Origin of the sequence: Variovorax ginsengisoli, assembly GCF_030486595.1 — a bacterium.
Classification (GTDB): Bacteria; Pseudomonadota; Gammaproteobacteria; order Burkholderiales; family Burkholderiaceae_C; genus Variovorax; species Variovorax ginsengisoli_B.
Genome location: NZ_JAUJZH010000011.1, coordinates 55,678 through 108,720, shown reverse-complemented (window position 1 = coordinate 108,720; position 53,043 = coordinate 55,678). Strand labels below are relative to the sequence as shown.

Sequence of the window (53,043 nt, the reverse complement as noted above, 5' to 3'; positions counted from 1 at the left end):
AACGGGCAGCGCGACGGATCGGGGCGCTGGGCCGCGTTCATCCAGCGACCTCGAACCGCGGCAGCTTCTTCGGCACCGCGACGTTCTCCAGTGTTACGTAGACCGGCAGTCCGTCGCGATAAGCCGGGTAGTCCTCGCCCTGGATCAGCGGCAGCAGGTAACGCCGGCATTTGTCGGTGATGCCCCAGCCGTCGTCCGAGATGAAATCGCGCGGCATGAATTTCTCGGCATTGGCCACCGCATCGAGCGATGCCGTGCCGAGCTGGTAGTCGTAGGGGACGTCGGAAATCCGCTCGATGGTCGGCATCACCGCGTTGCGTCCCTCCAGCGCCAGCTCGACCGCGCGCTGGCCGAGTTCATAGGCCTGCTTGACGTCGGTGGCCGACGCGATGTGCCGCGCCGCCCGCTGCAGGTAGTCGGCGACCGCCCAGTGGAACTTGTGGCCCAGCGCCTCCTTGACCATCTGCGCCACCACCGGGGCGGCACCGCCGAGCTGCGCATGGCCGAAGGCATCCTTGGTGCCCTGCTCGGCGAGGAAGCTGCCGTCAGGATGGTGGCAGCCTTCGGACACCACCACCGTGCAGTAGCCGTGGTACTTGACCAGCGCGTCGACCCGGGCCAGGAAGGCCGGCTGGTCAAAGGGAATCTCCGGGAACAGGATCACGACCGGGATGCCCTGGTCGGCCACCAGCCCGCCGGCCGCGGCGATCCAGCCGGCGTGGCGGCCCATCACCTCGATCACGAAGACCTTGGTGGAGGTCGCAGCCATCGAACGCACGTCCATCGAGGCTTCGAGCGTCGACACCGCCACGTACTTGGCGACCGAGCCGAAGCCCGGACAGCAGTCGGTCAGTGGCAGGTCGTTGTCGATGGTCTTGGGCACGTGGATCGCTTGCAGCGGATAGCCCAGCGACTGCGACAGCTGGCTCAGCTTGAAGCAGGTGTCGGCCGAATCGCCGCCGCCGTTGTAGAAGAAATAGCCGATGTCGTGGGCCTTGAAGACCTCGACCAGGCGCTCGTACTCGCGCCGGTTCTTGTCGAGCGACTTGAGCTTGTAGCGGCAGGACCCGAAGGCGCCGCTGGGCGTGCTGCGCAGCGCCGCGATCGCCTCGGCCGACTCGCGGCCGGTGTCGATCAGGTCCTCGGTGAGCGCACCGAGGATGCCGTTGCGGCCGGCGTAGACATGGCCGATGCGATCGGGATGCCGGCGCGCCGTCTCGATCACGCCGCAGGCCGAGGCGTTGATCACGGAGGTGACGCCGCCGGACTGGGCGTAGAAGGCGTTGAGGAGGGGCATGGCGGCATTGTCCCGCAGCCCTCCGCCGGGCGCCAGTGGCCGATTCAGCGGCCCGGCAGGCCCATCGCGCGCGTGATCACTTCCTTCATGATCTCGTTGGTGCCGCCGTAGATGCGCTGCACCCGGGCATCGGCGTAGGCGCGCGTCACCGGGTACTCCCACATGAAGCCGTAGCCGCCGTGCAACTGCACGCAATCGTCCATCACCTTGCACTGCAGGTCGCTGGTCCAGTACTTGGCCATGCTGGCGGTCGCGGTGTCGAGCTTCTCCGCCATGAGCAGCTCGATGCACTTGTCGACGAAGACCTGCGCCACCTGCACCTCGGTCTGCAGTTCGGCCAGCGTGTAGCGGGTGTTCTGGTAGGCGCCCACCGGCTGGCCGAACACCTTGCGCTCCTTCACGTAGGCCACGGTCTGGTCGATCGCCGCCTGCGACGCCGCCACGGCGCTGATCGCGATCTGAAGCCGTTCCCAGGGCAGCTGCTCCATGAGGCAGACGAAGCCGCGGTTCTCCTGCGCCGCGCCGCCCAGCAGCGCCTCGGCCGGCAGCCGCACGCCGTCGAAGAACAGCTCGGAGGTGTCCTGCGCCTTCAGGCCCAGCTTCTTCAGCCGCTTGCCCTTCTCGAAGCCGGGCATGCCGCGCTCGACCAGGAACAGGCTGGTGCCCTTGGCGCCGCCGGCCGGGTCGGTCTTGGCGACCACGATCACCAGGTCGGCATGCCAGCCGTTGGTGATGAAGGTCTTGCTGCCGTTGAGCAGGTAGCTGCCGTCGGGCTGCTTGAGCGCGGTGCTGCGCACCGCCTGCAGATCGCTGCCGGCGGCCGGCTCGCTCATCGCGATGGCGCCGATCATCTCGCCGCTGGCGAGCCGGGGCAGGTAGTGCGCCTTCTGCGCCTCGGTGCCGTAGCGCAGGATGTAGGGCGCCACGATCTCGCTGTGCAGGCCCCAGCCGATGCCGGTGAAGCCGCGGGCCCAGAGCTCCTCGAACTGGATCACCGAATAGAGCAGGTCGGCGCCCGAGCCGCCGTAGGCCTCGGGCAGCGACATGCACAGGAAGCCGTTCTCGCCGGCCTTGGTCCAGACTTCGCGGGCCACGTACCCCTGCTCTTCCCAGGCCTCGTGGAAGGGTGCGATCTCCTTGTCCATGAAGCGGCGGAAAGCGTCGCGGAAGGCCTCGTGGTCGGGCCCGAAAAGAGTGCGTTCGATCATGGCGTCGCGCGCGGTGGAAAGACCGGTGCACGCTTCTGCAGGAAGGCCATCACGCCTTCGGCGAAGCTCGGCTGCTCGATCAGCTCGCGCTGGCGCTCGCTCTCGTAGTGCAGCTGCTCGGCCAGCGTGTGGCGCTCGGAGCGCTCGATCGCGCGGCGCGCCTCGTGCACCGCATGGACCGGCAGCTGCGCCAGGCGCTGGGCGATCTTCAGCGCCTCGAGCAGCAGCGGGCCATCGTCGATCGCGGCCCAGATCAGGCCCCACTGCGCCGCCGTTTCGGCATTGAGCTTCTCGTCGAGCAGCGCCATGCCCATCGCCCGCGCCGGGCCGACCCGCCGCGGGATGAACCAGGTGCAGCCGAGGTCCGGCACGATGCCGAGCTTGGGCAGGAAGGGCAGGTAGAAGTAGGCGCTGCGTGCCGCCACCACGATGTCGCAGGCCAGCGCCAGGCCGACGCCGGCGCCGGCGGCCGGGCCGTTGACCGCGCAGACCACCGGCACCGGGAGCTCGCGCAGCTCCTGGATCAGGGGGTTGCTCATGGCCTGCATCCAGTCGGCGGTCTGGTCGCCCAGAGTCTGGCCGTCTTCGGGTGAGCGCATCGCGCTCAGGTCGGCGCCGACGCAGAAGGCCTTGCCGGCGCCGGTCAGCAGGACGGCGCGCACCTGGCTGTCGCTGCGCACCCGCGCGAAGCATTCGCGCAGTGCCTGCTGCAGATCGAGCGCGACCGGATTGAGCTTGGACGGCAGGTTGAGAGTGATCGTCGCGATGCCTTCGTTGAGCTCGTAGAGAACCGGGCCCATGTCAGAGCCGCTCCACGATCGTGACGTTGGCCATGCCGCCGCCCTCGCACATGGTCTGCAGCCCGTAGCGCTTGCCGCGCTGGCCGAGCGCGTTCACCAGCGTGGTCATCAGCTTGGTGCCCGAGGCGCCGAGCGGATGGCCGAGCGCGATCGCGCCGCCGTTGACATTGAGCCGGGCCGGGTCGGCACCCAGCTTCTGCAGCCAGGCCAGCGGCACCGGCGCGAAGGCCTCGTTGACTTCGTAGAGGTTGATGTCGTCGATCTTCATGCCGGCCTTGGCGAGCGCCCGCGCGGTGGCGGGGATCGGGGCCTCGAGCATGATCACCGGGTCGTGGCCCATCACGCTCATGTGGTGGATGCGCGCCAGCGGCTTCACACCCAGCGCCTTCAGGCCGCGCTCGTTGACCACCAGCACGCCGCTGGCGCCGTCGCAGATCTGGCTCGCGGTGGCCGCCGTGCAGCGCCCGCCCTCGGCGATCAGCTTGACGCCGGCGATGCCTTCCAGCGTGGCTTCGAAGCGAATCCCCTCGTCGACCGTGTGCATCTCGCCGCTGGCGGAACCATCGGCCAGCCGCACCTCGACCGGGACGATCTCGTCGGCGAACAACTGCTCGCGCGTGGCCGCGATCGCGCGCTGGTGGCTCTCGAAGGCATAGCGGTCGAGCATGTCCTTGGTCAGGCCGTAGTTCTTCGCGATCATCTCGGCGCCGGTGAACTGGCTGAACTCGACGCCGGGGTAGCGACGCTGCATCGCCGGGCTCATGTAGGTGCCGAGGCCGGCCTTGGCCGGCAGCGCATTGGGCGTGAACATCGGCACCCGCGTCATGCTCTCGACGCCGGCCGCGATCACCGCGTCCATGCTGCCCGACATCACGGCCTGGGCCGCGAAGTGCAGCGCCTGCTGCGACGAGCCGCACTGGCGGTCGACCGAGGTGCCGGGCACCGATTCGGGCAGCTTCGAGGCCAGCACCGCGTTGCGCGCGACGTTGGTGGCCTGCTCGCCGACCTGGCTCACGCAGCCGAGGATGACGTCCTCCACGGCGGCCGGGTCGATGCCGCTGCGCGCCACCAGCGCGTCGATGACCTGGGCCGCCAAGTCGACCGGGTGCCAGCCCGACAACCTGCCGCCGCGACGGCCGCCCGCGGTGCGCGCGGTGGCCACGATGTATGCCTCTGCCATGGTGTGTCCTTCCTCCGAGAAATGGGGGGCCGGAGCGGACGGCGTCGGGCCGTCGGTTCACGACGGCGACGGAATGCGCCTTTCCTGGCCCGGAGCGTCGATGGTTCAACGCCCCGGGCGCCGGGTCAAGCCGGGGTCATCCCGTGGGCCCACAGTCGCCAAGGCGACCGCTCGGCCGGCGCCGGCCGGGCGGCCACCGACAGCGCGGCGGCGCTGAAGCGCACGCAGGACGGTTCGAGCGCCGCCACCAGTGCGCGGCGGTGCGAGTCGCTGCGGAAGCGCTCGCCGGGCTCCAGCACGATGTCGCGCCGGTCGTGGTCGAGCGTGATCCAGACCGCGCCGCGGGTGCATTCGATATCGACTTCGTGGGCGTCGGGCAGCGTGAAGACGGCCAATTTCGGCAGGCTGAGGCTCAGGCGTTGGGTGCGGGGGTCCATGAAGAGCTCCTTTGCATTCGCGGTGGGAATGAATATAGTGAGCAGGGCCCACCGTGTCATACGGTCATTCGGAACTCGTTGCATGCATCCTGAGAATGCGAAACACGCCGGATCGACGGCCGACCTGCCGCCGCTCGAACTGCTGCGCAGCTTCGAGGCAGCGGCCCGCTGCCTGAGCTTCACGCAGGCCGCGGCCGAGCTGTTCCTGACCCAGTCGGCGGTCAGCCGGCAGATCCAGCAGCTCGAGGCAGCGCTCGGCGTGCTGCTGTTCGAGCGCCGCCATCGGGCGCTGGCGCTGACCGAGGCCGGGGCCGTGCTCCAGCGCGCGGTGGTCGAGAGCCTGGAGCGGCTGCGCGATGCCACCGCCCGGGTTCGCAGCGTGCCGCTGCCGCGGCATGTGGCGGTCACGACCACGCCGGGATTCGCCTCTTTCTGGCTGATCCCGCGGCTGGCGCGCTTCACGGCCGATCATCCCGAGGTCGACGTGCGGGTGTCGGCCACCCTCGACGTGCTCGACCTCGAGCGCAGCCGGGTCGACGTCGCGGTGCGCTTCGTTCCCATCGCGCGCGGCACCGGGCTGGCGCTGTTCGAGGAAACCGTCCTGCCGCTGTGCGCGCCGGAGATCGCGGCGCGGCTGCACGAACCGGCCGACCTGCTGGGCCAGACCCTGCTCACGATCGACGAGCCCGGCCACGCCAGCACGCCCACCGTCGACTGGGAGCCCTGGCTGCAGGTCATGGGCCTGAACGACCTGCGCATGAAGAACACGCTGCGCTTCACGCTCTACACCGACGCGGTCGCCGCGGCGGTGGCGGGCCAGGGCGTGGTGATCGGCCGGCTGCCGCTGGTGGGCGCGCTGGTGCGTAGCGGCCAGCTGGTGTCGCCCTTCGGTGAAGGTGCGGCCTCCCGCCGCGGCTATTTCGTCGACAGCGCGCGCCGAGCGGCGGCCAACCCGGACGCCCAGGATTTCGTGCGCTGGCTGCGGGCCGAGGCCGAGGCCGCTCGGGGGCCGACCTGAGGGCCGCGGGACCTCGGGTCGCGACACGATTACAGTAGGTGCCATTCCGGGGCTTCCTTGCCCCCTCGCTTCGCTGACCAAGATTCCGATGACCCCGACGACAGAGACCGTTTCCGCACCCGAGGCCGCCGAGGCCCCCGCCGCATCCGCCGCGCCCGCCGCCCCCAGGGAAGGCCGTCGCGGACGGCGCAAGCCCCGGCCCGAGGCCAGGCCCGACGCCACGCCGAAGGCTGGCCCCGAGGCCAAGGGCGGCCAGCGCGCGCCGCGCAAGGCCAACGCGGTGCTGGAGCGCCTGTTCGAGCTTTATCCCAAGATGTTCGGGGCCCGCTTCCGGCCGCTCAAGCTCGGCGTCTACCAGGAGCTGCTGGCCCTGCACCCCGACGTCTTCAAGAAAGAAGACCTCAAGATCGCGCTCGGCCTCCATGCACGCTCGACCCGCTACCTCGATGCGGTGGCTGCTGGCGAGCAGCGCCATGACCTGAATGGCATGCCGGTCGAGCCCGTGGCTCCCGAGCACGTGCACCACGCCATCCTCGAAGTCTTCAAGCGCCGCCAGGCGCGCACCGCGGAAGACCTGCGGCCGAAGCTGCGCGCCCGCCTGGTCGAGGCCATCGAGGCCTCGGGCCTGTCGCGCGAGGACTACGTGCTGGCCGTGCGCACGCAGGACGAAGTCACCAACGCCGTGCTCGACGAGGCTTTCGTCGAAGTCGGTGCCCGCACCGCCAAGCGCGAGGCCCTGCTGCGTGCCTTCGAGGCCAGCGGCCGCACGGTGGCAGAGTTCGCCGAGATGTACGGCATGGACCCGGCCGAGGTCGGGCGGACCCTGGCGCGCGCCCGGCCGGCGCCTGGCGGCTGACGACGCCGGTCAGTCAGCCGAGCTTGGCGGGCAGGGTCGGCCGAGTGCGCCGGCGCGGCGTTGTGGAGGTGTCGCCCTTCAGCCACCACCGTTGCAGGAGTTGTCCATGAAAGCTCGCGTCATCGCCTGGGCCCTGGCTTGCGCGGCCTTCGCCGTGTTGCCCGCGCAAGCGCAGCGCGCCTCGGAACCCGACGCGCTCCATGTGCTGAATCGCCTCGGCTACGGCCCCGCGCCCGGCGACCTGGCGCATGTGCGGCAGGTCGGCATCGATCGCTACATCGACGAGCAGCTGCACCCCGAGCGCCTGCCGCTGCCGGCCGATCTCGCGCAGCAGCTCGCCGCCCTGCCGACGGCCGCGGCGTCGCAGCGGGAGCTGATCACGCAGTACCGCGAGGCGGCGCAAGCGGTCAAGGACGGCGGCGACGAGGCCAGGGCGGCACGCCGCGAGGCCCTCCGGCAGCTCGACATCGAATCGGGCCAGGCGCGTCTCTGGCGGGCCGCGCGCAGTCCGCGCCAGCTCGAGGAGCGGATGGTGGACTTCTGGTTCAACCACTTCAACGTCTTCGTCGGCAAGGGCCTGGACCGGGTGCTGGTCGGCAACTACGAGCGCGAGGCGATCCGGCCCTACGCGATGGGCCGCTTCCGCGACCTGCTGGGGGCCACGGCCCATCACCCGGCGATGCTGTTCTACCTGGACAACTGGCAGTCCGTGGCCGCGGGCTCGCAGCCGTCAAGCGGCGCCGGCCCCGCCGCCAGGGCCAGCGGCCTGAACGAGAACTACGCCCGCGAGCTGATGGAGCTGCACACGCTGGGCGTCGATAGCGGCTACACCCAGCAGGACGTGACCGAGCTGGCCCGCGTGCTGACCGGATGGACCTTCGCGCCGCGCCTGACCACCGGCGCCTCGGTCTTCGCGTTCGACGCGCGGCGGCACGACCGCGGCGACAAGCTCTGGCTCGGGCAGCGGATCGGCGACCAGGGGCAGGCCGAGGGCGAGCGGGCGCTGGACCTGCTGGCGATGCATCCGGCCACCGCGCGCCACGTCAGCTACCAGCTGGCGCAGTACTTCGTCGCCGACCAGCCGCCCGCAGCGCTGGTCGACCGCCTCGCCCGGCGCTACCTGGCGAGCGGCGGCGACATCCAGGCGCTGCTCGAGACCCTGTTCGCCAGCCCCGAGTTCCGCAGTCCCAAGGTGCAGGGACAGAAGTTCAAGACGCCCTACGACTACGTGGTCTCGACGGTCCGCGCCACCGACTGGCCTTCGACCGACGTCCGGCCCCTGCTCGGCACGCTGCGCCAACTCGGCATGCCGCTCTACGGCTGCCAGACGCCGGACGGCTACAAGAACACCCAGGACGCGTGGCTCAACCCGGACGCGATCACGCGCCGCATCGCCTTTGCGACCGCTCTGGCCTCGGGCCGGCTGCCGGCCGCGCCCACGCCGCCGGTCGATGCGCAGGCGCTGCTGGCGACGCTGGGCGGCGGCATCTCGCCCAAGACCCGTGCCGCTCTGGCCGAGGCCATGCCCGAGCTGCAGGCGCCGATGGCGCTCGGCAGCCCGGATTTCATGCACCGCTGACTTGCCGGGAGCCGCCATGCTGCGCCGCGATCTGCTGAAACTCGCCGTCCAGGGCGGCGCCGTGCTGCTCCCGATCGGCCCCTCGGCGTGGGCCGCGGTGGGCGAGAGCCTTGCCGCCGCGCCGCCGCGGCTGGTGGTGATCTTCCTGCGCGGCGCCGTCGATGGCCTGAGCGTCGTCGTGCCCCATGCCGACGACACCTATTACGCCGTCCGTCCGTCCATCGCCCTGGCGCGTCCGGGCGTCGATGGCGGGGTGCTCGACCTCGATGGCCGCTTCGGCCTGCATCCCGCGCTGGCGCCCCTGATGCCGCTGTGGCGGGCCGGTCAGCTCGGCTTCGTGCAGGCCTGCGGCTCACCCGATGCGACGCGCTCGCATTTCGATGCCCAGGACTACATGGAATCCGGCACGCCAGGACGCAAGTCGACCGCCGACGGCTGGCTCAACCGGCTGCTCGGCGTGCTGCCGCCCGACCCGGCCGGCAGCGCGAGCGCCACCCGGGCCGTCAGCATGGGCCCGGTGCTGCCGCGCATCTGCGCGGGCCGCAACAGCGTCGCCAATGTCCCGCTGGGGGCCGCCGCCGGCAAGCCGACGCTGCTCGACCGACCGCAGGTCGCGGAAGCCTTCGGCCGGCTCTACGGCGGCGACGACGCCTTGTCGCGCGCCTTCCAGGCGTCGCGCCAATCGCACCAAGAGGTGATGCGCTCGATGAACGGCGACAGCCTGGAGCGCGAGATGCAGGCCGCCAGCAACGGCGCCCCGTTGCCCAACGGCTTCCCCGACAACGCGGCCCGGCTCGCGACCCTGATGCGCAACGACCCGCGGGTGCAGCTGGCCTTCATGGACCTGGGCGGCTGGGACACCCACGCCAACCAGGGCGCCGCCAGCGGCCAGCTCGCCAACCGGCTCGGGCCGCTGGGGCAGGGCCTGTCGGCCCTCGCGACGCGGCTGGGCCCGGTGTGGAACGACACGGTGGTGGTGGTGATGTCCGAGTTCGGCCGGACGGTGCGCCAGAACGGCAACGGCGGCACCGACCACGGCCATGGCAACGTGATGTGGCTGCTCGGCGGGCGGGTGGCCGGCGGCCGCGTGCACGGACGCTGGCCGGGCCTGGACGATGGCGCGCTGCACGAGGGCCGCGACCTGGCGGTGACTACCGATTTCCGCCAGGTGCTGGCGGAAATCGGCGAGCGGCACCTGCGCCTGCAGGACGCGCGGATGGCCGAGCTGTTTCCCGGCTTCGCCTTCAGGGCGCCGGGTGCGGCCCAGGGCCTGATGCGCGCCTGAACTCAGGCCGTGCCGGCCTTCACCTTGAGGCGCCAGGCGTGCAGCAGCGGCTCGGTGTAGCCGCTCGGCTGCTCGATGCCCTTGAACACCAGGTCCTGCGCCGCCTTGTACGCCGCCGAGGTCGAGAAGTGGCCGGCCATGTTCTTGTAGAGCGGGTCGCCGGCGTTCTGCTGGTCGACCACCGCGGCCATGCGCTCGAAGGTGGCGTTGACTTGGGCCGAAGTGACCACGCCGTGCAGCATCCAGTTGGCGATGTGCTGGCTGGAGATGCGCAAGGTGGCGCGGTCTTCCATCAGGCCGATGTCGTGGATGTCCGGCACCTTGGAGCAGCCGACGCCCTGGTCGATCCAGCGCACCACGTAGCCCAGGATGCCCTGCACGTTGTTGTCGAGCTCCTGCTGGCGCTCGGCGGCGGTCCAGTTCACCGACGGCGCCACCGGCACTTGCAGCAGGTTGTTCAGGATGTTGTCGCGCTCGGCATTGGCGTCGATCTTCTCGAGTTCCTTCTGCACCTCGGCCACGCTGACCTGGTGGTAGTGCAGCGCATGCAGCGTGGCGGCCGTGGGCGAGGGCACCCAGGCGGTGTTGGCGCCGGCCTTCGGGTGGGCGATCTTCTGCTCGAGCATCGCGTGCATCAGGTCGGGCATGGCCCACATGCCCTTGCCGATCTGGGCCTTGCCGCGCAGGCCGCACGAGAGGCCCACCAGCACGTTGTTCTTCTCGTAGGCCTGGATCCAGGGTGTGGACTTCATGTCGCCCTTGCGCAGCATCGGGCCGGCCTGCATCGCGGTGTGCATCTCGTCGCCGGTGCGGTCGAGGAAGCCGGTGTTGATGAAGGCCACGCGGGCGGCCGCCTCGGCGATGCAGGCCTTGAGGTTGATGCTGGTGCGGCGTTCCTCGTCCATGATGCCGAGCTTGACCGTGTTGGCCGGCAGGCCGAGCAGCTGCTCGACCGCGCCGAACAGCGCGCTCGCGAAGGCCACTTCGGCCGGGCCGTGCATCTTCGGCTTCACGATGTAGACGCTGCCGGTGCGCGAGTTGCCCTTGCGCTTCAGGTCGATGGTGGCGATGGTCGTGGTGATGACCGCGTCCATGATGCCTTCGGGGATCTCCTTGCCGCCGGCGTACAGGATGGCCGGGTTGGTCATCAGGTGGCCGACGTTGCGCACGAACATCAGCGAGCGGCCGTGCAGCTTCACCGGCTGGCCATCGGCGCCGGTGTATTCGCGGTCCGGATTCAGACCGCGGGTGAAGGTCTTGCCGCCCTTGGCGACTTCCTCGGTCAGGTCGCCCTTGAGGATGCCGAGCCAGTTCGAGTAGGCCAGCACCTTGTCGGCCGCATCGACCACCGCCACCGAGTCCTCGAGGTCGAGGATGGTCGACAGCGCCGCTTCGAGCACCACGTCGCTGACGCCGGCCGCGTCGCTCTTGCCGATCGCGGTCGAGCGGTCGATCTGGATGTCGAGGTGGATGCCGTTGTGCTTCAGCAGCACCGACTTCGGCGCCGCCGCCTCGCCGGTGTAGCCGATGAACTGCGACGGGTCCTTGAGGCCGGTGCTGCTGCTCTGCAGGGCGATCACCAGCTTGCCGTGTTCGACCTTGTAGCCGGTCGCCATCTTGTGCGAGCCGTTGTCCAGCGGCGCGGCCTGGTCGAGCACATGGCGCGCGAACTCGATCACCTTGGCGCCGCGTGCCGGGTTGTAGCCCTTGCCCTTCTCGGCGCCGCCGGTCTCGGGGATCGCGTCGGTGCCGTAGAGCGCGTCGTACAGCGAGCCCCAACGCGCGTTGGCCGCGTTCAGCGCATAGCGCGCGTTCAGGATCGGCACCACCAGCTGCGGGCCGGCCTGGAGGGCCAGCTCGGCGTCGACGTTGGCGGTGGTGGTCTGGACGTCCTTGGGCTGCGGCAGCAGGTAGCCGATCGATTCGAGGAAGGCGCGGTAGGCCGGCATGTCGGCGATCGGGCCCGGGTGCGCCTTGTGCCAGGCATCCATCTCGGATTGCAGCCGGTCGCGTTCGGCCAGCAGGGCCAGGTTCTTGGGCGCGAACTCGCTCACGATAGTGTCGAAGCCCTTCCAGAAGACCTCGCCGGCGACTCCGGTCGCGGGCAGCACCTGCTGCTCGATGAACTGGTGCAGTTCGGTGGCGACCTGGAGGCCGTGGACGGTGGTGCGGGCGGTCATGGTTCTGTACTCCTTGAATAGATGCTTGCCAGCACTTTATTCGATACAAGTCTGGCGAGTAATAGCAGAAAACGGGTTTTATCAGTGACCAAAACGAAGGTAATCAATGATTGGGTCCGTGCACCGCAAGCGTACGCGCCCCGCCGCGGGAAATCCGCGCTGCAAGCTTCAGACCCGACAGTCGAGCCGGCATACAGTGCATGCGGGCGCGGCTTGACAAGAAGCGGAATTGCCGGTCTAATTCTGTTGCATAGAATACAGTTCTGCTAGATAGAACTTCCAAGCCACCACCCCGAAGGAGTTGCCCCCGATGCCCGCCCCCGACGTGCTCATCAGCGAGGTCGGCCCTCGCGACGGCCTGCAATCGGTCAAGGCCACCATGCCGACCGCCGACAAGCTGCGCTGGATCGACGCCCTCCATGCCGCCGGCCTGCGGGAGATCGAGGTGGCCTCGTTCGTGCCGGCCCGCCTGCTGCCGCAGATGGCCGACGCCGCCGAGGTGGTCAGGCACGCGATCACCTTGCCCGGCCTCACCGTGATGGCGCTGGTGCCCAATCGCCGCGGCGCCGAAGCCGCGCTCGCTGCCGGCGTCCACAAGCTCACCATGCCGGTGTCGGCCAGCGCCGCCCATTCGCTCGCCAACGTGCGCAAGACACGCGAGGAGATGGTCGAGGAAGTCCGCGCCATCGCGGCGCTGCGGCGCGAGATGGCGCCGCAGGTCCGGCTCGAGGCCGGCGTCTCGACCGCCTTCGGCTGCACGCTGCAGGGCAAGGTGCCTGAAGACGAGGTGATCCGGCTCGCGGTGCAATGCGTCGCCGCGGGCGCCGACGAATCGGGCCTGTCGGACACCGTCGGCTATGCCAATCCGGCGCAGGTGCGCCGCCTGTTCAGGCGCTTGCGCGCGGAACTCGGCGACCGGGCGGGTGCGGCCCACATGCACAACACGCGCGGACTCGGCCTGGCCAACTGCCTGGCCGCCTACGAAGAGGGCGTACGCACCTTCGATGCATCGCTTGGCGGCCTGGGCGGCTGTCCCTATGCGCCGGGCGCGTCGGGCAACGTGGTCACCGAAGACCTGGTCTTCATGTTCGAAGCCATGGGCGTCCGCACCGGCGTCGATCTCGCCAGACTCATCGCGGCCCGCGCGCCGCTCGCGGCCGGCCTGCCGGGAGAACCGGTCTACGGCATGACGCCCGAGGCCGGCCTGCCCAAGGGCTTCACGCAAGGAAAGTCCCATGTCTGAGTCCAAGCCCCCCCTGCCGTACGCCGGCATCCGCGTCGTGGAGTTCACCCACATGGTGATGGGCCCCACCTGCGGCCTGCTGCTGGGCGACCTCGGGGCCGAGGTCATCAAGGTCGAGCCGATCGACGGCGACAACACCCGTCGCCTGCTCGGCTCGGGCGCCGGCTTCTTCCCGACCTTCAACCGCAACAAGAAGAGCATCGCGCTCGACCTCAAGAAACCCGAGGGCGTGGAGGCCGCGCTGCGCCTGATCGCCACCGCCGACATCGTGAGCGAGAACTTCAAGCCCGGCACGATGAAGAAGCTCGGCCTCGACTACGACAGCCTGAGGAAGCTGAACCCGCGGCTGATCTACGTCAGCCACAAGGGCTTCCTGCCCGGCCCCTACGACCACCGCACGGCGCTCGACGAAGTGGTGCAGATGATGGGCGGCCTGGCCTACATGACCGGCCGCGCCGGGGACCCGCTGCGCGCCGGCACCAGCGTCAACGACATCATGGGCGGCATGTTCGGCGCCATCGGCGCGATGGCCGCGCTGCGCCAGCGCGACCAGACCGGCCAGGGTTGCGAGGTGCAGTCGGCGCTGTTCGAGAACAACGTCTTCCTGGTTGCGCAGCACATGATGCAGTTCGCCGCCACCGGCCGCGCCGCCGACCCGATGCCCAGCCGCATCTCGGCCTGGGGCGTGTACGACGTCTTCACCGTCAAGGACGGCGAGCAGATCTTCCTGGCGGCGGTCAGCGACAAGCAGTGGGGCATCTTCTGCAAGGCCTTCGGGCTCGAGGAACTGCTGGCGGATCCGCGCCTGGCGACCAACAACGACCGCGTGATGGCGCGCGACTGGATGATGCCGATGCTGCGTTCGCACCTGGCCGGCCGCAGCGCGGCCGAGCTCAGCGCCGTGTTCGAGCAGAACGAACTGCCCTTCGCGCCCATCACCCGGCCGCAGGCGCTGTTCGACGATCCGCACCTCAATGCCACCGGCGGACTGGCGCCGATCCGCATGAACGACGGCAGCCAGTCGAAGGTGCCGCTGATGCCGTTCACGCTCGGCGGCGAACGTCCGGGCGTACGGCTGCAGCCGCCGCTGCTCGGCGAGCACACGGACGCGCTTCTAGGCGAAGTCGGCTACAGCGAGGCGCAGATCGCGCAGCTCAAGGCGAAGGGCGCGATCGCCGGCGAATGAAGGCCATGCCCCGCAGGACCGCGCCCGCTCGTGATAATCGCCGGCGATGGACCGCCTGAAGCAACTCGAATCCTTCGTCGCGATCGCCGCCCGCGGCAGCCTCACGGCGGCGGCCAAGGCCGAGGGCGTGGCGCCGGCGATCGTCGGCCGGCGCATCGACGCGCTCGAGGAGCGGCTGGGCGTCAAGCTGCTGGTGCGCACCACGCGCCGGATCGCGCTCACCCACGAAGGCAGCGCCTTCCTGGAAGACTGCCAGCGGCTGCTGGTCGAACTGGCGAACGCCGAGGCCAGCGTCAGCGCCGGCGGTGTCAAGGCCAGCGGCCACCTGCGCGTCACCGCGCCGGCCGGTTTCGGCCGCCGCCACGTGGCACCACTGGTGCCGCGCTTCCACGAACTGCACCCCGAGGTCACGATCTCGCTGAACCTCAGCGACCGGCTGGTCGACATGGCGGGCGAGAGCTTCGATTGCGCAGTGCGGGTCGGCGACCTGCCCGACTCGTCGCTGGTCAGCCTGCGGCTGGCCGACAACCGTCGGCGCTGCGTTGCCACGCCCGATTTCGTGCGCCGCCACGGGGCCCCGCGCCATCCGGGGGAGCTGGCGCGCTTCGCCTGCCTGAGCCTGTCGAGCGACGCCTCGCAAACCCGCGGCTGGGCCTTCCGCGTGCCGGCGGCCGGGGGCGAGCATGAAGTGATCTACCTGAAGCCGACCGGTCCGCTCGACTGCTCCGACGGCCAGGTGCTGCACGACTGGTGCCTGGCCGGCCATGGCATCGCCTGGCGCAGCACCTGGGAGGTCGAGGCCGAGATCGATGCCGGCCTGCTGGTGCCGCTGCTCGACGAGTTCGCCGCGCCGCCCAACGGCATCTACGCCGTGTTCCCGCAGCGCAAGCATCTGCCGCTGCGGGTGCGGCTGTGGCTGGATTTCCTGAAGGCCCAGTACGCCCGGCCGGAGTTCTGGGGCGGCACAATCGCGGCGCCGTAGAAACCCAAGAAGGAAACCCCCCGATGACCCTCGAAGCCATCCTTGCCTATCTGCACCTGCTGGCCATCCTGACCATGGTGGTCTTCGTCGCCAGCGAGGCCGCGCTGTGCCGCGTCGAGTGGCTCAACGCCGCGGTGGTCGAGCGCCTGGCCAGGGTCGACAGGGTCTACGGCATCGCCGCGGTGGCGGTGATCGCCACCGGCGTGGCGCGCACCTGGTGGGGCATGAAGGGCACGGCCTGGTACTGGACCAATCCGCTGCTGCACCTGAAGCTCACGCTGTTCGTCGTCGTCGGCGTGATCTCGATCTTTCCGACGATGCGCTACCTGCGCTGGCGCCAGGCGCTGCGCACCACCGGCGCACTGCCGGCCGAGGCCGAGGTCCGCAAGACCCGCAAGCTGGTGATGATCCAGGCCCACCTGATCGCGGTCATCCCGCTGGCGGCGGTCTTCCTGGCGCGCGGCTTCGGCAAGTAGGCCGAAAGCCGGCCCGGCTCGAATCGCCCTGCGGACCGGGCCTGGGGCGGATCAGCCCTTCGCGTCGGCTTCGCACTTCTTCATGAAGCTCGTCTTGGCGGCGCCGGCCAGCGGCTTGCCGTTCTTGTCGATCGCCTTGGCGGCGCAAGCCGGTGCGGCGGCGGCCGCGGTGTCCTTCTCGCACTTCTTGACGAAGCTGGTCTTGGCCGCGCCGCTCAGCTTCTTGTCCGCCGCCTGGGTGTCGCAGGGGGACGCGTGGGCGATGCCGAAGGACAGGGAGGCGCCCAGAGCCAGCAGGGAAAGGAGCTTTTTCATGATGTAGGAGTCCTTGGGTTGAGGTTGAGACGGTGTTCCCCGCCTCGGGGCTGTTCATCCTAACGGCCGAAGTTCACTCTTGGATGACGTTCGTTACGGGGGTGCCTTTTGCCCCCGGTAAAATTCCCAGATGCTATTGGTCAAACTGGAGCTGCTCGCGGCGCTCGCGAACACGCTCGAATCCCTCTCGCCCGGCGCCGGCAGCAAAGCCGCGTTCGAGTCGCCCAAGGTGGCGGCCCATGGCGATTTCGCCAGCACCGCCGCCATGCAGCTGGCCAAGCCGCTGCAGCGCAAGCCGCGCGAACTGGCCGAACAGCTGGCCGCCGCGCTGCAGGCCACGCCCGCCTTCGCCCGCTGGGTCGACGCGATCGAGATCGCCGGCCCCGGCTTCCTCAACATCCGCCTGAAGACCGCCGCTCGCCAGCAGGTGGTGCGCGAAGTTCTGGAGGCCGGCCCCGCCTTCGGCAGCCAGCCCGCGCGCGAGGACCGGGTGCTGGTCGAGTTCGTGTCGGCCAACCCGACCGGCCCGCTGCACGTCGGCCACGGCCGCCAGGCGGCGCTGGGCGACGCCATCTGCAACCTGCTCGCGACCCAGGGCGACAAGGTCTGGCGCGAGTTCTATTACAACGACGCCGGCGTGCAGATCCAGACGCTGGCCACCAGCACCCAGCTGCGCGCCAAGGGTTTCAAGCCGGGCGACCCCGAGTGGCCCGAGCAGGCCTACAACGGCGAGTACATCGCCGACATCGCGGCCGACTTCAAGGCGAAGAAGACCGTCCGTTCGGACGACCGCGAATACACCGCCAGCGGCGATGTCGAGGACATCGACTCGATCCGCCAGTTCGCGGTGGCCTACCTGCGCCACGAGCAGGACCTGGACCTCAAGGCCTTCCAGGTGAAGTTCGACAACTACTACCTCGAATCCAGCCTGTACACCAGCGGCCGGGTCGCGGCCACGGTGCAGAAGCTGATCGACGCCGGCAAGACCTACGAGCTGGACGGCGCGCTGTGGCTCAAGTCGACCGACTACGGCGACGACAAGGACCGCGTGATGCGCAAGGGCGACGGCACCTACACCTACTTCGTGCCCGACGTCGCCTATCACATCGCCAAGTGGGAGCGCGGCTTCCACCAGGTGGTCAACATCCAGGGCACCGACCACCACGGCACGATTGCGCGCGTGCGTGCCGGCCTGCAGGCGGCCGGGGTCGGCATTCCGGCCGGCTACCCCGACTACGTGCTGCACACCATGGTGCGCGTGGTGCGCGGCGGCGAGGAGGTCAAGATCAGCAAGCGCGCCGGCAGCTACGTCACCTTGCGCGACCTGATCGAATGGACCAGCACCGACGCGGTGCGCTTCTTCCTGCTGAGCCGCAAGCCCGACACCGAATACACCTTCGACATCGATCTGGCGCTGGCGCAGAACAACGACAACCCGGTGTACTACGTGCAGTACGCCCACGCGCGCATCTGCTCGGTGCTGGCGGCCTGGGGCGGCGACGCCGCGAGCCTCGTGGGCGCCGACCTGTCGCCGCTCGAGAGCCCGGCTTCGCAGGCGCTGCTGCTGCAACTGGCCAAGTACCCGGCCATGCTGACCGCGGCGGCCAAGGACTTCGCGCCCCACGACGTCACTTTCTACCTGCGCGAACTGGCTGCCAGCTACCACAGCTACTACGACGCGGAGCGCATCCTGGTCGACGACGAGCCGGTCAAGCGGGCCCGCCTGGCGCTGGTCGCGGCGACCGCGCGGGTGCTGCACAATGGCCTCGCTGTTCTGGGCGTCAGCGCGCCGCAAAAGATGTGATTCCCTCCTCCACCATGAAGACAAGACAAAGCGGCAATATCGTCATCGGGCTGATCGTCGGCCTGGTGCTCGGGCTCGGCATCGCCCTCGGGATCGCGGTCTACGTGACCAAGGTGCCGATCCCGTTCATGACCAAGACCCAGCGTGGCGGCGCCGAGCAGGACGAGGCCGAGGCGCGCAAGAACCGCGATTGGGACCCGAACGCGCCGCTGGCCGGCAAGGCCGGCGCGCCGGGCCGTGGCCCGGCCACCGCGGCCCCGGTTCCGGCCACCGCCCCTGCAACGGCCGCGGCGCCGCCCACGGCCCCGGTGCCGGTGGTGGTGGCCCCCGGCAGCGCCGCCACGCCGCGGCCACCGCGGACCGCGCCGGTTCCGGCGGAAGCCAATGCGCTTCCGCCCTCGAACGACCCGATCGGCGATCTTGCCAAGGCGCGCAGCGGCTCGGGCAGCGGCGCGGCGGCGGCCGGCGCCGGAACCGACCCCTTCATGTACTTCGTCCAGGCGGGCGCTTTCCGGACCCAGGAGGATGCCGACGCCCAGCGCGCCAAGCTCTCGCTGATGGGCGTCGAGGCGCGCGTGACCGAGCGCGAGCAGGCGGGACGCACGGTCTACCGGGTGCGCGCGGGTCCGTTCAACAAGAAGGACGACGCCGACCAGCTCAAGGAGCGGCTCGACAGCGGCGGCCTCGAGTCCGCCCTGGTGCGCGTCCAGCGATAGGCCGGCGCCGGACTGGTACTTCACCGATCTTTACTTCGAGCGCCCGGGGAACTCCACCCCGGTTCGCGGGCTCTTTCTGCCGACAGGAGATTTTCCAAATGCAACGTCGTGACTTTTCTTTGGCCGCTGCTTCGCTGGCCCTTCTTCCGCTGGCCAGCCCGTCGCATGCGCAGGGCCGCCCCTTCAAGGCCGGCACCGACTACATCGTGCTCGGCAAGCCGGCACCGGTCGATGCGCCGGCCGGCAAGGTCGAGGTGATCGAGTTTTTCTCGTTCAACTGCCCGCACTGCGCGGCCTTCGAGCCGAAGGTCGAGCCCTGGATCAAGCAGCTGCCGCCGCATGTCGCGTTCCGGCGGGTCCCGGTGCCTTTCGTCGGCAACGACACCGACGCCAAGGCGCGCTTCTACTATGCGCTGGAGGCCATGGGCAAGGCCGACGAATTCGTGCCCAAGGTCTTCCAGGCGATCCACCAGCAGCGCCTGAACCTGACCGGCGACGCCGCGATCCTGGCCTGGGTCGAGAAGCAGCCGGGCCTCGATTCGAAGAAGTTCGCCGAGCTGTTCAAGTCCTTCTCGGTGGTCGGCAAGGCCAAGCGCGCCGCGCAGCTGACGACCGACTACCAGGTCGCCGGCGTGCCCGCCCTCGGCGTGGCCGGCCGCTGGTATGTCGACGGCGATACCGCCGGCTCGCTCGACCGCGCCTTGCAGACGGTCGATTTCCTGGTCACCGAAGCCCGCAAGGGCTGAGCGCAGGGCGGCCGCGCCGCCACTTTTCCGTTCATGAAGCCCGCATCCGCGGGCTTTTTCGTCAAGGCCGCGCGAGGCAGCGTCCCGCGGACGCTTACAATCGCAGAGCAAGTTTCGTGCCTCTATGACATTTCCCTTACGCTCTTCCCCCCGCCGTCGTCCTGTGCGCGTGCTGATGCTCGCCCTGGCGCTGGCCGGCTTCGCATCGCTGGCCCCGGCCGAGCAGGCCGACCGGAGCAAGCCGATGAACATCGAGGCCGACAACATGCGCTACGACGACCTCAAGCAGATCAGCGTGTTCACCGGCAACGTGGTGGTCAACAAGGGCACGATCCAGATCCGCGGCACCCGGATCGACGTGCGCCAGGATCCCGAGGGCTACCAATACGGCGTCGTCACGGCCGAACCGGGCAAATTGGCCTACTTCAAGCAGAAGCGCAACAGCGGCACCGACGAGTGGATCGAGGGCGAGGGCGAGGTGATCGAATACGACAGCCGCGCCGACAACGTGAAGTTCATCCGCCGCGCGGTCATGCGCCGCCTGATCGGCGCCACCCCGAACGACGAGAGCAGCGGACCGCTGATCGTCTACGACCAGAGCAACGACACCTTCACGGTGAATGGTTCGTCGCTGCCGCCGAATGCCGGCGTCTCGACCCAGGCGAGCGGCCGGGTCAAGGCGATCCTCACGCCCAAGGCGGCCGCGGCACCCGCAACCCCCGGCGCCAAGCCGGCGGTGCCGGCCACCACGCCGGCGCCGGGCAACAGCCTGCGTTCCACCACCACGCTGGGCGGAGACTCCAAGAAGTGATCGAAACAGCCGGGATGAGTGTCAGCGACAGCCAGCCGGGCAGCCGGCTGGAAGCACGCAGCCTGCAGAAGAGTTATGGCAGCCGCACGGTCGTCAAGGACGTGTCGCTGGCGGTACAGAAGGGCGAAGTGGTCGGCCTGCTGGGCCCCAACGGCGCCGGAAAGACCACCTCGTTCTACATGATCGTCGGCCTGGTGCGGGCCGATGCCGGCGAGATTTCGATCGATGGCGAGCCGATCGCCCACATGCCGATCCATCGCCGCGCCCGCATGGGCCTGAGCTACCTGCCCCAGGAGGCATCGATCTTCCGCAAGCTGACGGTCGAGGAAAACGTCCGCGCGGTGCTCGAGCTGCAGGCCGAGCCCGATGAACGCGGCCGGATGGTGCCGCTCGACAAGGCCCGCATCGAGGAGCGCCTGGGCGAACTGCTGGCCGACCTCCGGGTCGACCACCTGCGCGATTCGTCGGCGCTGTCGCTGTCCGGCGGCGAGCGCCGCCGGGTCGAGATCGCCCGCGCCCTGGCGACGCAGCCGCGCTTCATCCTGCTGGACGAACCCTTCGCCGGCATCGACCCGATCGCGGTGATCGAGATCCAGCGGATCATCAGTTTCCTGAAGGAGCGCGGCATCGGCGTGCTCATCACCGACCACAACGTGCGTGAAACGCTGGGCATCTGCGATCACGCGTTCATCATCAGCGACGGGCATGTGCTGGCACAAGGCACGCCTTCGGAGATCGTCGACAACGCCGAGGTACGACGCGTGTACCTGGGCGAGCACTTCCGGATGTAGGAGCGCAATCTCGATGAAGCAGGGGCTTTCGCTTCGCGTCTCTCAGCACCTGGCGCTCACGCCGCAGCTGCAGCAGTCGATCCGGCTGCTGCAGCTCTCCACGCTCGAGTTGAGCCAGGAGGTCGAGCAGATGCTCGACGACAACCCGTTCCTCGAACGCACGGCAGAGGAAGCCGCGCGCGAGGAATTCGGCCTCGAGAGCGCCGATGCGCCGGTGCGCGACGAAGATCGCCAGGCCGAATTCAGCGGCGACGCCGACGGCGACTTCACGCCCGGCCCCTCGGCGCCCGCCGCCGAGATCGCGGTGGCCGCCGACGTTGGCGAGCCCGCCACCCTGGACGCGGTCGACGGCGAGCCCGACTGGGAGGGTGACGGCACGGTCGACATGGCGCCCGACGACAGCGAGTGGGGCAGCGATGCGCCCGCGCGCACCAACAACCTGGGCGACGACGAGCGCACCGACGCCACCGAGCTGGCGCGCAGCCAGGAGTCGCTGCAGTCCTTCCTGCACCGCCAGGCGCTGGGCCTGCGGCTCGGCGAGACCGACCGCGCGGCGCTGCGCTTCCTGATCGAATCGCTCAACGACGACGGCTACCTCGAGGATTCGCTGCCGGCGCTGGCCTCGGGCTTGGCCGGCGACGACAACGACCAGTTCGACGACCTGGTGCATCACTTCCAGGTCGCGCTCGGCCTGCTGCAGAGCCTGGAGCCGGTCGGTGTCGGCGCGCGCAACCTGGGCGAGTGCCTGACGATCCAGCTGCGAGCCCTGGCGCAGCCCGACGAGGACGCCGACGAGGCGCAGGTGCGCGCGACCGCGATCGCGATCTGCAAGCAGCCGATGGAACTGCTCGCGCGGCGCGACTTCAAGCGGCTGGCGACGCTCACGCGCAGCAACGAGGAAGAGGTCCGCGCGGCGCTGCAGCTGATCGCGCGGCTCGAGCCCAAGCCGGGCCGCCGCTTCGTCGACGTCGAGCGCAACGTGGTGATACCCGACGTGATCGTGACGCGCATCGGCAACGGCACCCACACCAAGTTCCGCGTCATGCTCAACCCCGAGGTCATGCCGCGGCTGCGGGTGCACGACATCTACGCCGGCGCGCTCAAGCAGCACAAGGGCGAGGGCAGCCAGGCCCTGTCGCAGCGGCTGCAGGAGGCGCGCTGGTTCATCAAGAACATCCAGCAGCGCTTCGACACCATCCTGCGGGTGTCGAACGCGATCGTCGAGCGGCAGAAGAGCTTCTTCGTGCACGGCGAGCTCGCGATGCGGCCGCTGGTGCTGCGCGAGATCGCCGACGAGCTCGGCCTGCACGAGTCCACCATCAGCCGCGTGACCACCGCCAAGTACATGGCGACGCCCTACGGCACGGTCGAGCTCAAGTACTTCTTCGGTTCGGCGCTCGGCACCGAGACTGGCGGCAACGCCTCCAGCACCGCGGTGCGGGCGCTGATCAAGCAGTTCGTGAGCGCCGAAGACCTGAAGAAGCCGCTGTCGGACAGCCAGATCTCCGAGATGCTCAAGGAGCAGGGCATCGAATGCGCGCGCCGCACGGTGGCGAAGTACCGCGAGGCCCTGCGCATCGCGCCGGCCAATCTGCGCAAGGCGCTCTAGCATGAGCGGCGCCCCGGGCCTGCTGGCGCGCCGGTGGCGGCTCGGCCTGGCGCTGGTGGCGACGACGCTGCTGGTCAGCGGCTGCGCGATGCTGCCGGCCGACTTCGAGCGCCAGCCCTCGAGCGCGATCGCGGCCTCCGCGGAGACCACGCTGGGGCGGATCGCCAAGGCCTCCTCGCCCGACCCGGACCTGAGCGGTTTCCGGCTCATGCCCGGCGGCGATTTCGCCCTCGACACCCGCTTGCAGCTCGCGCGCCGCGCCGAGCGCACGCTCGACGTCCAGTACTACCAGATCGAGAACGACGAGACCGGCCGCTACTTCCTGCGCGCCCTGCGCGACGCGGCGCTGCGCGGCGTGCGCGTGCGGCTGCTGATGGACGACCTCTACACCTCCGGCGAGGACGAACTGCTGCTCGCGCTGGCCGCGACGCCGAACCTCGAGCTGCGGCTGTTCAACCCGTTTCCGGCCGGCCGCGGCAGCCTGCTGCAGCGCTTCTCCAGCTCGCTGTTCGACTTCGACCGCGTCAATCGCCGGATGCACAACAAGCTCTTCATCGCCGATGGCGCGATGGCGGTGGCGGGCGGCCGCAACATCGGGAACCAGTACTTCACGCAGACCGCCGGCGCGAACTTCCTGGACATCGACACCTTCGTTGCCGGCGCCCTCGTGAAGCGCCTCGGCAGCCTGTTCGACCTGTTCTGGAACAGCCCCTACGTGCGGCCAATCGGGACCGTGGTCGCCTCCCCGCTGCCGCCGGCGGAACTGCAGCAGCGTTTCGAGCAGGCCACGGGCCCCGCCAACACCCCGGCGCCGCGCCCACCGGCACCCAACGACGTGCTGGGCTACGCGCCGCTCGGACCGGCGCTGAAGGACGGCGCCCGGCTCGACCTGATCTGGACCCTGGCCGAGGCCTATGCCGACGCCCCCGACCGGGTCGTCGGCAAGACCGCGTCGTACGGCGGCGTGCCGCTGCTCGATGTCGACAGCGTGCGCTACAACGTGATCGAGCAGATGCGGCGCTCGCGCTCCGAAGTCACGCTGGTGTCGCCCTACCTGATCCCTGGGAAGGCCGGTCTCGAGGTCATGCGCGAGATCCGCGGGCGCGGGGTGCGCATCAGCGTCGTCACAAATTCGCTCGCCGCCACCGACGAGCCGGTGGTCCACACCGGCTACCGGCGCTACCGGCCCGACATGCTGCGGCTCGGCGTCGAGATCTACGAGCTGAGTTCGGCGCGCACCAAGCGCAGCGTGCGGCTGGGCCTGTTCGGCTCGCAGGTCGGCCGGCTGCATGCGAAGTCGGCGATCTTCGACCGCCGGGCGCTGTTCCTGGGTTCGATGAATTTCGACCCGCGTTCGGACACCCACAACACCGAGATCGGGCTCTTCATCGCCAGCCCCGAGATGGCGCAGCAGGTACTGAAGCTGCTCGAGGTGCTGAAGCAGCAGGGCGCCTACCGGGTGCGCTTCGCCGAGGGCGGTGAAAAGCTCGAATGGGTCACCAGCGAAGACGGCGCCGACCAGGTGCTGACCGTCGAGCCCGACTCGAAGCTTTGGGACCGCCTGATGCTGGAACTGCTCGCGCCGCTCGCGCCGGAGAGCCTGCTGTAGAAGCCGCAGACCGGGCCGGCCGTCGAGCCGAGGTGGGAGCGCTGCGGACTTGACTCACTTCGACGACCGTTGGCGCGGGTCGAATGTGGGGAAGCCTGGTTCTCGGGTCTGCGCCAAGCCCCAGTGGTAGCCGTTGATGTCCGCGATGAGGGCGAACCGATCCCCCCAGGGGGCGTCACGGGGCGGCTCGAGCACCGTTCCGCCAGCAGCCCTCGCACGCGCAGCCACCGCATCCACGTCGTCTACGTAGATGTAGAAGTAGGCGGTGTGCTGCCTGGGGTCGGCGAAAGAGATCGGCGCCAATGTCGGGCGGCCACCGACGTTCTCCGGCACGAACATGAGCGCCAGTTCGCCGTGATAGTCCATCTCGACGTGCACGGGAAGGCCATCCTTGAGGTTTTCGTAGCGCAGCTTGAAGCCGAAGGTCTGCGTGTAGAACTGCTTGCTGGCGGTGACGTTCTTGACTGTCAGGTGGGGCGTGATCAGCCGGGAAGACAGCCACGGCGAGCCCGTCGTACTCGCGTGTTGGGTCTGCGCATCGTTCGATGCAATGGCAACGCTTGCACCCGTCAGTGACGCAGCAAGCAAGAAGACGCTGAAGAAATTCACTTGATGATCTCCTGTGGAATAAAAGAACACATGCGGGATCTGCCTCGGGGCGATCCCACCGGACCCGCGGCTCAAAGCTTGGTTCGATCCGCCACGTACTCGCCAAGCCGGTCGATGTCGTTGACCACGATCGTGCGCCCCTCCAGGCTGAGCAGCCCGCGGTCGGCCAGTTCGCGGAAGTAGCGCGACAGGGTCTCCGGCGTGAGGTTGAGCTGCGCCGCGACCACGTTCTTGTGCATCGACAGTTCGATCTTGGCGGGCGTCATGCTGCCCGGTGGAAGCAGGCGCAGCAGGTACGTCACCAGCCGCGCGGCAGGGGGCTGCAGCGAGAAGCATTCGATGTCGTCGACCACGTTGCGCATCCGCATCGACAGGCTGGCGAGCATGCGCATCGCGAAGCGGCTGTCGCTCTCGATCAACCGCACGATCGCATTGCGCGGAAGGTAGAGCAGCAGGCTGTCTTCGAGCGCCTGCGCAGTCAGGTAGTACGGGCGCTCCAGCAGCATCGTGATGTCTCCGAAGCTGCCGCCGGAAGTGACGATGTCCAATGGCTTGTCGACGCCCTGCGAAGACACCAGAGACAGCTTGACCTTGCCCGACACCAGCATATGGAAGCCCTCGCAGGGGTCACCTCGCTTGAACAGCACCTTCCGGCGTTCGGCGTGCACGGTTCGAACCGATGGCACGAGCGCATCGAGGTCCGCCTGCCTGACCTCCAGGAACAGAGGCAGGTTGCGGAGAATTTCAAGGTAGCGTTGTGTGGGGGCTGTCACTCGAGCGGGTTCCAGGGACCTGGCGACCATCAGCCGGATGCGCCCAGCACGACACCGGGCGGAAGGCTGCTTTTGCGCTCGCGCCACCAGAGGATGCCGCCGCAGGCGAAGACGATCGCCTGCGTACCGATGAGCAGCGCGAAGCCGGCGAAGAAACCGGCGGCCGCGCCGCCCGTTCCGTCGGTGTTGGCGGAAACGGAGCCGATCACGATGCCCATCAGCGCCGGCATGAAGCCGGCCACCAGGCTGCCCGTGCCATTGACGACGCCGAAGGCGCTGGCAACGTGTTCCGGCCGCGAGAAGTACTGCACCGTGCTCGGAATGGCCGGGCTCAGCAGGCCCCAGCAGAAGCTGGCGGCGATCAGACAGTAGGTGGCCGAATAGCCGTCTTCGACGTTGATGGCCAGCAGCACCGACAGCGCAACGCCGACGCTGGCGGCCATGAAGACCAGCGGCACCTGCGGGCGGTCGATCCGGTCGAGCAGGATGCCTCCGAGCAGGACCGCCAGCACCGTGGCGTACTGCGGCAGGGAGGCGAGCCAGCCCATTTCCGCGCGGCTGAAGCCGCGTGCCTGCTCCAGGTAGGCAGGCAGCCAGTTGCTGGCGCCCCACAGGTAGGCCAGCGCCGCCGAGGTGAGCACCGTGATCAGCAGCAGATGGCGCGTCTGGAGGGCGCCCTTGATGATGCCCTGGATCTGGCTGAGGGCGGCGCCGACGGATTCCGGCCGGGCCTGGTGGCCGATGGTCTTGGGCATGTGGATGAAGGCGAAGACGAGCGGAATGCCCAGTGCGACATTCACCAGGCCCAGCAGGTAGAACGAGGTCTGCCACTGGAAGTGCACCAGCATCAGGCTGATCAGCGGGAAGCCGACGGCCAGGCCGAGGCCGGTGCCCATGTTCACGAAGGCATTCGGCTTGCCGTTCTCGCGGTCTTCGAAATGCGCCTTGATGTAGGCGGAGGCGAGCGAGAAGAGCGGGCCTTCGGAGACGCCGAGCAGGACCCGCGACGCCAGCAGGCTGCCGTAGCTGTCGAACGAGGGCGATATCGCCGTGACCCCGCCCCAGATCAGGAGTCCGCCGAGCAGGCTGTTGCGCACGCCGAAGAGCGCGGCGCAGAAAGGCGTGAAGATGAAGGCCGAGATGCCGTAGCCCAGCATGAAGGCGGTGGCCAGGAAGCCCTGCCTGCCCTTGTCGTCGAGCGTCAGCCCGATGTGCTCCAGGAAGTCGGCGTTGTTGAACAGGATGGCGATGTTGATGCGGTCGATGTAGGAGATGGCAACGACGACGAACAGCGTGGTGATGCCGTACCACCGCATGGAACTCTGTGATTTCATGTGTCTCCCCGCCTGAATGGTGGCAGTGGCCTCGGCGGCCTGCTGGTTTTGTTCTTGACCCGGATCGGCCGCGTGGGCTCGAAACGAAGATTCGCCGGCGCTTCGGAGGAAGCCGGGCCGGCGAATCGGGACCGCGCTGGCGGGCTCGCCTACTTGGTCAGCCAGATGGCGTCTTCGACGCTCGAGAAGATGCCTTCGGGTGCCACCGGGATCTTGCCGCTGGAGGAGTCCTCGATGACGCGGCGCTTGATGTCCTCGAGTTCCTGGATGCTCTTGTGGTAGGACACCATGACCATCTGGCCGATCGGGCCGCCGATGCGGACATGGACCTCGGCATTGGTGCCGTAGGCCTTGTTGACTGCGGCGGCGCGGCCCTTGCGAATTCGAAAGCCTCGGCCTGCTTGCCGGGCAGCGGGGTTCCGATGCGGGTGAATACAACGCTCATGATCAATCCCTTTTTATGGCTGTGTGACGATATCGGCGAGGCGATGGATCCGTGACCGGATAACGCCTCTGCATCCCTGCAGCCGATCCGCAGAGGATCGACTACGGTGTAGCGTACGTTTGCCACCGCCCCGCGTGAACGGGTCGCCTTGATTCAAATCAAGCGATCAGGCGCCTGCGACTAAAGGAAAACCATGGGTGAATGCAACGCGAATGCAAACGTCGATCGCGCCGCCCGCCGATTCACTGGATATTGACCGCCTCGACCTGCACCAGCAGCCGGACCTTGTCCTCGAAGCCGAAGGCCAGGCCCCAGCTGATGCCCCACTGGCTGCGCTCGACCGTGGTCTCGAAGTCGCCGCCGCAGATCTGGCGATTGATCAGCGGGCTCAGGTAGCAGTTGAAGCGGTTGGCCTTGAGCAGCACCGGGCGGGTCTGGCCCATCAGGGTCAGCGTGCCGTTGACCTGCGTGACCTTGTCGCCGCTGAAGTCGATCTGGCCGGCGACGAAGCGCGCGGTCGGAAACTCGGCGACGTTGAAGAAGTCCTTGCTCATCAGATGCCGGTTGAGCAGGTCGACGCCGGTGTTGATGGAGCTGATGTCCATCGTGATGTCGACCTTGCCGGTGCTGCCCGACGGGTCGATCTTGATGCTGCCGTCCTTGGTGCTGAAGCGGCCGCGGTTGGTGGTGGTGCCGTAGTGGCCCATCTCGTAGTTGACGAAGGTGTGGGTCGGGTCGACCACGTAGGTGGCGCCCTTGACCGGGCCGCCGGCCGGCTTGGCGGCGGCTTCGGGCGCCTGCTGGGCGCCGGCCAGTGCCGTCGCAGTCGTCAGCGCGGCGAGCGTGAGCAGTTTCTTCATGACGAGCTTTCGGATGGACGTGGAGAGGGTGGCGGGCTCACAGCGGACCGAGTCCCGCCAGCACCAGCTTGAAGCGGACCTGGACGTCGTCGGCCACCACCGACGTGTCGGTCCATTCGCCGTCGCCGATCTTGAAGGCGAGGCGCTGGATCGTGAGGCTTCCGCTCGCGGTCGACTGGCCGGCCGACTGCGTGATCTCGACCGGCACCAGCGCGTCCCGGGTGCTGCCCTTGATCGTGAGCTTGCCGGCGATCTCGAAGCGGCCGCCGCCGAGCGCCTTGATCGCGCTGGAGCGGAACTCGGCCTTGGGGAAGTGCTGGCTGTCGAACCAGGCCGCCTTGGGCAGTTCGGCGTCGCTCTGCGGGATGCCCAGGCTGGCGCTGCCGACCTCGATCTGCAGTGCCACGCTGCCGCCTTCGGGCTTGCGCGGATCGAAGGCCACCTGGGCGTCGAATTTCTTGAACGAGCCTTCCACCGGCACGCCCATCTGCCGGGTCACGAAGACGATCTGGCTCTGGGCCGGCAGCAGCGTCGCCGGCGTGACCGGTTCGGCGCCGGCCGCAGGGACGGCGAGCAGCGCGGCCGCGCACAGCAGGTGGCGGCCCGGGAATGAAAACGTCATGGCAGGCGATTCCGGCGTGGGAAGGGCGACATGCGACCGAGCAGGCCGTCGCGGTCGATGAAATGGTGCTTCAGGGCGGCGGCGGCATGGACCCCGGCCACAGCGGCCAGGCTGAAGGCGCCGAGGGCGTGCAGCGGCTTCAGCACCGCTTCGGCGAAATCCTTGTCGACCGGCACGAAGTCCGGCAGAGGCAGCACGCCGAGCCAGACGATCGGGACACCGAGCGCCGAGCTGTAGGCCCAGCCCAGCAGGGGCACGGCGAAGAACAGCAGGTAGAGCAGGGCGTGCAGCCCGCGGTGGGCGGCCAGCTGCCAGCCTGGCATGGCCGAGCGGATGGGCGCGGGCAGCGGCGGCGGCGGGTGCGACAGGCGCCACAGCAGCCGAACCGCCGACAGCGCCAGGATCGTGATGCCGGCCCACTTGTGCCAGTTGTAGAGCTTGAGGCGCAGCGGCGAGAAGGGCAGGCCGGTCATCGACAGGCCGACGCAGAAAGAGGTCAGGATCATCAGCGCCAGCAGCCAGTGGAGGGCGATCGCCACCGGCCCGTAGCGGGGGGCGTCGCGGGACTTGGCCGGGGAGGACTGCAGCGCGGGGGACATGGCGGCAGCATAGGCGCTTCAGCGCTGCAAGCGCCGCAGCAGCGCCTGCAGCGTGGCGGGGTGGACGGGCTTTCGCAGCGCCTGCCAGCCGCGCTCGTGCGCCAGCTGCCGGGTCGCGTCGTCGATGTCGGCCGAGACCAGCGCGATCGGCAGCGATGGGCGGCGGCGCTGGAGCTCGGTCGCCAGCGCGATGCCGTCAAGCCGGCCGGGCAGCCGGATGTCGCACAGCGCGATGTCGAAAGGTGCCAGGTCGGGCAGCGCGAGCGCCTCGGCCGCGCTGCCGCAGAGCTGCGGCCGGGCGCCCCACAGGCGCAGCAGCGCCGCGATGCCGTCGGCCACCACGGCGTTGTCCTCGACCACCAGCACGACCAGGCCGGGACGCAGCGGCTGCGGCGCCTGCGCGGCCTCGGCGTCCGCCACCGGTGTCGGCGCCAGCGGCACCCCCGGCGGGGCCGCGGGCAGCGCGAAGGCGAACACCGAGCCGCGCCCCGGCGCCGAGCGCAGCGACATCTCGACGCCCAGCCTCAGCGCCAGCCGCCGCACGATCGCCAGGCCCAGCCCGTGGCCGCGCTGCAGGTTGCGCTCGACATTGCCGACCTGCTCGAAGTCGCCGAAGACGCGATCCTGGGCCTCCGGCGCGATGCCGATGCCGGCGTCCCGGACCTCGATGCGCCAGCGCTCGCCGCGCTGGCGACAGGCCAGCAGCACCCGCCCCCGGGGCGTGAACTTGAGCGCGTTGTCGACCAGGTTGCCGAGGATCCGGCGCAGCGCCACCAGGTCGGTCCAGACCACGGCCGTGGCCGGGCAGCGCACCCGCACGCGGCCGCTGCCGGCCTGGCGCGCGAATTCGTTCAAAAGCGGCGCCAGCGCGATCGCCACCGGCGCGATCGGGTCGGCGGCGGCCTCGATGCGGCCGATCTCGAGCAACTGGTTGGTGAGCCCCTCGAGCGCCTGCTGGGCCCGCGACAGCGCGGCGACCGTGTTCATCACGCGGGCCATGTCCTCGCCCGCATGCAGCTGCTGGCGCAGCACCTCGGCCTGCAAGCCCATCGCCATCACCGGCTGGCGCAGGTCGTGATTGGCGGCCGAGAAGAAGCGCAGCCGCTCGGCCTCGGCCTGCTGCGCTTCCTGCAGCCCGGCCAGCGCCTGCTGGCGCAGCGTGCTTTCGTTGTGGCGCAGGCCGATGTTCTCCTCGAGCTGGCGGGAGCGCTCCGACACCAGCTTCCAGACCATCGCCAGCAGGCCGATGCCGAGCAGCGACAACACCTTCATGACCGGCGCGCCCAGCGCCAGCCCCATCGCGATCACCGGCGCCAGCAGCAAGGTGATCGCGAGCTGCATCGCCGGCGTGTAGTAGGAAACCGAGAAGGCCGAGGACAACGTCATCGCCATCACCACCAGGCCGATCATCAGCTGCGAGGTCGGATCGTGGGGGTTGAAGAGCAGGACGCCGGCCAGCCCGTGGGCGCCCTCGTGCAGCGCGATGCGCAGCGTGTGCTGGCGCAGTGCCGGCGGCAGGTTGTCGGCGGTCAGCGGCACGGGGAGCCGTTGCGGGAAGAAGCCGCGCCAGGCGGTGGTGGCCGCGATCAGCGCGAGCCAGGCGGCGGCGTGCGGCACAGAGTATTGCCAGGCGAACAGGGCCGCCACGCCGCAGTCGAGCAGGAATTGCACCGACAGCACCGCGCCGCTCGGCTGGGCGCTGAGCCGCAGCACCTCGCAGCGTATGGCGAACCGGTCCGCGCCGGCGGCCTCGGGGTGTGCGGGGGTGGGCGAGAAGCTCATCGGCCGGTCGACTATAGAACAGCCGACGGCTGGCCGGGCCCTGTCGAGGCGACAATCGCGGCGTGAACGATCTCTCGCTTTTTCTCCCTTGCGCCGCCGGCGTCGAGGATTTCCTGGCGCAGGAAGTGCATGCGCTGACCGGGCGCATGGGGCAGGACCTGCTCACCCTGCGCGGCGGCGTGCGGGTGCGCGCCGACTGGCGCGACGCGCTCAAGCTCAATCTGCACAGCCGGCTGGCCCAGCGGGTGCTGATCGAACTCGCGCATGCGCCCTACCGCAGCGAGAACGACCTCTACGCGATCGCCAGCGGGGTTGCCTGGGAGATCTGGTTCACGCCGAAGCAGACCTTCAAGATCGAGACCACGGCCCAGCACAGCCCGCTGCAGAGCCTGAACTTCGCCACCCTGCGCATCAAGGACGCGATCGCCGACCGCTTCCGCGCCAAGGCGGGCGGGGTGCGCCCGAGCATCGAGACCCAGTGGCCCGACTGCCGCGTCTTCGCCCACCTCACGACCGACACCTGCACGCTCTACATCGACACCTCGGGCGAGCCGCTGTTCAAGCGCGGCTGGCGCCAGGACAAGGGCGATGCGCCGCTCAAGGAGACCCTGGCGGCGGCGATGCTGGCGGCCAGCGGCTGGTGGAACCCGGAAACCGGCGCGGTGGCCGCCCAGCCGCTCTACGACCCCTGCTGCGGCAGCGGCACGATCGCGATCGAGGCGGCGCAGATCGCCTCGGGCATCGCCGCCGGCTCGCTGCGGCGCTTCGGCTTCGAGAAGCTGCTGCCCTTCCAGCCCCATGTCTGGTCGGCCCTGAAGGCCGCGTCGGTGCCGGCGTCGCCGCCGCAGCCGCCGGCGATCTTCGGTTCCGACGTCTCGCACCGCATGGTCGACTTCGCCGAGCGCAACGCCGAGCGCGCCGGCGTGGCGTCGGCGATCCAGTTTCGCGGCGGCGATGCCCTGCAGCGCATGCCGCCGGCCGAATCGGGCGTGATCGTGCTCAACCCGCCCTATGGCGAGCGGATCGAAGTCGGCGGCGTGGCCCGCGGCCGCGAGGATGCGCAGACCGAGGATGGCGGCGAGTTCTTCGTCCAGCTCGCCAGCCACTGGAAAAAGAACTACGCCGGCTGGACCGCCTGGGTGCTGACGCCCGAGCTGCAGCTGCCCAAGCGCATGCGCCTGAAGGAGTCGCGCCGGGTGCCCATGTGGAACGGCCCGATCGAGTGCCGGCTCTTCAGGTTCGACATGGTGGCGGGCTCCGCACGCGGCAAGGCCGCTTGAGACAGAATGCGGCCCACCCCGGGCCGCTGCGGCCCGACACAGGAATCTTCATGACCGATTTGTCCGCCTTCCCGATCACCAGGAAATGGCCCGCCACCCACCCCGACCGCCTGCAGCTCTATTCGCTGCCGACGCCCAACGGCGTCAAGGTGTCGATCATGCTCGAGGAGACCGGGCTCGCCTACGAGCCGCACCTGGTCAGCTTCGAGACCAACGACCAGACGTCGTCGGCCTTCCTGTCGATCAACCCGAACAACAAGATCCCGGCCATCCTCGATCCGAACGGTCCGGGCGGCGAGCCGCTGGCACTGTTCGAATCGGGCGCGATCCTGATCTACCTGGCCGACAAGACCGGCCAACTGGTCCCGCAGGATGCGGCCGGACGCTACCAGACCCTGCAGTGGCTGATGTTCCAGATGGGCGGCATCGGCCCGATGTTCGGCCAGCTCGGTTTCTTCAGCAAGTTCGCCGGCAAGGCCTACGAGGACAAGCGCCCGCGCGACCGCTACGTGGCCGAATCGCGACGCCTGCTCGGCGTGCTGGAGCAGCGGCTGGCCGGCCGCGCCTGGCTGATGGGCGACGCCTACACGATCGCCGACATCGCGACCTTCCCGTGGGTGCGCAACCTGATCGGCTTCTACGAGGCCGGCGATCTGGTCGGCTTTGCCGATTTCCCGAACGTGGGCCGCGTGCTGGAGGCCTTCCTGAAGCGCCCCGCGGTGGTGGCCGGGCTCAATATCCCCAAGCGCGGCTGAGTCTCCGGTGCGGGTCGTCATCGACACCAACATCGCGCTCGACCTGCTGGTGTTCGACGACCCGGCCCAGGCGCCGCTGGTGGAAGCCCTGGCGGCCGGCGCGCTCGAATGGATCGCGACCGCCGCGATGCGCGACGAACTGGCGCGCGTGCTCGGCTATCCGCTGATCGCCCGCCGGCTGCAGGCCAGCGGGCGGCAGGCCGCCGCGGTGCTGGCGGCCTTCGATGCCCGCACGCGCCGGATCGAGGGCGCGCCGCCGCGCGCACCCTGCGTGTGCAGCGATCCCGACGACCAGGTCTTCATCGATCTCGCCGTGGCGCATGGCGCGCGGCTGCTGAGCAAGGACCGCGCGGTGCTGTCGATGCGCAAGCGGCTGGCGGCCCGCGGCGTCGCGGTGTCGCCTGCGTTCTAGCGGCCGTACCAGCGCGCCAGCAAGCGCGCCACGGCCCGCACCCGCTGCGTGTCGCGGCCCCAGCGCCGGCCCGCGGGCAGGTGCCGCAGCCAGCGCATGCGCCCCGCCGCGATCGCCAGCCGGTCGCGCACGTCCTCGCTGGCCTGGTCCAGCACTTCGTGCCATTGGGCGGCGGCCGCATGCGGCGAGGCGGCGTCGACCAGCATCGCGGTGGAGTGCAGGTAGCTGAGCCAGTCGCGCGCCTGGCATTCGGCCAGCGGCAGCGTCTCGCCGGGATCGTCCTCGAAATCGATGTAGCCGATGGTGCCGTCGGGGCACTGCACGAGGTTGCGGTCGAAGGCCTGGCTCAGGTAGGTCTGGCGCGCATGCACGAGCGCGATCGCGGCCAGGCCTTCGCGCCAGGTCGCCAGCAGCGCCGCCGGCCCGGCGGCCGCCGCCTGGTCGAGCCGCTCCTGCAGCACCACAGGCGGGCGCCCGCTTTGCCCGAGGTCGGAGATCAGCAGCCCGTCGGCCTGCTGCGCCAGCACCGCCGGCACCCTGAGCCCGGCGGCGCCGAGCTCGCGCAGCCGCTCGGCCTCGATCGCGATCGCCGCCTCGCCGCCCGGATTCGGCACCGGCTTGAGCACGTCGAGCCGCAGCGCACCGGCGATCGCCGCCAGCAGGTGGTAGCGCAGCTTGCCGTGGCGCGGTCCGGCCTTCTTGAGCCAGACGCGCTCGCTGCCGAAACGGTGGCTGGCCACGGCCTTCTCCTGCTGCGGCAAGGTGACGCGCAGGAATTCGGCGTAGTCCTCGGGCAGCGGCGGTGCGCCGGCTTCGAGCGGCGCCGGCGCGGAGGCCATGCTCTTGCGCATCTGTACGCGCGTGGACGCGCCTCGTCGGACGGGATTCATAGGGCCAGGGGCTGGAAGCTCTGGGCGCTGGCCAGCGGCCAGTAGGTGCGGAACACGTTGTGCTGGCCGTCGAGCGGCCCGAGCAGCGCGCCGGGCCGCACCTGCATCACCAGGTTGCTGAGCAGCCGCACCTCGGTGTCGGAGATGCGCCGCACGATGTGGTGGGCCGTGATCTGCTGCGGGTGGTCGAGGCCGGCGGCCTGCACCAGCTCCTGCAGCGCATGCAGCGTGCTGCGGTGGAAGTTGCGCACCCGGTCGGCCTTGGTCGGCACCACCAGCGCCTGCTGGCGCACCGGGTCCTGGGTGGTCACGCCGGTCGGACAGAAGCCGGTGTGGCAGGCCTGGGCCTGGATGCAGCCCAGCGACATCATGAAGCCGCGCGCCGCGTTGCACCAGTCGGCGCCCAGCGCCATCATGCGCGCCAGGTCGAAGGCGGTGATCACCTTGCCGGCGCAGCCGATCTTGATGCGCTCACGCAGGCCGACGCCGACCAGCGTGTTGTGCACCAGCAGCAGGCCCTCCTGCAGCGGCGCGCCGACGTGGTCGCTGAACTCGACCGGCGCCGCGCCGGTGCCGCCCTCGGCGCCGTCGACCACGATGAAATCGGGCGTCAGGCCGGTCTGCTGCATCGCCTTGACGATCGCGAACCATTCCCAGGGGTGGCCGAGGCAGAACTTGAATCCGGTGGGCTTGCCGCCCGACAGCACGCGCAGCCGGGCGATGAAATGCATCATCTCGACCGGCGTCGAGAAGGCGCTGTGGGAGGACGGCGAGATGCAGTCCACACCCACCGGCACGCCGCGCGCGGCGGCAATCTCGGCCGTCACCTTGGGCGCCGGCAGCACACCGCCGTGGCCGGGCTTGGCGCCCTGGCTCAGCTTGATCTCGATCATCTTCACCTGCGGGTCGCGCGCGTTGGCGATGAAGCGCTCCTCGCTGAAGGAGCCGTCGTCGTTGCGGCAGCCGAAGTAGCCCGAGCCGATCTCCCAGATCAGGTCGCCGCCGTGCACGCGGTGGTGCGAGGAGATCGAGCCCTCGCCGGTGTCGTGCGCGAAGCCGCCGAGGCGGGCGCCCTGGTTCAAGGCCAGGATCGCGTTGGCCGACAGCGCGCCGAAGCTCATCGCCGAGATGTTGAACACGCTCGCGTTATAGGGCTGGGTGCAGGTCTCGCCCGCGGGCGAGGCCGGGTTGGGCGTGCCGCCGATGACGATGCGGAAGTCGTGGTCGGCCAGCCGGGTTGGCCGCATCGAGTGATTGATCCATTCGTAGCCCGAGACCGTGACGTCGAGTTGGGTGCCGAAGGGCCGGTTGTCGGGTTCGCCCTTGCTTCGCTGGTAGACCAGCGAGCGCTGGGCGCGCGAGAACGGCGCCGCCTCGGCATCGCTTTCGATGAAGTACTGCCGCATTTCGGGGCGGATGTATTCGAGCAGGAAGCGCAGGTGGCCGATGACCGGATAGTTGCGCAGGATCGCGTGGCGGGACTGGCGCAGGTCGTGCACGCCCGTGCCCGTGAGCCCTCCGAAAACGGCCAGCGCCACCCAGGCGGCCCAGAGCTGCGGGGCCATCAGGACGGCCGCCAGGCTGGCGACCGCGCCGGCCGCGGACAGCGCGAACGCGGTGTAGCGCGCCGGGAACGGCGAAATCATCGGTGTCGAAATAGTGGGTCTCCGCAAGCCTTGCTGCATCATAGAGGGCTGCATTTGTAACGCCATGACAACCCAGCCCGACACCCCGACCCCCGCCCCGCTCGAGCAAGCCCCGCTCGGCCCCGACGATTTCGACGCCCAGGACCAGGTCCTCGACGCCCTGCGCGAGCAGGACGACGAGACGCCGCAGTGGGAGTTCTGCGAGGGCTTCATGGCCGCGCTGGTCTGCACCCGGCGCCCGATCGAGCCAGCCGAATACTGGCCGGTGCTGCTCGGCGAGGGCTTCGTGCCGGCGCAGCACATGGAATTCGTCTGGCGCTGGAAGCGGCGCTGGCGCGAGATCGAGACCGGCCTCGACGCCGACGTCGAGTCTCTCGACGACGAGCGCACCTGGCAGCCGGAGGTGCTCGACACCCGCGGCGCGATCGCCGCCCTGCCTGAAGAGGAGCGCGCCGAGATGGCCGGGGAGGCGATCCCGTCCTTCGCCCAGGTCTGGGCGCTTGGCTTCATGTACGCGGTCGAGAACTGGCCCGACGACTGGGCACCGCCGCGCGACAAGGAGGCGGCCGGAATGCTCGACGAAGCGCTCGACGCCATCGTCACGCTGACCGAGGACGACACCGGCAAGCCGGCGCTCTCGATGTACGCCGAAGACGGCCCGCCGAGCGTCAGCCAGCAGCGGGTTGACGACTTCGGCGCCGCGATCTGGGCCGTGTACGACCTGCGCCAGCTGTGGCGCAGCATGGGGCCGCGCGTCGAGACGATCCGCAAGGAGGCGACGCCGGGCCGCAACGATCCCTGCCCCTGCGGCAGCGGCAAGAAGTACAAGAAGTGCCACGGTGCCGGCTGAGACGGCCGCCGCGGGACTGGCGCCGCGGCCGTTGACGCTGCGCGCCGCCTGGGCCATGGTGCTGGCCCTGTGCACCGCCTTTGCGCTGAGCCAGGCCTACCGCACCGTCGGGGCGATCATGGCCAGCCAGCTGCAGGCGGAGTTCAGGCTCTCGGCCCAGGCGCTCGGCCTGTTCTCGGCCGCCTTCCATTTTTCCTTCGGCGCGATGCAGCTGTTCATGGGCATCGGCATCGACCTGCACGGCGTGCGCCGCACCGTGCTGACCGCCTTTCCGCTCGCGATAGTGGGCGCCTTGCTGTCCTCGGTGTCCCAGGACTACGCGCTGCTGGTGGCCGGCCAGGTGCTGATCGGCGTCGGCTGCGCGCCGGCCTTCCTGGTCTGCACGGTGTTCATCGCGCGCCATTTCCCGGCCGCGCGCTTCGCTTCGGTGTCGGGCCTGGTGCTGGGCATCGGGGGCGTCGGCATGCTGATCACCGGCACGCCGCTCGCGTGGCTGGTGCAGGAGCACTCCTGGCGGATGGGCTTCGTCGTGCTCGCCGCGGTCTCGGTGCTGGCCTGGCTGGCGATCTGGCACTGGGTGCGCGAGCCGGCGCGCCCGGGCGGCCAGCCGCGCGAGTCGGCGCTCGCGGCGCTGCGTCAGTTCGGCGCGCTGTTCGCGCTGCCGCACACGCTCGGCATCCTGGTGCTCGGGGCCGTGACCTACGCGGCCTTCATCTCGCTGCGCGGGCTCTGGCTCGGGCCGCTGCTGATCGAGCGCCACGGCTACACGCTGGTGCAGAGCGGCAACGTCGCGCTGATCGTCTCGGTGATCTCGCTGGTCGGCCCGCCGCTGTTCGGCCGGCTCGACCGCGAGGGCCCGGTGCGGCGGCGCCGCATCATCGGCTGCAGCCTGGCCTATGCGGCGTTGTTCGCCGCGATCGGTTTCTTCACCGAGGCCTGGGTCGACGTGGGCGGCACGATCGCGATCGGGCTGCTTTCGGGCTTCATCGTCTGGCAGTATGCCGACGTGCGGGCCGCCTATCCGACGGCGATCACCGGCCGCGCGATGGCGGTCTTCACGATGGCGATGTTCCTCGGCGTGGCGCTGATGCAGTGGGTCACTGGCGTCGCGGCATCCATCGCGGTGGCGCATGGCGCGGAGCCCTTCACCGCGGTGCTGGCGACCATCGCCGCCCTGTTGCTGGCTGCGACCGTCGGGTTCGCGATGCTTCCGGCACCCGCGCCGCGGCCGGGGCGAGTGTCTTCGTAGCGGGTGATCGATCGGAGGTGGGGATGAAGATTGCAGTCATGGGCGCCGGCGCGGTCGGCTGCTACTACGGCGCGATGCTCGCGCGGCAGGGCCACGAGGTCGTGCTGATCGGGCGTGCGCTGCATGTCGATGCCGTGCGGACCCTGGGGCTGCGGCTCGAGACCGCGGACTTCGACCAACGGATCGGGCTGGCGGCCAGCACCGAAGCGAGCGCCGCGAAGGGCGCGGAACTGGTGCTGTTCTGCGTCAAGTCGACCGACACCGAGGCCGCCGGCGCATTGCTCGCGCCGTGGCTCGAGCCGCAGGCGCTGGTGCTGTGCCTGCAGAACGGGGTCGACAACGCCGAGCGCCTGCGCGGCGTGCTGCCGCAGGAGGTGGCCGCGGCGGTCGTCTACGTCGCGACCGAGATGGCCGGGCCGGGCCATGTGAAGCACCACGGGCGCGGCGAACTCGTGATCGAGCCGTCGTCCGGCAGCGGCGCTCTGGCGCAGGCGCTGGCCGAGGCCGGGGTCCCGGTCGAGATCTCTGACAACGTGCGCGGCGCGCTGTGGGCCAAGCTGATCCTCAATTGCGCCTACAACGCCCTGTCGGCCATCACGCAGCTGCCCTACGGCAGGATCGTTGCCGGGGTCGGCGTGGCCGAGGTGCTGCGCGACATCGTGGCCGAGTGCGTCGCGGTCGCCGAGGCCGACGGCGTGCGGCTGCCGGGCGGCCTGGACCTCGCGGTGCGCCGCATTCCCGAGACGATGCCGACGCAGTATTCGTCCACGGCGCAGGACCTGGCGCGCGGCCGGGCGAGCGAGATCGACCACCTGAACGGCTACATCCTCCAGCGCGGCGCGCTGCGGGGCGTGGCGACGCCGGTCAACCGCGTGCTGCACACGCTGGTCAGGCTGCTGGAGCGAAAGCACGCCGAGACGGCGGCCTGACGGGGCCCTGGTGCCGGAGCGGCCAAAATGGAGCCCATCGAGAAATTCAAGACATGACCGAAAACACGCCCCTTCCCCCGCTGCCCGACCATCTGTCGATCGACCCGCGCAGCCCGCACCACGTCGCCGCCGTCTTCGAGCGCGACATCGGCATCCGCTTCAACGGCAAGGACCGTTCCGACGTCGAGGAGTACTGCATCAGCGAAGGCTGGATCAAGGTGCCCGCGGGCCGCACGCTGGACCGCAAGGGCAAGCCGCTGCTGATCAAGCTCAAGGGCAAGGTCGAGGTGTTCTATCAAGACTGAGCTCTGCGCCCTGGCCGTGGCGGCGGTGCTCGCCGCCGGCTGTGCGTCGCGCCCGGTGCCGCGCGTGACCCGGCTCGGCGATGGCGTCTTCAAGTCGCCCACCGCGCAGGATGCCGAGGCCTACTGCCGCAACTTCGGCGCCCCGACCCGCTTCCTGGACGGCGCGGCAGCGCGCGTTCAGGCGGGCGAGGTCAGCTACCGCTGCGACTGACGCCCGGCCTCAGATCTTGAAGGCCCGCTGCACGTCGGGGCGCACCAGGTCCGCGTAGTCGCGGTGCTTGCGGATGTAGCCGGCGATGAACTGGCAGACCGGGATCACGTGCTTGCCGTCGGCCCGGGCCTGGTCGAGCACGTGCCTGGCGAGCGCCGAGCCGACTCCCTTGCCTTCGAAGGCCTCCAGCACTTCCGTGTGGGTGAACATGATGGCTTCGCTCAGCAGGTTGTATTCGCAGTAGCCGGCGAGTTCGCCGCCGATGCGGGCTTCGTAGCGGTGCTCGGCGGGGTGGTCGGCGATCGTGATGTCGGTCATGGACGGGTCCGTGGTGGGGTCAGGGGTTGCGGGCCAGGAAGGCCTGGAGGTTCGCCGCCGCGGTGGCGCGCACCTTCTTCTTCAGCATCGGCGACCAGCCCAGCAGCAGGCCGGGTGCGCCCAGCGCCTGCCGCGACCAGCGCCAGAAGTCGAAGCGGTCGCGCTGGGTGGCGATCAGGCCCGCGGGCGTGAAGGTGAAGCGCGAGTCGATCGCGTTGTCGACGATGCGGCCGGTGGCGCTGAAGAGATAGTGCGCGTCCCAGTGCGCCTTGCCGCCGGCGGCATCGGCCTCGACGTCGCGGTAGTCGAGCTTCCAGACCGAGGCGCCCTTGGCCTGGGTGCCGCTGCAGAGCATCTTCCACATGCCGCCGACTTCGCGCGCGCCGCGCAGCGAGAAGGCCTCGTCGTCGAAGCGCGCGTCCGGCGCGTAGCAGGCCGCCATGGTGTCGGCGTCGAGCCGGGCGAAGGCGTCGTAGAAGCGGCGAAGGGTCTGTTCGGTGGGCGACATGCGGCATCGTATCAAGGGGGCGCCCGCAGCAGCTCGACCAACGTCTGCAGCGCGTAGTGCACCGTGGCCGCGCGCACCGCCGCGCGGTCGCCATCGAAGCGGCGGCGCTCGGTGCGCGTGCGGCCATCGACCGACCAGCCGAACCAGACGGTGCCGATCGGTTTGTCGGCCGAGCCGCCGCTGGGCCCGGCGACGCCGGTGACGGCGACCGAGACCTGGGCCCGCGAGCGGGCGACCGCGCCTTCGGCCATCGCCCGGGCCACCGGCTCGCTGACCGCGCCATGGGCCTCGATCAGCGCGGCGTCGACGCCCAGCAGCTCGCTCTTGGCTTCGTTCGAATAGGTCACGAAGCCGCGCTCGAACCAGACGCTGGAGCCGGCGAGGTCGGTGCAGGCGCCGGCGATCAGGCCGCCGGTGCAGCTTTCGGCCGTGGCCATCATCCAGCCCTTCTGCGGCAGCAAATCGGCGAGCTGGAGCACCAGGGCGGAAACGTCGAGATCGGACAAGGAGGTCGGGTGGTCGTTCATCGGGTTCACCATGCGCGCAAGGCGGCGATCACCAGCAGCGTGCAGAAGGCCGCCACCAGGTCGTCGAACAGGATGCCGAAGCCGGCGGCGCCCCAGCCGGTCGTGCCCGTGCCATCGGCCGACGCCCGCGGCTTGAAGAGCCGGTCGGCCCAACCCACCGGGCCCGGCTTCACGGCATCGAAGAAGCGGAACAGCCCGAAGGCGATGAGCTGGGCCAGCAGCCCGCCCGGCAGCACCAGCCAGAGGATGATCCAGAAGGCGACCACCTCGTCCCAGACGATGCAGCCGGGGTCGGCGATGTTCATGTGGCGGGCGGTCACGGTGCAGGCCCACCAGCCGATCGGCAGCGACGCCAGGATCACCCAGCCGATGGCGGCGCTCGACAGCCAGCGCTCCATCACGAGGAACGCGACCCAGGCCCAGAGCGTGCCGACGGTGCCGGGCGCCCGGCGCGGCAGCCCGGAGCCGAAGCCCAGGGCGATCAGGTGCGCCGGATGCGCGAACAGGAAGCGCAAAGTCGGGCGGAACGGGGGCGCGGCGGCAGGGGAATCGGGAGCGGTTGGCATCAACCCGCAGTGTCGCCCATCTTTGGCTGCGCACCGGTGACCGGCGTGATCCGGTAGACGCAGCGGCGCGCGCCGGCGATCAGGTGTTCCTCGCGGCGCAGGTGCCCCTGGGGCCCGGCCACTTCTCGGAACAGCGCCAGCTCGGAGCGGCAGAACCCCTGGCAGGCCTCGGCGGCGACGCAGATCGGGCAATGGTCCTCGATCAGCAGCCAGTCGTCGCCATCGGCCTCCAGCCGCGCCATGTAGCCTTCCTGGTCGCGCAGCGCGGCCAGCTTGCGCAGCCTCGGCGCCAAGTCGGGCAGGTCCCGGCAGGCTTCGAGGTAGCTGGCGCGGGAAGCCTCTTCGCGGCGGGCGATGAGCTGCTCCAGCCCGGCTTCGCCGAACACCTCGCGCACCGTGTCGACCAGCTGGCGCGTGAGTTCGGCGTGCCGGTCCGGAAAGCGGGCGTGGCCGCGGGCGCTCAGCGACCAGGCCTGGCCCGGGCGTCCGACGCCTGAGGGCGCTTCGGCGACGCCACGCACCAGGCCGGCCTCCGCCAGCTTGTGCACCTGCTGCCTCACCGCCTCGGTGGTGGTCTGCAGCGCGGCCGCCAGCGCGGCCGTCGACATCGGGCCGCGGCTTTTGAGCAGCAGCAGGATGCGATCGGCGGTGGTGGTGGCGCTTGGCGTCATGTTATCCAAGAGTTTACTTGCTTAATTGTGGTGTACTGCTAATATGCAAGTTATTACTTTGATAATTGCCGCCAGGGAGCCGATTGCATGTCCTCGTCGTTCACCGCCGCCCTCCCGCCCCCGACCGCCTCGTGGGCCGAGCTTTTCTCGGGCCGCAACGCGTGGCGCGCGGTCGCCGTCACCGGCGGCGTCGCGTTGCATGCAGTCAACGTCCACATCGTGACCACCGTCCTGCCCTCGGTGGTGCGGGAGATCGGCGGGGTCGAATGGTATGCCTGGAACACCACGTTGTTCGTGGCGGCGTCGATCCTCGGGGCCACGCTCTCGGTGCGCCTGCTGCAGCAGTTCGGGCCGCGCCGCAGCTACCTCGCGGCCTTGGCCGTATTCGTGCTGGGCAGCATCGGCTGCGCCACGGCCCCGGACATGGCCTGGATGCTGGCCGGACGCACGGTGCAGGGGCTTGGCGGCGGCGTGCTCGCGGCCTTGGGCTATGCCTTGATCCGCCTGATGTTCGAGGCTCGGCTGTGGCCGCGCGCCGTGGCGCTGGTGTCGGGCATGTGGGGCGTCGCGACCCTGTGCGGGCCGGCGGTCGGCGGCGTCTTCGCCGAACTGGGGCATTGGCGCTGGGCCTTCTGGGCCCTGCTGCCGGTGGCGCTGGGGCAGGCGCTGATCGCCGGCCTGCAGCTGCCGGCGCGCAGCCCCGGCGAGACGGGCGCGCCACGCGTCGCCCTGCCGATCGGCCAGATCCTGCTGCTGATCGCTTCGGCCTTGAGCGTGGCGACCGCCAGCCTGTTCGACACGCTGTACGCGCAGTTGGGCATGGTGCTCTTCGGGCTGACGCTGGGCCTGGCGCTGGTGCGGATCGACCGGCGCGCGAAGGTCCGCCTGCTGCCGACCGGCGCCTGCGCCCCCTTCACCGCCTTCGGTGCGATCTACGCCAGCGTGGCGCTGCTGCTGATCGGCACCGACACCGAGATCTTCGTGCCGTATTTCCTGCAGACGCTGCACGGCCATTCGCCGCTCGCCGCCGGCTACCTCACGGCCGCGATGGCCGGCGGCTGGAGCGCGGCCTCGCTGCTGTCCGCCGGCCGCAGCGGCCCGCAGGCCGACCGCATGCTGCGCTTCGGCCCGCTGGTCAGCCTGGCCGGCCTGATCGGATTGATGCTGCTGGTGCCGGTGGCGCGATGGGCGCCGGCGGCCCAGGCCGTGGGCATGGCGCTCGCGCTGGGCGCCACCGGCTTCGGCGTCGGCATGGGGTGGCCGCATCTGCTGACCCGGGTGTTGACGCTGGCGCCGCGCGGCGAAGAGAACCTGGCCTCGGCATCGATCACCACCGTGCAGCTCTACGGCATGGCGATCGGTGCCGCGGTGGCCGGGCTGGTGGCAAACGCAGCGGGGTTGACCACGCCGGGCGGCAGTGCGGGCGCGCAATCGGCCGCCGGCTGGCTGTTCGGGAGTTTTGCGCTGGCGCCCGCGCTCGCGGCCCTGCTGGCCTGGCGCTTCGTCGCCGGGCCGACGGTCAGGCCGGCTGGAAGTGCTGGCTGATGCGGCGGGCCACGGCCAGCGGGGTGTTGCGCAGCGCGTCGACGGCGCAAGCGCCCAGGAACAGGCCGTCGAACTTGAGTTCCACCTGCTGGAAGTAGCGGCCCAGGGACTCACCGGCGTCGCGCAGGCAGTGCTCCAGCGCGGCGAAGCTGCGGCTCTCTTCCTGGACCGCGCCGCCCTGGGCGCTGATGCGGTGGCGGAAGGCATCCGGTCCGATGCGTTGGATGTCGATCAGGGGCTTCATTCGGCGTGGCGGCAGGCGGGGGTTCGTCAACGGAGAGAGCTTCGGCACATCGATGGTCGCTCCTGGGGCGCCGCTGGTAAATAGTCCATTTGGACCGGTCCGACTTCGCGCAGAATCGGCGCCTCATGCTCCCGGCCCGCATCCTCCTCATCGACGACCACGCGCTGTTCCGCTGCGGCCTTCGCATGGTGCTCGCCTCCGGCATTCCGGAGCTCGAAGTGGCCGAGGCGAGCTCGCTCGAAGAAGGGCTGCGCGCCGGCATGGACGACCCGGCCCTGGTGCTGCTCGACATCCAGCTGCACGGGCTCAATGGCCTGGAGGGCATCGCGCTGGTGAAGCGCAAGTGGCCCGAGGCGGTGGTGGTGATCCTGTCCTCCGACGCCGGCCCGCACAACGTGCGCATGGCGCTGGAGCGCGGCGCCGCCGCCTTCGTCTCCAAGGCCGACAGCGCCGACAACATCCTGGCCGTGATCGAACGGCTGCGCCGCGGCGAGCCGGCTGGCGCCGCCGCGCAGGCAGCGGCCGGCGAGGGCGCCGGGTCGCCCCAGCTGCTGACGCCGCGGCAGTTCGAGGTGCTGGACCTGCTGTGCCAGGGCCTGCCGAACAAGGTCATCGGGCGCCGCCTCGGGCTGTCGGAGAACACGGTGCGCGGCCACGTGCAGGCGGTGCTGGCGGCGCTGCAGGTGTCGAGCCGCTCCGAGGCCGGCTTCGCGGCGCGCCGCCGGGGGCTGGTCGGCTGATGACGGGGTTCCTGCGCCTGGCCGACGGGCGCACGCTGGTGGAGCAGCTGCGGCTGCAGCTCGGCAATATCGGCAGTTCGGTGGGCCCGACGATCGGTGTCGCGCTGCTGCTGGTCTGGGTGCTGGCCAACGACACCAATGCGCTGGCGCTGCGGCTGTGGGCCGGCATCGTGATCCTGATCAAGCTGTATTGCGCCCGCGATGCCCGCCGCACACTGGCCCGCGAGATCTCGTTCGAGCGCGCGCCCCGGCTGGTCTGGCGGCAGATGGCGCTCAACGGCATCGACGCCGCCGCCTGGGGCGCCCTGGCCTGGGTCACGCTGGGCAGCACCTCGACGGCCGGCAGCATCCTGGTCATCGCGGTGCTGGCGGGCGTGGCCGGCAGCTCGATGTCTTCGCTCTCGCCGGTGCTGCCGGTGTTCGTGGTCTTCGGCACGATCGAGCTGGCCGTGCTGGCCGCCAAGCTGGTGCTGCTGGGCGACCCGGCCTTCAATGCGCTCGGGGCGGCGGGGGTGCTGTACGTGGCGACCCTGCTTGGCCAGGCGCGCAACGGCGCCCGGGCGGCGCGGGCGGCGATCGACCTGCGCTTCGAGAACCTCGAGCTGATCGAGCGGCTGCGGATCGAGACCGGCCATGCGCAGGCGGCCCAGCTCAAGGCCGACGAGGCCAACCTGGCGAAGTCCAAGTTCCTGGCCGCCGCCAGCCACGACCTGCGCCAGCCGATCCACGCCCAGGGGCTGTTCCTAGAGGTGCTGGCGCGCAGCAAGCTGTCGGCCGCGCAGTACGACGCGCTGGCCAACGCCCGGGCCACCTGGCACGCCTCGGCCGAGATGCTCGACACCCTGCTCGACTTCTCGCGCATCGAGGCCGGGGTGGTCGAGCCGCAGATGCAGGACTTCCAGCTGCAGCCGCTGCTCAACCGGATCGAGAACGAACTGGCGCCGCAGGCCGACGCCAAGGGCATCGTCTACCGTTCGCGCGAGACCCATGCGGCGGTGCGCTCCGATCCGGCGCTGGTGGCGCTGATCCTGCGCAACCTGGTGTCGAACGCGATCCGCTACACCGACAGCGGCGGCGTGCTGGTGGCCTGCCGCGCGCGCCGCCGGGAGCTGCTGCTCGAAGTCTGGGACACCGGCATCGGCATCGCGCCGACCCAGCAGGGCGAGATCTTTCGCGAGTTCCATCAGCTCGGCAACGCCGAGCGCGACCGGCGCAAGGGCCTGGGGCTGGGCCTGGCGATCGCCCAGGGCCTGGCGCGCGCGCTCGGCCACTCGCTGTCGCTGGTGTCGGTGCCGGGGCGCGGCAGCGTGTTCAGGCTGGCACTGCCGATGGCGCAGGCGGGCGTGGCCAGCGGCGGCCTAGAGGCGGCGGCCGGGCATGCGCGCGTGTTCGACGTGCGGGTGCTGGTGATCGACGACGACGAAGCGGTGCGCGCCGGCATGAAGCAGTTGCTGACCGCCTGGGGCTGCGAATGCGACGTCGCCGATTCGATCGAGGACGCCCAGGCGCTCGCCCGGGCCCATCCGCCGGGCCTGGTCATCAGCGACTACCGGCTGCGCGAGCTGCGCACCGGCGCCGAGGCCATCGCCGCGCTGCGCGCCGAGTTCGGCGAGCAGCTGCCGGCGCTGCTGATCACCGGCGACACGGCGCCGCAGCGGCTGCGCGAGGCCCGTGCCAGCGGCGTGCCGCTGCTGCACAAGCCGGTGTCGCCGAACGAGCTGTACCGGGGCTTGACCTGCGTGCTGAACGATCTCGAGATCGATTCGGCGTTCGCGGTGCTGGAGGCGGTGCCGGTGCAGACCCGGCGCCGCGCCTGACCGTGCTTCAGGCGAAGTGGTCGAACGACGCGAAGCGCTGCGTCACGGCCGCGCCTTGCGCATCGACCAGCCGCAGTCCCGCTTCGGCCTCGATGGCGCCGATGCGCGTGACCGGCGTCGCGCTGGCGCGGCCCGCCTGCTCGACCGCGGCGCGCGCCGCCGGCGGCGCGGTGAACGCGAGTTCGTAGTCGTCGCCGCCGGCCAGTGCGCAGAGGCGCCGAAGGTCGATATCCAGGCCTGTCGAATCACCGGTCGCCAGCAGTTTCGCGGCGGCATCGGCGTCGAGCCGCGCACCGACGCCGCTGGCTTTCAGAATGTGCCCGAGGTCGCCCACCAGCCCGTCGCTGATGTCGACCGCCGCCGTGGCGATGCCGCGCAGCGCCATGCCGAGCGCGACCCGCGGCGTCGGCTGCTCCATGCGGCCGCGCGCCAGTTCGAATGAATCGGCCGGCAGCGCCAGGGTGCCGCGAAAGACCTCGAGCGCCAGCCGCGCATCGCCCAGCGTGCCGCTGACCCAGACATCGTCGCCGGCGCGCGCGCCCGAGCGCAGCAGCGCCGCGCCGGCCGGCACCTCACCGAACACCGTGATACAGAGGTTGAGCGGGCCGCGCGTGGTGTCTCCACCGACCAGCTCGCAGCCGTGCGCATCGGCCAGCGCGAACAGGCCGCGCGAGAAGCCCTCCAGCCAGGCCGCGTCGACCGCCGGCAGCGAGAGCGCCAGCGTGAAGGCCAGCGGCCTGGCGCCACAGGCCGCCAGGTCGCTGAGGTTGACCGCCAGCGCCTTGTGGCCGAGGCGCGCCGGGTCGACCGTCGACAGGAAGTGCCGCCCCTCGACCAGCATGTCGGTGGACACCGCGAGCTGCATGCCCGCGGCCGGCGCCAGCAGGGCGCAGTCGTCGCCGACGCCCAGCGGCGAGCGCCGCGCGGGGCGCGTGAAGTAGCGCGCGATGAGATCGAATTCGCCGGTGCCGCTCATGCCGTGCTCACACCGTCGTGCTGCGGAAGCGCAGCGCCGCCTGCCGCACCACCTCGGCCAGCAGGCGTTCCTTGCCCTGCTTCTCGCGCAGCCAGCGGGCGTCGTTGCGGTTGGCCTCGACGCTGGTGCGCAGCTCGCCGAGCGCCTGCGTGGCGTTAAGGGCTTCGCTATGCCATTCGAGCTGCGTCATGGTCATGAGGATATGGTCGCGCAGCGGCATGTGCTCGCCGCTGGCCGGGTCGACATACAGCGCATCGAGGCCGAAGCGGCAGGCCTGGAAGCGGTTGTAGGTGTAGACCAGGTAGTCGTCTTCGGTCGGCGTGAAGGGCTGCTCCTGCAGGAACCAGGCGGCCAGCGACTGCACGTAGCCCGCCAGCGCGGCGGCGCGCTCCACCGTGAGCGGGGTGTCGAAGACGCGGATCTCGATGGTGCCGAACTCGGGCTTGGGCCGGATGTCCCAGTAGAAGTCCTTCATGCTGCGGACCACGCCGGTGCGGGTCATGCGCTTGAAGTAGTTTTCGAATTCGCGCCACGACAGGGTGAAGGGCGCGCGGCCCGACAGCGGGAACGCGAACACGGAATTGAGCCGGGCCGAATCGAACTGCGTGTCCTGCCCCTGCACGAAGGGCGACGATGCCGACAGCGCGATGAAGTGCGGGATGTAGCGCGACATGCGGTGCAGCATCAGCAGCGCCGCGTCGGCATCGGGGCAGCCGATGTGCACGTGCTGGCCGAAGATCGTGAACTGCTTCGACAGGTAGCCGTACAGCTCGGACAGCTCGCGGAAGCGCGGCTTGTCGTAGATGCGCCGCTCGTGCCACTGCTGGAAGGCATGGGTGCCGCCGCCGACCACCGCGATGTTGAGCTTGTCGGCGTTGCGCACCAGCGCGTCGCGGATCGGCGTCAGCTGGGCGATCACGTCCTGCGCCGAATGGCAGACGTCGGTCGAGATCTCGATCATGCTCGAGGTCATCTCGGGCACCACGCTGCCGGGCAGCGGCGTCTGCGCCATCAGCCGCAGCATGTCCTCGGCATAGGGCGCGAGGTCGTAGTCGTGGGTGTTGACCAGCTGCAGCTCGAGCTCGACGCCGAGCGACAGCGCCACCGACTTGTTGAAGGGCTCGAGCGGCACCACCCGGCTGGCGGGCGTGTTGGCCGGCGAGCCGGTGGCGGGATCGATCGTGCGATGACTCATCTTTGCGTGTCCTCCACGGTGCCGAAGGCTTCGGGGGTCCAGGGCGTGGAGCTCTCGCCGGCGGCGTGGATGGCGACCGTCGCGAGCACCGCGCCGAGCACCTCCATCAGCAGGATCGCCGGCAAGGCGATCTGGGTGATCATCGCGCCCAGCAGCGGCGAGGCGGTGACGAAGGCCGAGGTGATCAGCAGTGCGATCGAGGACAGCGGCGACATCGCGCAGCCGACCCAGAAAGCTTGCTTCCAGCTCGCGCCGCTGCCCGGGTTGGCGATCGCGACGCCGGCGATCTTGGCGACCGCGCGCACGCCGATCACGCTCAGCACCACGCTGGCCACCGGCAGGCTCCAGTCGGCCTGGGCGGCGACGATCGAGACCAGGACGAACATCAGCATCGTGAGCAGCGAGGCCGCGGTGCCGAGCTGCCGCGGCCAGGCCCAGGGCTTGGGGTTCAGCGCCTTCAGCAGCACGCCGCCGATCAGGGCCGCCAGTGGCGCCGAACCGCCGAAGTGCGCCGCCAGCGCGGCCCCGGCGGCGATGATCGCCAGCAGCAGGATCGAGGTGTTCTCGCTGGTCGGGCTCATGACGCGCAGCGCCGAGCGCAGCGACAGCGCCATCAGCCCGCCGACCACGAAGGACAGGCCGAGCACTACGCCGACCGGGTTGAGCTTCTCGAGCAGTCCGGTGGGCGCGTGCTCGATCAGCCCGGCCTGCGCATAGCCGAGCGCCAGCGCGTAGAAAGTGTTCAGGGTGGCGAGCGTCATTGCGCGCTCGGTCACGGGGCCCGAGGCCCGGGTGTCGATCACGACCCGGCTCAGCACCGCCGGCGAGGCCACGATCGCCATCAGCGCGATCGGATTGGCCACCGGGTCGGGTATGCCGAGCCAGTGCAGGGCCCAGAAGACGCCGAAGTAGGTCAAGGTCGACTCGAGCAGGCTCTGCACCAGCACCATCGGGTTGTGGCGGAACCAGCGCAGCGGCAGGCGGCCGCCGGCCTCGAACAGCACGATCGCCACGCCGAGCTCGAGCAGGAACAGGCTGATGCCCTGCAGCGGCCAGATCGCGCCCTCGAAGCCGGCGAAGCCGACCACGGTGCCGACGATCGAATAGCCGACCACCTTGGGCAGGCCCATGTAGCGTTGCACCAGGTGGCCGGCCGCGGCCGCGGTGGCCAGCAGCAACGACCACAACACGGTCGGCAGGCCGGCCGAGGGCCGCACCCACTCCGACCAGAAACCCAGCAGATCATTGGGCAGGAAAGACGTCATCGGTTCAGCTTGAGGGGGGCATCGCCCCCCGCGGAAGATCCAGAGCGCGCAAGGCGTTCATGGCGCGAAAGAGAAAAGCGTGCTCAGTGCAGCACGCGCGAAGTGGGCATGTCGCCCGCGTCGGCTTCCAGCACCAGCGTGGGGATCGGAACGTCGAAGCGTTCGCCGCGCTCGGTGACGAAGAAGAAGCTGCCGTGCATGGTACCGCTGGGGGCCTGCAGCCGGCAGCCGCTGGTGTAGCGGAACGATTCCCCTGGCGCCAGCAGGGGCTGCTGGCCGATGACGCCGAGGCCGTCGACCTCCTGCGTGTGGCCGGAGGCGTCGGCGAAGATCCAGTGGCGCGCGATCAGCTGCGCCGCCACCGGGCCGTTGTTGGTGACCGTCACGGCGTAGGCGAAGGTGTGGACCCGGTCCTCGGGCGAGGACTGGTCTGGCAGGTAGCGTGGCTCGACCTGGACACTGATCGGTAGCGTGGACATCGCAGGGATAGTAACGGAAGGCTCCTGTGGCGCTGCAAGCCGCCGCCCCTGCTGCGACAATCCGGACCCATGAGCAGCCCCTTCAGAATCGCCCCATCCATCCTCTCGGCCGACTTCGCCCGCCTTGGCGACGAGGTGCGCGACGTCATCGCCGCTGGCGCCGACTGGATCCATTTCGACGTGATGGACAACCACTATGTGCCGAACCTGACCTTCGGGCCGATGGTCTGCCAGGCGCTCAAGCCGCATGCGAAGACGCCCGACGGCCAGCCGGTGCCGATCGACGTCCACCTGATGATCCAGCCGGTGGACGCCTTGGCCGCGGCCTTCGCGCAGGCCGGCGCCGACTACATCAGCTTCCATCCCGACGCCTCGCCGCACGTGCACCGCAGCATCCAGGCGATCAAGGCGGCGGGCTGCAAGGCCGGTCTGGTGTTCAACCCGGGCCTGGGCCTGGAAGCGCTCGACTGGGTGATCGACGACATCGACCTGATCCTGATCATGAGCGTGAACCCCGGCTTCGGCGGCCAGAGCTTCATCGATTCCGCCCTGCGCAAGATCGAGCACGCGCGCAAGCGCATCGACGCGACCGGTCGCGACATCCGGCTCGAAGTCGATGGCGGCATCAAGGCCGACAACATCGCGCAGGTGGCGAGCGCGGGCGCCGACACTTTCGTGGCGGGCAGCGCGATCTTCAATGCCAAGGACTATGCGGGCGTGGTGCGGGCGATGCGCGATCAACTCGCCACCGCCGTCAAGGCTTGAGCTTGTCGTTGTAGACCCGGTCGGTCACCGGGCCCTTGTCGGTGTCGACCAGGCCGCGCTCGAGGTCCTCGTGCGCCTGGCGGCCGACGCGCGGCGGGGCGCCGTCGGCGCTTTTCTGGCTGTCGGACGACTGGTCGTGCTCGTGCGGCAGGCGCGGCGCCGATTCGCCCTCCTGCTCGACCTGGGTATTGCCTCCTCCCGCATCCTTCGAACCCTGGGCATCGGTCTTCGCGGGATTGTTCTTCGTGGCCATCGCTTGCTCCTGTCTGGTGCCTGCGTTTGTCTCACGGTACCGGGGAGAACGCGGTAGGACCGGCTTTCGCGGGCCTGTAGGATGGACAGCGAAATGACCGCCTCCACCGACCTCCTTCGCATCCATGGCTACGCCAGCCTGCAGCCGGGGCCGCGGCTGATCGTCCTCGGCGGGGTGCACGGCGACGAGACCTGCGGCACCGCCGGCATCGAGCGCGTCGTGTCCGCGCTGGATGACGGTTCGCTCCAGCTTCTGCGCGGCCAGCTGACCCTGGTGCCGGTCGCCAATCCGCTGGCGCGGCGGCTGCTCCGGCGCGAGGGCGAGCGCAACCTCAACCGCCTGTTCCGCCCGACCGCGCCAGGCGCCGAGCCGGCCGACTACGAGGCCCGCATCACCGACCTGCTGTGCCCGCTGCTCGATCGCCACGAGGTGCTGCTCGACCTGCATTCGTTCCAGAGCGAGGGCGAGGCCTTCGCGATGATCGGGCCGCGCGACAACCAGGGCCCGCTCGAGCCGTTCTCGCGCGCCTTCGAGGAAGGGCAGCTGGCGCTGCACCTCGGCACCCCCCGGGTGGTCGAGGGCTGGCTCGACATCTATGCGGCGGGGCTGGCGCAGCGCGGGCAGGCCGCCGACGAGGCCGCGCTGGCCTTCGGCTGGGGCACCAACGAATACATGCGCAGCCGCGGCGGCTACGGCGTGACGCTCGAATGCGGCCAGCACCAGGACCCGGCGGCGCCCGACGTGGCCCGGCGGGCGATCCTGTCGGCCTTGCGCCTGCTGGGCATGATCGAGCCCGATCCGGCGGCGGCGCCCCCGCGGGCGCCTTCGCTGCTGCGGCTGGTCAGCGTGGTGGACCGGCTGCACGCCGAAGACCAGTTCGTGCGCGAGTGGGCCACCTTCGACCCGGTGGCGCGGGGCGAGCCGATCGGCGTGCGCGCGGACGGCAGCATGCTGCACGCCGAACGCGACGGGTTCATCGTGTTCCCGAATGCCGAGGCCTTGCCGGGGACCGAGTGGTTCTATTTCGCGGTCGAGAGCGACCGCGACCTGACGCGGCCCGCGCCAGCCCTCAGCCGCGCCTGGTCGCGATGAGCGGCTTGACGTCCGGCGCCGCCACGCGCGGCCGCTCGGGCTCGACCGCGGTCAGGGCCGCCACTTCCTGCATGCTGGCCAGGCTGCGCAAGGTCAGCGCCTGGTAGGTGCGGGTGCCTTCGAGCTTCCAGGCCACTTCCTGGTCGCTGAGGGCGCGCATCACCTTGGCCGGCATGCCGGCGGCCAGCGAGCGCGGCGGGATCTTGCGGCCGGCCGGCACGAAGGCGCAGGCGGCGACGATCGAGGCCTCGCCGATCTCCGCCTCGTCCATCACCACCGCGTTCATGCCCACCAGCGCATCGCGCCGCACGATGCAGCTGTGCAGCACCGCGCCGTGGCCGATGTGGCCGTTTTCCTCGACCACCGTGTCCTGCGCCGGGAAGCCGTGGACCACGCAGGTGTC

General features: G+C 70.0%; 59 protein-coding genes (2 of these 59 cut by a window edge). 29 read left to right on the top strand and 30 right to left on the bottom strand.

The features are described 5' to 3' along the window. From QZH52_RS16910 to QZH52_RS16885, 6 genes are all read right to left on the bottom strand, one after another. Positions 1–41: the beginning of a cysteine-rich CWC family protein gene (locus QZH52_RS16910; RefSeq protein ID WP_301811052.1), read on the bottom strand. 181 nt of this gene lie to the left of the window's left edge; the window shows 41 of its 222 coding nt (coding positions 1–41); the start codon lies at positions 39–41; its stop codon lies beyond the left edge, outside the window. Continuing rightward, the gene (locus QZH52_RS16905; RefSeq protein WP_301811051.1) at positions 38–1,297 is read right to left on the bottom strand and encodes a 6-phosphofructokinase; all 1,260 of its coding nucleotides are present in this window, start codon (positions 1,295–1,297) and stop codon (positions 38–40) included. The genes QZH52_RS16910 and QZH52_RS16905 overlap by 4 nt, the downstream gene beginning before the upstream one ends. Before the next feature lie 44 nt (positions 1,298–1,341). Further along, positions 1,342–2,505, bottom strand: coding sequence for an acyl-CoA dehydrogenase family protein (locus QZH52_RS16900; RefSeq protein ID WP_301811050.1), 1,164 nt, complete (start codon positions 2,503–2,505; stop codon positions 1,342–1,344). Further along, positions 2,502–3,305: an enoyl-CoA hydratase-related protein gene (locus QZH52_RS16895; RefSeq protein ID WP_301811048.1), complete on the bottom strand. Its 804-nt coding sequence runs from the start codon at positions 3,303–3,305 to the stop codon at positions 2,502–2,504. The genes QZH52_RS16900 and QZH52_RS16895 overlap by 4 nt, the downstream gene beginning before the upstream one ends. 1 nt (position 3,306) lies before the next feature. After that, the gene (locus QZH52_RS16890) at positions 3,307–4,485 is read right to left on the bottom strand and encodes an acetyl-CoA C-acetyltransferase (protein ID WP_301811046.1); all 1,179 of its coding nucleotides are present in this window, start codon (positions 4,483–4,485) and stop codon (positions 3,307–3,309) included. A gap of 125 nt (positions 4,486–4,610) precedes the next feature. After that, a complete protein-coding gene (locus tag QZH52_RS16885; protein ID WP_301811045.1) occupies positions 4,611–4,922 on the bottom strand; it encodes a DUF2917 domain-containing protein in 312 nt (103 codons plus the stop codon). Between the two features lie 82 nt (positions 4,923–5,004). Between QZH52_RS16885 and QZH52_RS16880 the strand changes: the two genes are divergently transcribed. The 4 genes from QZH52_RS16880 to QZH52_RS16865 all read left to right on the top strand — a co-directional run bounded on the left by QZH52_RS16880 (position 5,005) and on the right by QZH52_RS16865 (position 9,660). After that, positions 5,005–5,940 carry a LysR substrate-binding domain-containing protein gene (locus tag QZH52_RS16880; protein WP_301811044.1) on the top strand — a complete coding sequence of 312 codons (936 nt, stop codon included), beginning with the start codon at positions 5,005–5,007 and terminating at the stop codon, positions 5,938–5,940. Positions 5,941–6,028: 88 nt separating this feature from the next. Further along, positions 6,029–6,796, top strand: a complete 768-nt coding sequence (locus tag QZH52_RS16875) for a ProQ/FINO family protein (RefSeq protein ID WP_301811043.1) — start codon at positions 6,029–6,031, stop codon at positions 6,794–6,796. Between the two features lie 106 nt (positions 6,797–6,902). Continuing rightward, positions 6,903–8,375, top strand: coding sequence for a DUF1800 domain-containing protein (locus QZH52_RS16870; protein ID WP_301811041.1), 1,473 nt, complete (start codon positions 6,903–6,905; stop codon positions 8,373–8,375). A 16-nt stretch (positions 8,376–8,391) separates the two neighbouring features. Beyond that, positions 8,392–9,660 (top strand): DUF1501 domain-containing protein, encoded by a 1,269-nt coding sequence (locus QZH52_RS16865; protein WP_301811040.1) that lies wholly within the window; start codon positions 8,392–8,394, stop codon positions 9,658–9,660. Between the two features lie 2 nt (positions 9,661–9,662). Here QZH52_RS16865 and QZH52_RS16860 read toward each other — a convergent pair whose 3' ends face one another. Continuing rightward, a complete protein-coding gene (locus tag QZH52_RS16860) occupies positions 9,663–11,840 on the bottom strand; it encodes a malate synthase G (protein WP_301811039.1) in 2,178 nt (725 codons plus the stop codon). Positions 11,841–12,150: 310 nt separating this feature from the next. On the opposite strand from QZH52_RS16860, the gene QZH52_RS16855 reads away from it, so the two are divergent. Genes QZH52_RS16855 through QZH52_RS16840 form a run of 4 tightly spaced genes read left to right on the top strand, consistent with a single transcriptional unit; the run spans position 12,151 to position 15,727 of the window. After that, positions 12,151–13,083, top strand: coding sequence for a hydroxymethylglutaryl-CoA lyase (locus QZH52_RS16855; RefSeq protein ID WP_301811038.1), 933 nt, complete (start codon positions 12,151–12,153; stop codon positions 13,081–13,083). Further along, the gene (locus tag QZH52_RS16850; protein WP_301811037.1) at positions 13,076–14,269 is read left to right on the top strand and encodes a CaiB/BaiF CoA transferase family protein; all 1,194 of its coding nucleotides are present in this window, start codon (positions 13,076–13,078) and stop codon (positions 14,267–14,269) included. Before QZH52_RS16855 ends, QZH52_RS16850 begins: the two co-directional genes overlap by 8 nt. A 46-nt stretch (positions 14,270–14,315) precedes the next feature. Then, a complete protein-coding gene (locus QZH52_RS16845) occupies positions 14,316–15,251 on the top strand; it encodes a LysR family transcriptional regulator (RefSeq protein ID WP_286533588.1) in 936 nt (311 codons plus the stop codon). A 23-nt stretch (positions 15,252–15,274) separates the two neighbouring features. Then, a complete protein-coding gene (locus tag QZH52_RS16840; protein WP_301811036.1) occupies positions 15,275–15,727 on the top strand; it encodes a DUF2214 family protein in 453 nt (150 codons plus the stop codon). Positions 15,728–15,778: 51 nt separating this feature from the next. Here QZH52_RS16840 and QZH52_RS16835 read toward each other — a convergent pair whose 3' ends face one another. Continuing rightward, complete coding sequence (locus QZH52_RS16835) at positions 15,779–16,042, bottom strand: hypothetical protein (protein WP_301811035.1); 264 nt, start codon at positions 16,040–16,042, stop codon at positions 15,779–15,781. A 130-nt stretch (positions 16,043–16,172) separates the two neighbouring features. Between QZH52_RS16835 and argS the strand changes: the two genes are divergently transcribed. The 7 genes from argS (at position 16,173) to QZH52_RS16800 (ending at position 24,128) form a co-directional block, all read left to right on the top strand. Beyond that, on the top strand, positions 16,173–17,846 hold the full coding sequence (gene argS / locus QZH52_RS16830) for an arginine--tRNA ligase (RefSeq protein ID WP_301811033.1): 1,674 nt from the start codon (positions 16,173–16,175) through the stop codon (positions 17,844–17,846). A 14-nt stretch (positions 17,847–17,860) separates the two neighbouring features. Continuing rightward, a complete protein-coding gene (locus QZH52_RS16825) occupies positions 17,861–18,562 on the top strand; it encodes an SPOR domain-containing protein (RefSeq protein WP_301811032.1) in 702 nt (233 codons plus the stop codon). Positions 18,563–18,660: 98 nt separating this feature from the next. Continuing rightward, positions 18,661–19,308 carry a thiol:disulfide interchange protein DsbA/DsbL gene (locus QZH52_RS16820; protein WP_301811029.1) on the top strand — a complete coding sequence of 216 codons (648 nt, stop codon included), beginning with the start codon at positions 18,661–18,663 and terminating at the stop codon, positions 19,306–19,308. A gap of 124 nt (positions 19,309–19,432) precedes the next feature. Next, entirely contained in the window at positions 19,433–20,119 is a 687-nt protein-coding gene (gene lptA / locus QZH52_RS16815; RefSeq protein ID WP_301811019.1) for a lipopolysaccharide transport periplasmic protein LptA, read from the top strand. A 14-nt stretch (positions 20,120–20,133) separates the two neighbouring features. Further along, on the top strand, positions 20,134–20,910 hold the full coding sequence (lptB, locus tag QZH52_RS16810) for an LPS export ABC transporter ATP-binding protein (protein ID WP_286533598.1): 777 nt from the start codon (positions 20,134–20,136) through the stop codon (positions 20,908–20,910). Positions 20,911–20,923: 13 nt separating this feature from the next. Continuing rightward, positions 20,924–22,519 (top strand): RNA polymerase factor sigma-54, encoded by a 1,596-nt coding sequence (locus QZH52_RS16805; RefSeq protein ID WP_301811018.1) that lies wholly within the window; start codon positions 20,924–20,926, stop codon positions 22,517–22,519. Between the two features lies 1 nt (position 22,520). Beyond that, positions 22,521–24,128: a phospholipase D family protein gene (locus QZH52_RS16800; RefSeq protein ID WP_301811016.1), complete on the top strand. Its 1,608-nt coding sequence runs from the start codon at positions 22,521–22,523 to the stop codon at positions 24,126–24,128. A 54-nt stretch (positions 24,129–24,182) separates the two neighbouring features. On the opposite strand, the gene QZH52_RS16795 is transcribed toward QZH52_RS16800, so the two are convergent. From QZH52_RS16795 to QZH52_RS16780, 4 genes are all read right to left on the bottom strand, one after another. Beyond that, positions 24,183–24,737, bottom strand: coding sequence for a VOC family protein (locus tag QZH52_RS16795; RefSeq protein ID WP_301811015.1), 555 nt, complete (start codon positions 24,735–24,737; stop codon positions 24,183–24,185). 71 nt (positions 24,738–24,808) lie between these two features. Next, positions 24,809–25,510, bottom strand: a complete 702-nt coding sequence (locus tag QZH52_RS16790; protein WP_301811013.1) for a Crp/Fnr family transcriptional regulator — start codon at positions 25,508–25,510, stop codon at positions 24,809–24,811. A 29-nt stretch (positions 25,511–25,539) separates the two neighbouring features. Further along, positions 25,540–26,844: an MFS transporter gene (locus tag QZH52_RS16785; protein WP_301811011.1), complete on the bottom strand. Its 1,305-nt coding sequence runs from the start codon at positions 26,842–26,844 to the stop codon at positions 25,540–25,542. A 149-nt stretch (positions 26,845–26,993) separates the two neighbouring features. After that, the gene (locus QZH52_RS16780) at positions 26,994–27,140 is read right to left on the bottom strand and encodes a hypothetical protein (RefSeq protein WP_301811010.1); all 147 of its coding nucleotides are present in this window, start codon (positions 27,138–27,140) and stop codon (positions 26,994–26,996) included. A 27-nt stretch (positions 27,141–27,167) separates the two neighbouring features. Between QZH52_RS16780 and QZH52_RS16775 the strand changes: the two genes are divergently transcribed. Then, on the top strand, positions 27,168–27,344 hold the full coding sequence (locus QZH52_RS16775; RefSeq protein ID WP_301811009.1) for a hypothetical protein: 177 nt from the start codon (positions 27,168–27,170) through the stop codon (positions 27,342–27,344). A 187-nt stretch (positions 27,345–27,531) separates the two neighbouring features. On the opposite strand, the gene QZH52_RS16770 is transcribed toward QZH52_RS16775, so the two are convergent. From QZH52_RS16770 to QZH52_RS16755, 4 genes are read right to left on the bottom strand one after another with little or no spacing between them, the layout of a single operon-like run. After that, complete coding sequence (locus QZH52_RS16770; protein ID WP_301811007.1) at positions 27,532–28,149, bottom strand: YceI family protein; 618 nt, start codon at positions 28,147–28,149, stop codon at positions 27,532–27,534. Positions 28,150–28,186: 37 nt separating this feature from the next. Beyond that, complete coding sequence (locus QZH52_RS16765) at positions 28,187–28,771, bottom strand: YceI family protein (RefSeq protein WP_301811006.1); 585 nt, start codon at positions 28,769–28,771, stop codon at positions 28,187–28,189. Beyond that, a complete protein-coding gene (locus QZH52_RS16760) occupies positions 28,768–29,370 on the bottom strand; it encodes a cytochrome b (RefSeq protein WP_301811004.1) in 603 nt (200 codons plus the stop codon). The genes QZH52_RS16765 and QZH52_RS16760 overlap by 4 nt, the downstream gene beginning before the upstream one ends. A gap of 18 nt (positions 29,371–29,388) precedes the next feature. Next, positions 29,389–31,152, bottom strand: a complete 1,764-nt coding sequence (locus QZH52_RS16755; protein ID WP_301811002.1) for an ATP-binding response regulator — start codon at positions 31,150–31,152, stop codon at positions 29,389–29,391. A gap of 62 nt (positions 31,153–31,214) precedes the next feature. Here QZH52_RS16755 and QZH52_RS16750 point away from each other — a divergent pair, with 62 nt between their 5' ends. From QZH52_RS16750 to QZH52_RS16740, 3 genes are read left to right on the top strand one after another with little or no spacing between them, the layout of a single operon-like run. Continuing rightward, positions 31,215–32,432, top strand: a complete 1,218-nt coding sequence (locus tag QZH52_RS16750; RefSeq protein WP_301811000.1) for a THUMP domain-containing class I SAM-dependent RNA methyltransferase — start codon at positions 31,215–31,217, stop codon at positions 32,430–32,432. 50 nt (positions 32,433–32,482) lie between these two features. Beyond that, entirely contained in the window at positions 32,483–33,187 is a 705-nt protein-coding gene (locus QZH52_RS16745) for a glutathione binding-like protein (RefSeq protein ID WP_301810999.1), read from the top strand. A 7-nt stretch (positions 33,188–33,194) separates the two neighbouring features. Further along, a complete protein-coding gene (locus QZH52_RS16740; protein WP_301810998.1) occupies positions 33,195–33,599 on the top strand; it encodes a putative toxin-antitoxin system toxin component, PIN family in 405 nt (134 codons plus the stop codon). On the opposite strand, the gene QZH52_RS16735 is transcribed toward QZH52_RS16740, so the two are convergent. Both QZH52_RS16735 and QZH52_RS16730 read right to left on the bottom strand, forming a co-directional pair. Beyond that, complete coding sequence (locus QZH52_RS16735) at positions 33,596–34,489, bottom strand: BUD32 family EKC/KEOPS complex subunit (protein ID WP_301810997.1); 894 nt, start codon at positions 34,487–34,489, stop codon at positions 33,596–33,598. The two genes, QZH52_RS16740 and QZH52_RS16735, sit on opposite strands and share 4 nt — an antisense overlap. Continuing rightward, entirely contained in the window at positions 34,486–36,135 is a 1,650-nt protein-coding gene (locus tag QZH52_RS16730) for an FMN-binding glutamate synthase family protein (RefSeq protein WP_301810995.1), read from the bottom strand. Before QZH52_RS16730 ends, QZH52_RS16735 begins: the two co-directional genes overlap by 4 nt. Positions 36,136–36,199: 64 nt before the next feature. On the opposite strand from QZH52_RS16730, the gene QZH52_RS16725 reads away from it, so the two are divergent. The 5 genes from QZH52_RS16725 to QZH52_RS16705 all read left to right on the top strand — a co-directional run bounded on the left by QZH52_RS16725 (position 36,200) and on the right by QZH52_RS16705 (position 39,679). Further along, entirely contained in the window at positions 36,200–36,985 is a 786-nt protein-coding gene (locus QZH52_RS16725) for a UPF0149 family protein (RefSeq protein WP_301810993.1), read from the top strand. A gap of 55 nt (positions 36,986–37,040) precedes the next feature. Next, the gene (locus QZH52_RS16720; protein WP_301811243.1) at positions 37,041–38,234 is read left to right on the top strand and encodes an MFS transporter; all 1,194 of its coding nucleotides are present in this window, start codon (positions 37,041–37,043) and stop codon (positions 38,232–38,234) included. 23 nt (positions 38,235–38,257) lie between these two features. Continuing rightward, positions 38,258–39,163 carry a ketopantoate reductase family protein gene (locus QZH52_RS16715; RefSeq protein WP_301810991.1) on the top strand — a complete coding sequence of 302 codons (906 nt, stop codon included), beginning with the start codon at positions 38,258–38,260 and terminating at the stop codon, positions 39,161–39,163. A gap of 53 nt (positions 39,164–39,216) precedes the next feature. Next, on the top strand, positions 39,217–39,468 hold the full coding sequence (locus QZH52_RS16710; RefSeq protein WP_286372029.1) for a DUF3297 family protein: 252 nt from the start codon (positions 39,217–39,219) through the stop codon (positions 39,466–39,468). 64 nt (positions 39,469–39,532) lie between these two features. Further along, a complete protein-coding gene (locus QZH52_RS16705; RefSeq protein WP_301810988.1) occupies positions 39,533–39,679 on the top strand; it encodes a hypothetical protein in 147 nt (48 codons plus the stop codon). A 9-nt stretch (positions 39,680–39,688) separates the two neighbouring features. Here QZH52_RS16705 and QZH52_RS16700 read toward each other — a convergent pair whose 3' ends face one another. The 5 genes from QZH52_RS16700 to QZH52_RS16680 are packed head-to-tail and all read right to left on the bottom strand — an operon-like array spanning position 39,689 to position 42,269. Next, on the bottom strand, positions 39,689–39,997 hold the full coding sequence (locus tag QZH52_RS16700) for a GNAT family N-acetyltransferase (RefSeq protein ID WP_353506398.1): 309 nt from the start codon (positions 39,995–39,997) through the stop codon (positions 39,689–39,691). 19 nt (positions 39,998–40,016) lie between these two features. Beyond that, the gene (locus QZH52_RS16695; RefSeq protein ID WP_301810987.1) at positions 40,017–40,505 is read right to left on the bottom strand and encodes a nuclear transport factor 2 family protein; all 489 of its coding nucleotides are present in this window, start codon (positions 40,503–40,505) and stop codon (positions 40,017–40,019) included. A gap of 11 nt (positions 40,506–40,516) precedes the next feature. After that, positions 40,517–41,044, bottom strand: coding sequence for a CinA family protein (locus QZH52_RS16690; protein ID WP_436411594.1), 528 nt, complete (start codon positions 41,042–41,044; stop codon positions 40,517–40,519). Further along, entirely contained in the window at positions 41,038–41,598 is a 561-nt protein-coding gene (locus tag QZH52_RS16685) for a phosphatidylglycerophosphatase A family protein (RefSeq protein WP_301810983.1), read from the bottom strand. Before QZH52_RS16685 ends, QZH52_RS16690 begins: the two co-directional genes overlap by 7 nt. Next, the gene (locus tag QZH52_RS16680; protein WP_301810982.1) at positions 41,598–42,269 is read right to left on the bottom strand and encodes a helix-turn-helix transcriptional regulator; all 672 of its coding nucleotides are present in this window, start codon (positions 42,267–42,269) and stop codon (positions 41,598–41,600) included. Before QZH52_RS16680 ends, QZH52_RS16685 begins: the two co-directional genes overlap by 1 nt. Before the next feature lie 87 nt (positions 42,270–42,356). On the opposite strand from QZH52_RS16680, the gene QZH52_RS16675 reads away from it, so the two are divergent. Then, positions 42,357–43,814, top strand: coding sequence for an MFS transporter (locus QZH52_RS16675; protein WP_301810979.1), 1,458 nt, complete (start codon positions 42,357–42,359; stop codon positions 43,812–43,814). Here QZH52_RS16675 and QZH52_RS16670 read toward each other — a convergent pair. Next, positions 43,789–44,058, bottom strand: coding sequence for a hypothetical protein (locus tag QZH52_RS16670; protein WP_286519984.1), 270 nt, complete (start codon positions 44,056–44,058; stop codon positions 43,789–43,791). The two genes, QZH52_RS16675 and QZH52_RS16670, sit on opposite strands and share 26 nt — an antisense overlap. Before the next feature lie 125 nt (positions 44,059–44,183). Here QZH52_RS16670 and QZH52_RS16665 point away from each other — a divergent pair, with 125 nt between their 5' ends. Further along, positions 44,184–44,798 (top strand): response regulator, encoded by a 615-nt coding sequence (locus tag QZH52_RS16665; protein WP_301810977.1) that lies wholly within the window; start codon positions 44,184–44,186, stop codon positions 44,796–44,798. After that, on the top strand, positions 44,798–46,615 hold the full coding sequence (locus tag QZH52_RS16660) for an ATP-binding response regulator (RefSeq protein WP_301810975.1): 1,818 nt from the start codon (positions 44,798–44,800) through the stop codon (positions 46,613–46,615). Before QZH52_RS16665 ends, QZH52_RS16660 begins: the two co-directional genes overlap by 1 nt. A 7-nt stretch (positions 46,616–46,622) precedes the next feature. Here QZH52_RS16660 and thiL read toward each other — a convergent pair whose 3' ends face one another. The 4 genes from thiL to apaG form a co-directional block, all read right to left on the bottom strand. After that, positions 46,623–47,591, bottom strand: coding sequence for a thiamine-phosphate kinase (thiL, locus tag QZH52_RS16655; RefSeq protein WP_301810974.1), 969 nt, complete (start codon positions 47,589–47,591; stop codon positions 46,623–46,625). A 7-nt stretch (positions 47,592–47,598) separates the two neighbouring features. Beyond that, the gene (locus QZH52_RS16650) at positions 47,599–48,723 is read right to left on the bottom strand and encodes a YbdK family carboxylate-amine ligase (protein WP_286510404.1); all 1,125 of its coding nucleotides are present in this window, start codon (positions 48,721–48,723) and stop codon (positions 47,599–47,601) included. A 59-nt stretch (positions 48,724–48,782) separates the two neighbouring features. Further along, a complete protein-coding gene (locus QZH52_RS16645; RefSeq protein ID WP_301810973.1) occupies positions 48,783–50,051 on the bottom strand; it encodes a cation:proton antiporter in 1,269 nt (422 codons plus the stop codon). An 83-nt stretch (positions 50,052–50,134) separates the two neighbouring features. Beyond that, positions 50,135–50,530, bottom strand: a complete 396-nt coding sequence (apaG, locus tag QZH52_RS16640; RefSeq protein ID WP_286519991.1) for a Co2+/Mg2+ efflux facilitator ApaG/CorD — start codon at positions 50,528–50,530, stop codon at positions 50,135–50,137. A 69-nt stretch (positions 50,531–50,599) separates the two neighbouring features. Between apaG and rpe the strand changes: the two genes are divergently transcribed. Next, a complete protein-coding gene (gene rpe, locus QZH52_RS16635; RefSeq protein ID WP_286533645.1) occupies positions 50,600–51,295 on the top strand; it encodes a ribulose-phosphate 3-epimerase in 696 nt (231 codons plus the stop codon). Here the strand turns inward: rpe and QZH52_RS16630 are convergent. Beyond that, positions 51,285–51,548 carry a hypothetical protein gene (locus tag QZH52_RS16630; RefSeq protein WP_286533647.1) on the bottom strand — a complete coding sequence of 88 codons (264 nt, stop codon included), beginning with the start codon at positions 51,546–51,548 and terminating at the stop codon, positions 51,285–51,287. The two genes, rpe and QZH52_RS16630, sit on opposite strands and share 11 nt — an antisense overlap. Positions 51,549–51,629: 81 nt before the next feature. Between QZH52_RS16630 and QZH52_RS16625 the strand changes: the two genes are divergently transcribed. Further along, complete coding sequence (locus tag QZH52_RS16625; protein WP_301810971.1) at positions 51,630–52,640, top strand: succinylglutamate desuccinylase/aspartoacylase family protein; 1,011 nt, start codon at positions 51,630–51,632, stop codon at positions 52,638–52,640. Here QZH52_RS16625 and QZH52_RS16620 read toward each other — a convergent pair. After that, positions 52,618–53,043: the 3' portion of a phenylacetic acid degradation protein PaaY gene (locus QZH52_RS16620; protein WP_301810970.1), read on the bottom strand. 177 nt of this gene lie beyond the right edge of the window; 426 of the gene's 603 nt are visible here — the last part of the coding sequence; its start codon lies off the right edge, out of view — the gene reads right to left on this strand; it ends in the stop codon at positions 52,618–52,620. The genes QZH52_RS16625 and QZH52_RS16620 overlap by 23 nt on opposite strands.

What these genes read in the sequence shown, in the direction of transcription:
- QZH52_RS16905 (WP_301811051.1), bottom strand. Translation starts at nt 1,297, where the DNA reads ATGCCCCTCCTCAACGCCTTCTACGCCCAGTCCGGCGGCGTCACCTCC.
- QZH52_RS16900 (WP_301811050.1), bottom strand. Translation starts at nt 2,505, where the DNA reads ATGATCGAACGCACTCTTTTCGGGCCCGACCACGAGGCCTTCCGCGAC.
- QZH52_RS16895 (WP_301811048.1), bottom strand. Translation starts at nt 3,305, where the DNA reads ATGGGCCCGGTTCTCTACGAGCTCAACGAAGGCATCGCGACGATCACT.
- QZH52_RS16890 (WP_301811046.1), bottom strand. Translation starts at nt 4,485, where the DNA reads ATGGCAGAGGCATACATCGTGGCCACCGCGCGCACCGCGGGCGGCCGT.
- QZH52_RS16885 (WP_301811045.1), bottom strand. Translation starts at nt 4,922, where the DNA reads ATGGACCCCCGCACCCAACGCCTGAGCCTCAGCCTGCCGAAATTGGCC.
- QZH52_RS16880 (WP_301811044.1), top strand. Translation starts at nt 5,005, where the DNA reads ATGCATCCTGAGAATGCGAAACACGCCGGATCGACGGCCGACCTGCCG.
- QZH52_RS16875 (WP_301811043.1), top strand. Translation starts at nt 6,029, where the DNA reads ATGACCCCGACGACAGAGACCGTTTCCGCACCCGAGGCCGCCGAGGCC.
- QZH52_RS16870 (WP_301811041.1), top strand. Translation starts at nt 6,903, where the DNA reads ATGAAAGCTCGCGTCATCGCCTGGGCCCTGGCTTGCGCGGCCTTCGCC.
- QZH52_RS16865 (WP_301811040.1), top strand. Translation starts at nt 8,392, where the DNA reads ATGCTGCGCCGCGATCTGCTGAAACTCGCCGTCCAGGGCGGCGCCGTG.
- QZH52_RS16860 (WP_301811039.1), bottom strand. Translation starts at nt 11,840, where the DNA reads ATGACCGCCCGCACCACCGTCCACGGCCTCCAGGTCGCCACCGAACTG.
- QZH52_RS16855 (WP_301811038.1), top strand. Translation starts at nt 12,151, where the DNA reads ATGCCCGCCCCCGACGTGCTCATCAGCGAGGTCGGCCCTCGCGACGGC.
- QZH52_RS16850 (WP_301811037.1), top strand. Translation starts at nt 13,076, where the DNA reads ATGTCTGAGTCCAAGCCCCCCCTGCCGTACGCCGGCATCCGCGTCGTG.
- QZH52_RS16845 (WP_286533588.1), top strand. Translation starts at nt 14,316, where the DNA reads ATGGACCGCCTGAAGCAACTCGAATCCTTCGTCGCGATCGCCGCCCGC.
- QZH52_RS16840 (WP_301811036.1), top strand. Translation starts at nt 15,275, where the DNA reads ATGACCCTCGAAGCCATCCTTGCCTATCTGCACCTGCTGGCCATCCTG.
- QZH52_RS16835 (WP_301811035.1), bottom strand. Translation starts at nt 16,042, where the DNA reads ATGAAAAAGCTCCTTTCCCTGCTGGCTCTGGGCGCCTCCCTGTCCTTC.
- argS (WP_301811033.1), top strand. Translation starts at nt 16,173, where the DNA reads ATGCTATTGGTCAAACTGGAGCTGCTCGCGGCGCTCGCGAACACGCTC.
- QZH52_RS16825 (WP_301811032.1), top strand. Translation starts at nt 17,861, where the DNA reads ATGAAGACAAGACAAAGCGGCAATATCGTCATCGGGCTGATCGTCGGC.
- QZH52_RS16820 (WP_301811029.1), top strand. Translation starts at nt 18,661, where the DNA reads ATGCAACGTCGTGACTTTTCTTTGGCCGCTGCTTCGCTGGCCCTTCTT.
- lptA (WP_301811019.1), top strand. Translation starts at nt 19,433, where the DNA reads ATGACATTTCCCTTACGCTCTTCCCCCCGCCGTCGTCCTGTGCGCGTG.
- lptB (WP_286533598.1), top strand. Translation starts at nt 20,134, where the DNA reads ATGAGTGTCAGCGACAGCCAGCCGGGCAGCCGGCTGGAAGCACGCAGC.
- QZH52_RS16805 (WP_301811018.1), top strand. Translation starts at nt 20,924, where the DNA reads ATGAAGCAGGGGCTTTCGCTTCGCGTCTCTCAGCACCTGGCGCTCACG.
- QZH52_RS16800 (WP_301811016.1), top strand. Translation starts at nt 22,521, where the DNA reads ATGAGCGGCGCCCCGGGCCTGCTGGCGCGCCGGTGGCGGCTCGGCCTG.
- QZH52_RS16785 (WP_301811011.1), bottom strand. Translation starts at nt 26,844, where the DNA reads ATGAAATCACAGAGTTCCATGCGGTGGTACGGCATCACCACGCTGTTC.
- QZH52_RS16780 (WP_301811010.1), bottom strand. Translation starts at nt 27,140, where the DNA reads ATGGTCATGGTGTCCTACCACAAGAGCATCCAGGAACTCGAGGACATC.
- QZH52_RS16775 (WP_301811009.1), top strand. Translation starts at nt 27,168, where the DNA reads ATGGACCTCGGCATTGGTGCCGTAGGCCTTGTTGACTGCGGCGGCGCG.
- QZH52_RS16770 (WP_301811007.1), bottom strand. Translation starts at nt 28,149, where the DNA reads ATGAAGAAACTGCTCACGCTCGCCGCGCTGACGACTGCGACGGCACTG.
- QZH52_RS16765 (WP_301811006.1), bottom strand. Translation starts at nt 28,771, where the DNA reads ATGACGTTTTCATTCCCGGGCCGCCACCTGCTGTGCGCGGCCGCGCTG.
- QZH52_RS16760 (WP_301811004.1), bottom strand. Translation starts at nt 29,370, where the DNA reads ATGTCCCCCGCGCTGCAGTCCTCCCCGGCCAAGTCCCGCGACGCCCCC.
- QZH52_RS16755 (WP_301811002.1), bottom strand. Translation starts at nt 31,152, where the DNA reads ATGAGCTTCTCGCCCACCCCCGCACACCCCGAGGCCGCCGGCGCGGAC.
- QZH52_RS16745 (WP_301810999.1), top strand. Translation starts at nt 32,483, where the DNA reads ATGACCGATTTGTCCGCCTTCCCGATCACCAGGAAATGGCCCGCCACC.
- QZH52_RS16735 (WP_301810997.1), bottom strand. Translation starts at nt 34,489, where the DNA reads ATGAATCCCGTCCGACGAGGCGCGTCCACGCGCGTACAGATGCGCAAG.
- QZH52_RS16730 (WP_301810995.1), bottom strand. Translation starts at nt 36,135, where the DNA reads ATGATTTCGCCGTTCCCGGCGCGCTACACCGCGTTCGCGCTGTCCGCG.
- QZH52_RS16725 (WP_301810993.1), top strand. Translation starts at nt 36,200, where the DNA reads ATGACAACCCAGCCCGACACCCCGACCCCCGCCCCGCTCGAGCAAGCC.
- QZH52_RS16720 (WP_301811243.1), top strand. Translation starts at nt 37,041, where the DNA reads ATGGTGCTGGCCCTGTGCACCGCCTTTGCGCTGAGCCAGGCCTACCGC.
- QZH52_RS16715 (WP_301810991.1), top strand. Translation starts at nt 38,258, where the DNA reads ATGAAGATTGCAGTCATGGGCGCCGGCGCGGTCGGCTGCTACTACGGC.
- QZH52_RS16710 (WP_286372029.1), top strand. Translation starts at nt 39,217, where the DNA reads ATGACCGAAAACACGCCCCTTCCCCCGCTGCCCGACCATCTGTCGATC.
- QZH52_RS16700 (WP_353506398.1), bottom strand. Translation starts at nt 39,997, where the DNA reads ATGACCGACATCACGATCGCCGACCACCCCGCCGAGCACCGCTACGAA.
- QZH52_RS16695 (WP_301810987.1), bottom strand. Translation starts at nt 40,505, where the DNA reads ATGTCGCCCACCGAACAGACCCTTCGCCGCTTCTACGACGCCTTCGCC.
- QZH52_RS16690 (WP_436411594.1), bottom strand. Translation starts at nt 41,044, where the DNA reads ATGGTGAACCCGATGAACGACCACCCGACCTCCTTGTCCGATCTCGAC.
- QZH52_RS16685 (WP_301810983.1), bottom strand. Translation starts at nt 41,598, where the DNA reads ATGCCAACCGCTCCCGATTCCCCTGCCGCCGCGCCCCCGTTCCGCCCG.
- QZH52_RS16680 (WP_301810982.1), bottom strand. Translation starts at nt 42,269, where the DNA reads ATGACGCCAAGCGCCACCACCACCGCCGATCGCATCCTGCTGCTGCTC.
- QZH52_RS16675 (WP_301810979.1), top strand. Translation starts at nt 42,357, where the DNA reads ATGTCCTCGTCGTTCACCGCCGCCCTCCCGCCCCCGACCGCCTCGTGG.
- QZH52_RS16670 (WP_286519984.1), bottom strand. Translation starts at nt 44,058, where the DNA reads ATGAAGCCCCTGATCGACATCCAACGCATCGGACCGGATGCCTTCCGC.
- QZH52_RS16665 (WP_301810977.1), top strand. Translation starts at nt 44,184, where the DNA reads ATGCTCCCGGCCCGCATCCTCCTCATCGACGACCACGCGCTGTTCCGC.
- QZH52_RS16660 (WP_301810975.1), top strand. Translation starts at nt 44,798, where the DNA reads ATGACGGGGTTCCTGCGCCTGGCCGACGGGCGCACGCTGGTGGAGCAG.
- thiL (WP_301810974.1), bottom strand. Translation starts at nt 47,591, where the DNA reads ATGAGCGGCACCGGCGAATTCGATCTCATCGCGCGCTACTTCACGCGC.
- QZH52_RS16645 (WP_301810973.1), bottom strand. Translation starts at nt 50,051, where the DNA reads ATGACGTCTTTCCTGCCCAATGATCTGCTGGGTTTCTGGTCGGAGTGG.
- apaG (WP_286519991.1), bottom strand. Translation starts at nt 50,530, where the DNA reads ATGTCCACGCTACCGATCAGTGTCCAGGTCGAGCCACGCTACCTGCCA.
- rpe (WP_286533645.1), top strand. Translation starts at nt 50,600, where the DNA reads ATGAGCAGCCCCTTCAGAATCGCCCCATCCATCCTCTCGGCCGACTTC.
- QZH52_RS16630 (WP_286533647.1), bottom strand. Translation starts at nt 51,548, where the DNA reads ATGGCCACGAAGAACAATCCCGCGAAGACCGATGCCCAGGGTTCGAAG.
- QZH52_RS16625 (WP_301810971.1), top strand. Translation starts at nt 51,630, where the DNA reads ATGGACAGCGAAATGACCGCCTCCACCGACCTCCTTCGCATCCATGGC.